The sequence below is a fragment of the Ruegeria sp. AE3 genome, from assembly GCF_056542225.1.
In genome coordinates this window covers 53,596-102,751 of the sequence record NZ_JBQFZL010000011.1, presented here as the reverse complement: position 1 = coordinate 102,751, position 49,156 = coordinate 53,596, and the positions used below count along the sequence as shown (strand labels likewise).

47 protein-coding genes and 1 pseudogene (1 of these 48 cut by a window edge) are annotated in these 49,156 nt (G+C 56.3%); 28 read left to right on the top strand and 20 right to left on the bottom strand.

Annotated features, from left to right (window positions below; translation table 11 throughout):
- Window positions 1-238 (top strand): hypothetical protein (locus ACR0NZ_RS16660; protein WP_480520429.1); only part of this gene is annotated, 238 nt, incomplete at its 5' end.
- A gap of 56 nt (window positions 239-294) precedes the next feature.
- Here the strand turns inward: ACR0NZ_RS16660 and ACR0NZ_RS16655 are convergent.
- On the bottom strand, window positions 295-948 hold the full coding sequence (locus ACR0NZ_RS16655; RefSeq protein ID WP_170328650.1) for a GntR family transcriptional regulator: 654 nt from the start codon (window positions 946-948) through the stop codon (window positions 295-297).
- Between ACR0NZ_RS16655 and ACR0NZ_RS16650 the strand changes: the two genes are divergently transcribed.
- The 13 genes from ACR0NZ_RS16650 to ACR0NZ_RS16590 all read left to right on the top strand — a co-directional run bounded on the left by ACR0NZ_RS16650 (window position 947) and on the right by ACR0NZ_RS16590 (window position 16,076).
- On the top strand, window positions 947-2,248 hold the full coding sequence (locus ACR0NZ_RS16650) for a Gfo/Idh/MocA family protein (protein WP_480520427.1): 1,302 nt from the start codon (window positions 947-949) through the stop codon (window positions 2,246-2,248). The genes ACR0NZ_RS16655 and ACR0NZ_RS16650 overlap by 2 nt on opposite strands.
- 87 nt (window positions 2,249-2,335) lie before the next feature.
- Complete coding sequence (locus ACR0NZ_RS16645) at window positions 2,336-3,346, top strand: sialic acid TRAP transporter substrate-binding protein SiaP (protein ID WP_480483577.1); 1,011 nt, start codon at window positions 2,336-2,338, stop codon at window positions 3,344-3,346.
- Window positions 3,347-3,376: 30 nt separating this feature from the next.
- Window positions 3,377-3,952 (top strand): TRAP transporter small permease, encoded by a 576-nt coding sequence (locus ACR0NZ_RS16640; protein WP_480520424.1) that lies wholly within the window; start codon window positions 3,377-3,379, stop codon window positions 3,950-3,952.
- Window positions 3,949-5,244: a TRAP transporter large permease gene (locus ACR0NZ_RS16635; protein WP_170328647.1), complete on the top strand. Its 1,296-nt coding sequence runs from the start codon at window positions 3,949-3,951 to the stop codon at window positions 5,242-5,244. The genes ACR0NZ_RS16640 and ACR0NZ_RS16635 overlap by 4 nt, the downstream gene beginning before the upstream one ends.
- Window positions 5,244-7,130, top strand: a complete 1,887-nt coding sequence (locus tag ACR0NZ_RS16630) for a bifunctional sugar phosphate isomerase/epimerase/4-hydroxyphenylpyruvate dioxygenase family protein (RefSeq protein ID WP_480520422.1) — start codon at window positions 5,244-5,246, stop codon at window positions 7,128-7,130. Before ACR0NZ_RS16635 ends, ACR0NZ_RS16630 begins: the two co-directional genes overlap by 1 nt.
- Window positions 7,072-8,004 carry a shikimate dehydrogenase gene (locus ACR0NZ_RS16625; protein ID WP_480520420.1) on the top strand — a complete coding sequence of 311 codons (933 nt, stop codon included), beginning with the start codon at window positions 7,072-7,074 and terminating at the stop codon, window positions 8,002-8,004. The genes ACR0NZ_RS16630 and ACR0NZ_RS16625 overlap by 59 nt, the downstream gene beginning before the upstream one ends.
- Complete coding sequence (locus tag ACR0NZ_RS16620) at window positions 8,001-8,816, top strand: citryl-CoA lyase (RefSeq protein WP_480520418.1); 816 nt, start codon at window positions 8,001-8,003, stop codon at window positions 8,814-8,816. The genes ACR0NZ_RS16625 and ACR0NZ_RS16620 overlap by 4 nt, the downstream gene beginning before the upstream one ends.
- Window positions 8,806-9,993, top strand: coding sequence for a Gfo/Idh/MocA family protein (locus tag ACR0NZ_RS16615; RefSeq protein ID WP_480520416.1), 1,188 nt, complete (start codon window positions 8,806-8,808; stop codon window positions 9,991-9,993). Before ACR0NZ_RS16620 ends, ACR0NZ_RS16615 begins: the two co-directional genes overlap by 11 nt.
- A complete protein-coding gene (locus ACR0NZ_RS16610) occupies window positions 9,983-10,654 on the top strand; it encodes a hypothetical protein (RefSeq protein WP_480520414.1) in 672 nt (223 codons plus the stop codon). Before ACR0NZ_RS16615 ends, ACR0NZ_RS16610 begins: the two co-directional genes overlap by 11 nt.
- Window positions 10,647-11,837 (top strand): Gfo/Idh/MocA family protein, encoded by a 1,191-nt coding sequence (locus tag ACR0NZ_RS16605; protein ID WP_480520412.1) that lies wholly within the window; start codon window positions 10,647-10,649, stop codon window positions 11,835-11,837. Before ACR0NZ_RS16610 ends, ACR0NZ_RS16605 begins: the two co-directional genes overlap by 8 nt.
- A gap of 153 nt (window positions 11,838-11,990) precedes the next feature.
- On the top strand, window positions 11,991-12,905 hold the full coding sequence (locus tag ACR0NZ_RS16600) for a sugar phosphate isomerase/epimerase family protein (RefSeq protein ID WP_480520410.1): 915 nt from the start codon (window positions 11,991-11,993) through the stop codon (window positions 12,903-12,905).
- On the top strand, window positions 12,886-14,295 hold the full coding sequence (locus ACR0NZ_RS16595; RefSeq protein ID WP_480520408.1) for an aldehyde dehydrogenase family protein: 1,410 nt from the start codon (window positions 12,886-12,888) through the stop codon (window positions 14,293-14,295). Before ACR0NZ_RS16600 ends, ACR0NZ_RS16595 begins: the two co-directional genes overlap by 20 nt.
- Window positions 14,295-16,076, top strand: coding sequence for a thiamine pyrophosphate-binding protein (locus ACR0NZ_RS16590; RefSeq protein WP_480520406.1), 1,782 nt, complete (start codon window positions 14,295-14,297; stop codon window positions 16,074-16,076). Before ACR0NZ_RS16595 ends, ACR0NZ_RS16590 begins: the two co-directional genes overlap by 1 nt.
- Window positions 16,077-16,599: 523 nt before the next feature.
- Here ACR0NZ_RS16590 and ACR0NZ_RS16585 read toward each other — a convergent pair.
- Window positions 16,600-17,340 carry an IS110 family RNA-guided transposase gene (locus tag ACR0NZ_RS16585; protein ID WP_480520404.1) on the bottom strand — a complete coding sequence of 247 codons (741 nt, stop codon included), beginning with the start codon at window positions 17,338-17,340 and terminating at the stop codon, window positions 16,600-16,602.
- Window positions 17,341-17,799: 459 nt separating this feature from the next.
- The gene (locus ACR0NZ_RS16580) at window positions 17,800-18,063 is read right to left on the bottom strand and encodes a DUF4242 domain-containing protein (protein WP_209504391.1); all 264 of its coding nucleotides are present in this window, start codon (window positions 18,061-18,063) and stop codon (window positions 17,800-17,802) included.
- Window positions 18,064-18,226: 163 nt separating this feature from the next.
- On the opposite strand from ACR0NZ_RS16580, the gene ACR0NZ_RS16575 reads away from it, so the two are divergent.
- A complete protein-coding gene (locus ACR0NZ_RS16575) occupies window positions 18,227-19,105 on the top strand; it encodes a LysR family transcriptional regulator (RefSeq protein ID WP_209504392.1) in 879 nt (292 codons plus the stop codon).
- A gap of 164 nt (window positions 19,106-19,269) precedes the next feature.
- On the opposite strand, the gene ACR0NZ_RS16570 is transcribed toward ACR0NZ_RS16575, so the two are convergent.
- The 10 genes from ACR0NZ_RS16570 to ACR0NZ_RS16525 all read right to left on the bottom strand — a co-directional run bounded on the left by ACR0NZ_RS16570 (window position 19,270) and on the right by ACR0NZ_RS16525 (window position 29,758).
- Window positions 19,270-20,424 carry a Gfo/Idh/MocA family protein gene (locus ACR0NZ_RS16570; RefSeq protein ID WP_209504393.1) on the bottom strand — a complete coding sequence of 385 codons (1,155 nt, stop codon included), beginning with the start codon at window positions 20,422-20,424 and terminating at the stop codon, window positions 19,270-19,272.
- Window positions 20,424-21,479: a sugar phosphate isomerase/epimerase family protein gene (locus tag ACR0NZ_RS16565; RefSeq protein ID WP_209504394.1), complete on the bottom strand. Its 1,056-nt coding sequence runs from the start codon at window positions 21,477-21,479 to the stop codon at window positions 20,424-20,426. The genes ACR0NZ_RS16570 and ACR0NZ_RS16565 overlap by 1 nt, the downstream gene beginning before the upstream one ends.
- A 27-nt stretch (window positions 21,480-21,506) precedes the next feature.
- Window positions 21,507-22,565, bottom strand: coding sequence for a LacI family DNA-binding transcriptional regulator (locus tag ACR0NZ_RS16560; protein WP_209504395.1), 1,059 nt, complete (start codon window positions 22,563-22,565; stop codon window positions 21,507-21,509).
- A gap of 7 nt (window positions 22,566-22,572) precedes the next feature.
- A complete protein-coding gene (locus tag ACR0NZ_RS16555) occupies window positions 22,573-24,195 on the bottom strand; it encodes a dihydroxyacetone kinase subunit DhaK (RefSeq protein WP_209504396.1) in 1,623 nt (540 codons plus the stop codon).
- Window positions 24,196-24,206: 11 nt separating this feature from the next.
- A complete protein-coding gene (locus ACR0NZ_RS16550) occupies window positions 24,207-25,199 on the bottom strand; it encodes an ABC transporter ATP-binding protein (RefSeq protein WP_209504397.1) in 993 nt (330 codons plus the stop codon).
- Window positions 25,192-26,289, bottom strand: a complete 1,098-nt coding sequence (locus tag ACR0NZ_RS16545; RefSeq protein ID WP_209597607.1) for an ABC transporter ATP-binding protein — start codon at window positions 26,287-26,289, stop codon at window positions 25,192-25,194. Before ACR0NZ_RS16545 ends, ACR0NZ_RS16550 begins: the two co-directional genes overlap by 8 nt.
- Window positions 26,290-26,291: 2 nt before the next feature.
- A complete protein-coding gene (locus ACR0NZ_RS16540) occupies window positions 26,292-26,480 on the bottom strand; it encodes a hypothetical protein (RefSeq protein ID WP_209504399.1) in 189 nt (62 codons plus the stop codon).
- Window positions 26,477-27,415, bottom strand: a complete 939-nt coding sequence (locus ACR0NZ_RS16535) for a carbohydrate ABC transporter permease (RefSeq protein ID WP_010442361.1) — start codon at window positions 27,413-27,415, stop codon at window positions 26,477-26,479. The genes ACR0NZ_RS16540 and ACR0NZ_RS16535 overlap by 4 nt, the downstream gene beginning before the upstream one ends.
- Complete coding sequence (locus tag ACR0NZ_RS16530) at window positions 27,412-28,359, bottom strand: carbohydrate ABC transporter permease (protein WP_170332156.1); 948 nt, start codon at window positions 28,357-28,359, stop codon at window positions 27,412-27,414. Before ACR0NZ_RS16530 ends, ACR0NZ_RS16535 begins: the two co-directional genes overlap by 4 nt.
- Before the next feature lie 79 nt (window positions 28,360-28,438).
- Window positions 28,439-29,758 (bottom strand): ABC transporter substrate-binding protein, encoded by a 1,320-nt coding sequence (locus tag ACR0NZ_RS16525; RefSeq protein WP_209504400.1) that lies wholly within the window; start codon window positions 29,756-29,758, stop codon window positions 28,439-28,441.
- A 219-nt stretch (window positions 29,759-29,977) separates the two neighbouring features.
- Between ACR0NZ_RS16525 and ACR0NZ_RS16520 the strand changes: the two are divergent.
- A pseudogene (locus ACR0NZ_RS16520) lies at window positions 29,978-30,913 on the top strand (IS5 family transposase).
- A gap of 129 nt (window positions 30,914-31,042) precedes the next feature.
- Here ACR0NZ_RS16520 and urtE read toward each other — a convergent pair.
- The 5 genes from urtE to urtA are packed head-to-tail and all read right to left on the bottom strand — an operon-like array spanning window position 31,043 to window position 37,005.
- A complete protein-coding gene (gene urtE, locus ACR0NZ_RS16515) occupies window positions 31,043-31,738 on the bottom strand; it encodes an urea ABC transporter ATP-binding subunit UrtE (protein ID WP_209504401.1) in 696 nt (231 codons plus the stop codon).
- Window positions 31,739-31,741: 3 nt separating this feature from the next.
- Window positions 31,742-32,482, bottom strand: coding sequence for an urea ABC transporter ATP-binding protein UrtD (gene urtD, locus ACR0NZ_RS16510; RefSeq protein ID WP_209504402.1), 741 nt, complete (start codon window positions 32,480-32,482; stop codon window positions 31,742-31,744).
- Window positions 32,479-33,708 (bottom strand): urea ABC transporter permease subunit UrtC, encoded by a 1,230-nt coding sequence (gene urtC / locus ACR0NZ_RS16505; protein WP_480520400.1) that lies wholly within the window; start codon window positions 33,706-33,708, stop codon window positions 32,479-32,481. Before urtC ends, urtD begins: the two co-directional genes overlap by 4 nt.
- 3 nt (window positions 33,709-33,711) lie before the next feature.
- Entirely contained in the window at window positions 33,712-35,664 is a 1,953-nt protein-coding gene (urtB, locus tag ACR0NZ_RS16500; protein ID WP_480520398.1) for an urea ABC transporter permease subunit UrtB, read from the bottom strand.
- Between the two features lie 60 nt (window positions 35,665-35,724).
- On the bottom strand, window positions 35,725-37,005 hold the full coding sequence (urtA, locus tag ACR0NZ_RS16495; protein WP_209504405.1) for an urea ABC transporter substrate-binding protein: 1,281 nt from the start codon (window positions 37,003-37,005) through the stop codon (window positions 35,725-35,727).
- Between the two features lie 293 nt (window positions 37,006-37,298).
- Here urtA and ACR0NZ_RS16490 point away from each other — a divergent pair, with 293 nt between their 5' ends.
- From ACR0NZ_RS16490 to ACR0NZ_RS16450, 9 genes are all read left to right on the top strand, one after another.
- A complete protein-coding gene (locus tag ACR0NZ_RS16490; RefSeq protein WP_480520396.1) occupies window positions 37,299-38,222 on the top strand; it encodes an urease accessory protein UreD in 924 nt (307 codons plus the stop codon).
- Between the two features lies 1 nt (window position 38,223).
- Window positions 38,224-38,526 (top strand): urease subunit gamma, encoded by a 303-nt coding sequence (locus ACR0NZ_RS16485; protein WP_209504406.1) that lies wholly within the window; start codon window positions 38,224-38,226, stop codon window positions 38,524-38,526.
- 16 nt (window positions 38,527-38,542) lie between these two features.
- Entirely contained in the window at window positions 38,543-38,704 is a 162-nt protein-coding gene (locus ACR0NZ_RS16480) for a peptidase M23 (protein ID WP_209504407.1), read from the top strand.
- Window positions 38,701-39,006 carry an urease subunit beta gene (locus ACR0NZ_RS16475; protein WP_209597619.1) on the top strand — a complete coding sequence of 102 codons (306 nt, stop codon included), beginning with the start codon at window positions 38,701-38,703 and terminating at the stop codon, window positions 39,004-39,006. Before ACR0NZ_RS16480 ends, ACR0NZ_RS16475 begins: the two co-directional genes overlap by 4 nt.
- On the top strand, window positions 39,006-40,715 hold the full coding sequence (ureC, locus tag ACR0NZ_RS16470; RefSeq protein WP_480520394.1) for an urease subunit alpha: 1,710 nt from the start codon (window positions 39,006-39,008) through the stop codon (window positions 40,713-40,715). Before ACR0NZ_RS16475 ends, ureC begins: the two co-directional genes overlap by 1 nt.
- A gap of 18 nt (window positions 40,716-40,733) precedes the next feature.
- Window positions 40,734-41,186, top strand: coding sequence for an urease accessory protein UreE (gene ureE, locus ACR0NZ_RS16465; RefSeq protein ID WP_209504410.1), 453 nt, complete (start codon window positions 40,734-40,736; stop codon window positions 41,184-41,186).
- Window positions 41,152-41,823, top strand: a complete 672-nt coding sequence (locus ACR0NZ_RS16460) for an urease accessory protein UreF (RefSeq protein WP_245220424.1) — start codon at window positions 41,152-41,154, stop codon at window positions 41,821-41,823. The genes ureE and ACR0NZ_RS16460 overlap by 35 nt, the downstream gene beginning before the upstream one ends.
- Window positions 41,820-42,470, top strand: coding sequence for an urease accessory protein UreG (gene ureG, locus ACR0NZ_RS16455; protein ID WP_480520392.1), 651 nt, complete (start codon window positions 41,820-41,822; stop codon window positions 42,468-42,470). The genes ACR0NZ_RS16460 and ureG overlap by 4 nt, the downstream gene beginning before the upstream one ends.
- A gap of 654 nt (window positions 42,471-43,124) precedes the next feature.
- Entirely contained in the window at window positions 43,125-43,706 is a 582-nt protein-coding gene (locus ACR0NZ_RS16450; RefSeq protein ID WP_480520390.1) for a TMEM175 family protein, read from the top strand.
- 144 nt (window positions 43,707-43,850) lie between these two features.
- Here ACR0NZ_RS16450 and ACR0NZ_RS16445 read toward each other — a convergent pair whose 3' ends face one another.
- Window positions 43,851-45,176, bottom strand: coding sequence for a metal-dependent hydrolase family protein (locus tag ACR0NZ_RS16445; RefSeq protein WP_480520388.1), 1,326 nt, complete (start codon window positions 45,174-45,176; stop codon window positions 43,851-43,853).
- 250 nt (window positions 45,177-45,426) lie between these two features.
- On the opposite strand from ACR0NZ_RS16445, the gene ACR0NZ_RS16440 reads away from it, so the two are divergent.
- The gene (locus ACR0NZ_RS16440; protein WP_480520385.1) at window positions 45,427-46,641 is read left to right on the top strand and encodes a carbohydrate porin; all 1,215 of its coding nucleotides are present in this window, start codon (window positions 45,427-45,429) and stop codon (window positions 46,639-46,641) included.
- Between the two features lie 574 nt (window positions 46,642-47,215).
- On the opposite strand, the gene ACR0NZ_RS16435 is transcribed toward ACR0NZ_RS16440, so the two are convergent.
- The gene (locus ACR0NZ_RS16435; protein ID WP_480520383.1) at window positions 47,216-48,106 is read right to left on the bottom strand and encodes an AraC family transcriptional regulator; all 891 of its coding nucleotides are present in this window, start codon (window positions 48,104-48,106) and stop codon (window positions 47,216-47,218) included.
- A gap of 161 nt (window positions 48,107-48,267) precedes the next feature.
- Between ACR0NZ_RS16435 and ACR0NZ_RS16430 the strand changes: the two genes are divergently transcribed.
- Together ACR0NZ_RS16430 and ACR0NZ_RS16425 are read left to right on the top strand one after the other, a co-directional pair.
- The gene (locus tag ACR0NZ_RS16430; RefSeq protein ID WP_480520381.1) at window positions 48,268-49,080 is read left to right on the top strand and encodes an SDR family oxidoreductase; all 813 of its coding nucleotides are present in this window, start codon (window positions 48,268-48,270) and stop codon (window positions 49,078-49,080) included.
- Between the two features lie 37 nt (window positions 49,081-49,117).
- Window positions 49,118-49,156 carry the start of an SDR family NAD(P)-dependent oxidoreductase gene (locus ACR0NZ_RS16425; RefSeq protein ID WP_480520379.1) on the top strand. Its footprint extends 804 nt past the window's final position, so only the first 39 of its 843 coding nucleotides appear in the window; its start codon is at window positions 49,118-49,120; its stop codon lies beyond the right edge, outside the window.

Genomic DNA, 49,156 nt, shown 5'->3' with positions numbered 1-49,156 from the left:
CTCGATAAATTGCGTCATCAACAACCTCCGTACCGAATACGGAAATTATACCATCAGTCCGGTCAAAATAGGGGAGTTTTCACACACCCTCTCCGCAGACCACCAGTTCGATTTCCCTTTGACTGCGCACCTGCAGCGAATGGCGGCAATGCGGGCTGCCGATGCGGCATCCGAACGGTACCCTAAATGTCTCCTTTGGGCCGCTCACAAACTTCTCGATCTAGATGTGGAATATTGAGATATTCCCTGCCAAATCGACCTGAAGACGTCGAAGCACACAATCAGCATGTCGCATTACATAGCCTCCAACGTGTGGGTGAGGCCGTTTCGGATGTGATCTTCCAACAGTTTCTTGGCCGTGTCAGCGTCTCTGGCCAGCGCGGCATCGAACATGCCCTTGTGTTCCTTGACGGCCTCTTCGCCGCGATATGTCAGCACCAGCATCTGATACCGCAGATACTTGTCGTAGATGATCGAGTGCAGAGACAGAAGGTTCTTGGAGTTGCAGGCCGCGATCATCGCTTGGTGAAACTCCCAATCATATCGTTTCCAGGTTTCTTTCTCGGACTCGTCGCCCTTGAGAAGCTGCTGTTCCATCAGGTGCAGTTTGTGGTGTGCGGCAACGAGGTTGCCTTCCCAGTCCGTGTCGCCATTCGCAATGGACAACTCTAACGCGTGGCATTCCAACAGAACGCGCAGCTCTGAAATCTCGGTCAGGTCTTCTCGTGAAACTGGCGTGACCAGAAAACCCCGTTGCTCGGGAGCTTCGACAAATCCATCGCTGGCGAGCCGGTTCAGCGTTTCACGAAGTGTCGAAAGGCTTGCCGAGTAGCGTTCCTTCAGGGCGTCCAGCTTCAGTTTGGAGCCGGGCTGCAACTCCCCGAAGATGATGTCCCGCTTGATGCGCTGATAGGTACTTGCACCTATCGTAGACGGCTGTTTCGCCATGCGTTTCACCCGATATTATCAGTTTCCTCGTTCAATTAGCATTTTTCAGAGACATCAGCAATCCAAACTGATGTATGGTAAAAATAAAAATATCATACATTATTGCGGAATCGCGAAAACCCCAATACGGTCGTGGCCAAGTTGGGCAAAGCAGCCCGATCGCAATCATCGGTTTCGGGATTTTCCGGACCCTCCGGAAGGAAGCAAAGTGTCTAAGAACTTTCGCATTGCCATTGTCGGCATTGGCCTTGTTGGACGCCGCCACGCAGACGCTATACGAGCGTTGCGCCATGTTGATCTCGTCGCGGTGGTCGACCCCAGCGATGAAGGCCGTGCTTACGCCGTTGAGCACGGGGTCGCATGTTACGAAACCCTCGAGGAAATGTTTGCAATTCAGACGCCGGACGGAGCTGTTCTTGCGACCCCGACCACGCTTCATGTTGAACAAGGCCTCACGTGTGTTCGACATGGTTGTCCCGTTCTTGTCGAAAAACCGATCGCCGTGGAAGCCACCACTGCACTGGAGCTTGTCCAAGCAGCGGAGAAGGCCAATGTGCCAATGATGGTCGGACATCATCGCAGACACAATCCTCTGATCAGGGCGGCTAAGGAAGCCATTGTCGATGGGAAGATTGGAGATGTGCGCGCTGTCCATGCGAATTGCTGGTTTTATAAGCCAGACGAATATTTTGATGCTGCGCCCTGGCGAAAGAAACCCGGCGCAGGGCCCATCTCGGTCAATCTTGTCCACGATGTGGATCTGCTGCGGTACCTGGCCGGAGAAGTCATGACCGTACAGGCGCGGTCGGCTGCATCGCAGCGGGGTTACGACAACGAAGATGTTGCCGGTGCTCTGTTGACGTTCGAAAGCGGAGCGATAGGAACCATAAGTGTGTCCGACAGCATCGTTGCTCCATGGAGCTGGGAGATGACGTCTCAGGAATATCCAATCTATCCTTCGACCACTGAGAGTAGCTACATGATAGGTGGCTCTCACGGGTCGTTGTCCGTTCCCGATCTTCGACTGTGGAGTTACCAGAGCGAGCAAAGGGATTGGTGGACGCCAATCTCATCAACCGCGCTGAAGAAGGGTGCATCCGACCCCTTGGTCAATCAACTCAGGCACTTTGTTGAAGTCGCTCGGCGCGAAGCAGATCCGATTGTGTCTGGATGGGAAGGTTTTAAAACACTCCAAGTTATTGAAGCTATACAGAATTCCTGCAGGACTGGCGAGACTGTCAGGATAAGAAACCTTCGGGAAACGCAACAACAGAGATTGCAGGTAATTAAAAATATCTGATATTTTGTAAAAAATCTTGCAAAATGTCCAAAATAGGTCAAAACTCAGAATCGGAAAATGCATCATGATGTCTCAGGGAGGAGCAAAGTGATTACCAAACTTACCCGCCGGGCTGCTGTATCAGCCCTTGTTGCAACCGGTGTTCTGTTTGGCGCGACAAGCGGTGCGCTGGCGGAAGACAAAGTGCAACTTCGCCTCGCAACATCAGGATCGGAGACCGACCAGCGCTCGGTCGCTATGGCCGAGGTTTTCGCGCCCATGGTCGCTGATTTCGCAAGCTACGAGCCCAGCTATAATGGAACCATCTTTGCCCAAGGCACCGAGTTGGACGCCATCAGCCGGGGTAACCTGGAAATGTCGATCACCTCGGCGCAGGAACTGGCACAGTTCTTCCCCGAGTTTTCGATCTTTACCGCAGGCTATGTCCACCAGGACGCCGCGCATCAGGTAGCTGTCTTCAACGATCCCTTGATGGATGCCTTTAAGCAGAAGGCCGAAGAAGAACTAGGCGTCAAACTGCTGTCGGTCATGTATCTGGGCCGTCGTCAGGTGAACCTGCGCCAGCCCAAGGATGAGCTGACAGTCACGACGCCCGCAGACTTGGAAGGCGTGAATCTGCGGATGCCGGGCACCGACGCATGGCAGTTCCTTGGCAAGGCGCTGGGTGCCGCGCCGACACCGATGGCCTTCTCCGAAGTCTATACCGCGCTGTCGACCGGTGCCGTTGACGGGCAGGATAACCCGTTGCCGACCGTCGTTGACGCCAAGTTCTATGAAGTGACCAATCAGATCGTCCTGACATCGCATCTGGTCGACCTGAACTATATAGCCATCGGCAAAGAAGTTTGGGACGGGCTGACACCGGAACAGCAAGCTAAGGTTCAGGAAGCTGCGGACGCAGCAGCTGAATCAGGCCGCCAGAAGCAGCTTCAGAAAGAAGAGGATCTTGTCAGCTTCCTGAAAGAGCAGGGCATGGAGATTTACGAACCCGATCTCGCTGCGTTCCGCGATCAGGTACAGTCTATGTATCTGGACAGCGAATTCGCTGGCTCATGGCCCGAAGGCGTTCTGGATCAGATCAACGCTCTGGGCAACTGAACCCAGTAAGACAGGGGAGGGAGAACCATAATGAAGGCCATTATGAAGGGGTTCTCCCGACTGACCGAAGCGATTGCCGGCGGGATGCTGGCGGCAATCTTCCTTATCTTCCTTCTCCAAATTCTACTACGGTACTTCTTCACCCCAGCAGGCTGGACGCTGGAATTGATCGGCATTCTTTGGGTCTGGGTGATTTTCTTCAGCTGCGCTTTCATCGTGCGCGAACGGGATCACGTGAAGTTCGACATCATCTATCTTTCGGTGCCGATGCGCGTACGGCAGGTCTTTGCGATGCTGGCGGCCGCAGCGATCGTAGTCGGTATGCTCTACAGCTTCCTTCCGACGTGGGACTACATCGACTGGATGAAAATCCGCAAGACATCGACTGTCCGCAATCCGTTCTCCGGTGAGAAGATACCGCTGCGCACAGTATTCTCGATTTACGCGGTATTCATGCTGGTCGTCGCAGCGCGCTACGCGTGGCTATTCTTCGACGTCATGCGCAATGGCCCACCAAAGACAGAGTTGGAACTGGTCGTTGGGTACAACGTGGTTGACGATCATCCCCGTGTCGACGTCGAAAAGGATGAGGAAGTTAAAAAATGAGTTTTGAACTTCTTTCCTGCCTGCTCGCTCTCTTTCTTCTGGCAGGCATCGGGACACCTATCGGCTATTCCATCCTCCTGGCCTCATTAGTGTACCTGGGCACGGCCGGACTGGACGTCGCCCTCGCGGGCGAGAAGATCCTGCAAGGCTTTTACAAAAGCACGATCCTGCTTGCCGTGCCTTTGTTCATCGTCGCCGCGAATATCATGAACGCTGGATCGATCACGGACCGTCTTTTGAACTTCTGCGTCGCTGCTGTCGGTCGTTTCAAGGGCGGCCTCGGGCACGTAAACGTGGTAGCGTCACTGATATTTTCGGGTATGTCCGGCTCGGCCGTCGCGGATGCTGCGGGGATCGGGAAGATCATCATTGAAATGATGACCAAGGATGGCCGCTACAGCCGAGGCTACGCAGCTGCAATCACGGCAGCGTCGGCAACGATCGGCCCTATTATTCCGCCCTCTATCCCGATGGTTTTGTACGCGCTCGTTTCCAAGGCCTCCATCGGGTCGCTGTTTCTCGCCGGTATTCTGCCGGGCCTGATCATGGGCGTCGTCCTCATGGCGATGAACTATTATCTGGCCGGAAAGCGGAACTTTGCATTGGAAGAACCTGTTCCACTGCGCGAGTTGCCGGCTAAAACCGCCAACGCATTTCCGGCACTGCTGATGCCCGCAATCCTGCTATACGGCATATATGGGGGCGTCACCACTCCGACCGAAGCTGCCGCCGTAGCTGCATTCTACGCCCTGCTACTGGCAGCGTTGTTCTACCGAGCGCTGACCTTTCGCGGCCTTTATCAGGTGTTCGTCGACAGTGCGCGCTCTTCCGCAGCCGTCGGGGTTGTCATTGGTGGCGCGTTCATTCTGAACTTCATCGTCATTCAGGAGCAAATTCCTCAGTCTATCTCGGCGCTGCTGGAGGGTTCCGATGTTAGCCCGATTGTGTTCCTGATCCTCGTAAACCTGCTGATCCTCGCGCTGGGATGCGTGTTAGACGCAACAACGATCATCCTGGTGATTGTGCCCCTGTTCATTCCAACCTGCGAAGCGCTTGGGATTGATCTGGTGCATTTCGGGGTGCTGGTCGTCGTGAACTCGATGATCGGTCTGATCACGCCGCCCTATGGCATTCTGCTCTTTGTGATCAACGCCGTGACGGACATTCCGCTACGCGAAATCATCTCGGAAATCTGGGCCTTCCTCGCGGTTCTCATCTTCGCCCTGGTGATCATGATGCTGATGCCTGATCTGGTCCTGTGGTTGCCGCGTATGTTTGGATATCAGGGATAATGTGCCTCTCGGTTTCGACAACGTCGATCCCCGGTGATCTGGCCGAAAAACTAAGCGCTATCGCTGACGCGGGATTCGGGGGTGTCGAATTACACGAACCGGACTTGACCGCTTTTGACGGGCCGCCATCGCAAATTCGGAACATAGCATCAGATCTCGGCCTAAAGATTTGCCTGCTGCAACCTTTCCATAACCTTGAAGGCCAGTCTGGCGGCGGACGGGAGCGCGCCTTTGATCGACTGAAGCGCAAACTCGACCTGATGAGCGAGTTGGGAACAGAATTGCTGCTTATCGGATCTGCCTTCGAGGTCGATGTCGCCGCGACCGAAGAACAGGTAATCGCAGATCTTGGCGAGGCGGCCCAGATCGCAAAAGAAATGGGGTTGCGTCTGGCCTATATGGGCTTGCCATGGTCGGATCTTATTCACTCGGATGAACAGGCGTTAGGCGTCGTTGAAGCTATCGACAGCCCTTATTTGGGGTTGGCCTTGAATTCCTTCTTCTCGCTTGCCAACGGGTCCAAACCAGCCCGCCTTCGGGACATTCCTGGAGATCGGCTGTTCCATGTGCAGCTATCCGATGCACCCCGACTTGAGATGGATATTCGCAGGCTCAAACGGCACTTTGGGCTTCTGCCGGGGCTTGGGTCACTGAACCTTGCGGGCTTTGTGCGGGTGTTGTCCCGCGCTGGGTACAAGGGGCCTTGGTCCATTGCGCGTGTCAATGAAGCAGCTCCTCAACCCGGTGGCCTGACACTGGCCCGAGACAGCTACAGGTCGCTGGTGAACCTGTTAGATGAGGTTTCCCGGACCGAACCGGGAACAGATTTCGGCATCCCGGACCTCCCGGAACGCGTCTATGCGTCAGGCTTCGAATTCGTCGAATTTACAGCCGACGAAACAAGCGGCGCGCAGCTGGCAGATATGCTGTCAGCAATGTGTTTTCGAATGGAGCGAAAACACGTAACCAAGTCCGTCGAGCTGTGGCGGCAGGGCGCGATAAACATCGTTGTGAATACCGAAAAGGAAGGTTTCGCCCATTCGGCGTTCCTGGGTCACGGCCCCTCCGTGTGTGACATGGGGTTGCGTGTCAAAGATGCGGATCAGACGGTTCAGCGAGCGACCGCGTTGGGCGCGCCGAATTTCTCACAACCGGTAGGGACTGGGGAACTGGACATCCCGGCCATTCGAGGTGTTGGTGGCAATGTTGTCCATTTCATAGATGAGAAATCCGATCTGCATCGGGTTTGGGACATCGAGTTCGAGCCAGTCGCCAAGACCAAAGCGATCCAGCCTGCCGGTCTGCGCCGCATCGACCATCTGGCGCAGACGATGCGTAACGATGAGATGCAAAGCTGGCTGCTCTATTACATTTCGACTTTTGAGATGGCAAAGTCCCCGATCGTAAACGTTGCCGACCCATCAGGTGTTGTGCAAAGCCAAGCCATCGAGAGCCCCGAGGGCGAAGTGCGTTTAAACCTGAATGGTGCAGTTGGGCGTCGAACACTGGCGGCTTCATTCCTTGAAGACGGTTTTGGTGCCGGTGTTCAGCACATAGCCTTCCAGTCGGACGACATATTTGAAACCTCAGCCCAATTGCGGAAGTCCGGCTTTCCCAGCCTGTCCATCCCAGAAAACTACTACGCTGATCTGCAAGCGACATTCGGGTTAAGTGAAGACCTGATCGCCCAAATGCGCAGGGATAACATTCTCTACGACCGCGCAGCGGGTTCCGAGTATTTTCAGATCTACAGCCGACCTATCTTTAACGGCTTCTTCTTTGAAATTGTTGAGCGCCGATCTGGCTACTCCGGCTACGGCGCGCGCAATGCTGCGTTCCGATTGGCGGCCCAAGCGCGACACCACATGGCGGAAGGAACAACCTGATATGAAGGCGGCACTAATCGGCCAAGGTATTGCTGGCTCCATGACGCCTGAGATGCACGAGGCAGAAGGTCGGGCGCAGGGTATCGATCTGAGCTACGGTAGGATCGACACTGCAAAAGAGCCATTTCGTGGAATGTCGGTCGCTGATTTACTGCATTATTCCGTTGAATTAGGCTGCGCGGCGGTCAACGTGACGCATCCCTACAAAGCATCAGTCATTGATCATCTTGATGAGCTTTCCAAGACTGCTGAGGAGCTTCAAGCTGTCAACGCGGTGGTTTTTTGTGACGACCGAATGGTTGGCCACAACACCGACTACATAGGTTTCCACAGTGCCTTCGGAGATTTTTTGGGATCATCGAAGACTGAAACGGTTCTCATGTTTGGAGCTGGTGGCGCGGGCAGTGCAGTCTCTTTGGCTTTGCTTGATTCAGGTGTTCGAGACCTGGAGATAATCGATCCTGACTTCCACCGAGCGCAGGCGCTGGTCAGTCGACTAGAGGTCTTGCGCCCTTATGCAAAGATTCAGGGTTCCCCTTCGATTTCGTTGGATCGGATCGAACTTGTGGACGGAGTGGTCAACGCAACACCACTTGGAATGGGCAAGTACCCCGGAACAGTCATTGAACCATCCCTGTTGCGGCCCGATGCATGGGTGGCAGACATCGTATATTTCCCGCTTGAGACACACCTACTGAGCAGGGCCCGCGCAACTGGGTTGAAAGTGATGAATGGTGCTGGAATGGCGGTTCATCAGGCTGCAGCGTCTTTTGAAATCTTCACCGGCTGCACCGCCTCAATCAGTCGCCTTCAAAACGTTTTCGATTCACTTCGTCAGCAGCGCATGCGCGAGTTTAGAGGTGCAACGGTATGACAAACGACGAACAAGCAATCCGCCAATGGTGGCGCACATCCATCATTGACATGAAACCCGGTAAGATCGCGTTTCGTGGCAACGCAATAGAGGATCTGATCGGGAACGTTTCTTTTCCGCAAATGATCTGGCTGATGGTGCGGGGTGATCTGCCCAGCGACGCACAAGCGCGTCTGTTCGAAGCCGCTTTGGTCGCAGGCGTGGATCACGGCCCACAGGCCCCCTCAATCGCGGCGGCGCGCATGGCTGCCACCTGCGGGGTAGGTCTCAATAATGCGATGGCGACTGCGGTGAACATGCTGGGCGATGTGCATGGCGGGGCAGGGGAGCAATGCGCCGAGCTGTATTATGATATCTCGGAACGCATGAATGCTGGGGCATCGCTGATTAATGCTGTTCAGGACGGTCTGGACAGCTGGCGCGAGACGTACGGCAAGATCGTCTCGGGCTTTGGCCACCGTTTTCACAAGCCCGTCGACCCGCGCGCGCCCAGGCTGATGCAACTTGTTCGTGATGCAGCGACAGAAGGTACAGTTTCTGGCCGCTTTGCCGATATCGGAGAAGAGGTTCAGTCCGAACTCGGTCGTCAACGCGGCGGTCGGCCGATTGCCATGAATATCGATGGTGCAACAGCCGTGATCTTCTGCGAACTTGGCTTTCCTGCGCCCTTGTCGCGAGGGCTGTTCTGCCTGTCCCGCTCGGTCGGAATACTTGCCCATGCGTGGGAGCAGATGGGTCAGGGCGGTCGGAACAAAGGGCCCATGCCCCCGAATTACTTACCCCACTACGAAGACAGGAATGATGACACGTGAGACATCGAAATCCTTCCGGGTCGGCCTTATCGGCTGTGGTCGTATCAGCGATATTTATCTAAAAACACTCTCCAATTTCTCAAACGTCGAGGTCGTCGCCTGCGCCAGCCTCGATCCTTTGGAAAGCCGCGCCAAGGCGGATCAATACGGCATCTCCAAGGCCTGCACACCGGATGAGGTGTTCGATGACCCGACGATTGACTGCGTTCTGAACCTGACGATCCCGGCAGCCCATGCCGACATCAGCCTGCGCGCCTTGGAGGCGGGCAAGCACGTCTATTCGGAAAAACCACTGGTCATGAACCGGACGGATGGCAAGGCGATTCTGTACGCGGCCGCCGAAAAGGGGCTGCTGGTCGGTTGCGCGCCCGACACGTTTCTGGGCGGTCGCTGGCAAACCGTTCGGCGCTTGATAGACGAAGGCGCAATCGGGAAACCAACTGGGGTATTTGCCCATGTCGGAACCCACGGGACGGAACGCCATCATCCCAATCCGGATTTCTACTATCAGGCGGGTGGTGGGCCATTGCTGGACCTTGGGCCTTACTACCTGACCGCCATGATCTGCTGTCTTGGTCCCGTTGATCGGGTCGCCGGAATGGCACGACGCACATTCGACAAGCGGATGATCGAGAATGGTCCCCGAAACGGGGAATGGATGGATGTCGAGGTCGACACGCATTCGCTTAGCCTGTTGCAGTTCTCATCCGGCGCCATCGGGTCGATGACAATGAGTTTCGACGTCTGGGACAGCGAAACCCCGCGCTTCGAGATCTATGGTGAAAACGGAACCATCAGCATTCCGGATCCTGACCCGGTGCATGGTGCCAATATCTTTCAAGGCGATGTTTGGCTGAAGACGCGCGAAACCTCGCGCTGGTCACATCAGCCCCGTCCAACAGGTCGCGAAGACTGGCCGGTGGTCGAGAACAAACACGGGTTCAACGAAGACAGCCGCGGCTTAGGCCTTTTGGACCTTGCTCTGGCCACACAGGAAGGGCGTCAGCCCCGTGCCAGTGGCGCGCTTGCCTACCATGTGTTCGAGGTCATGGACGCGATTGAACGGGCACCGAAATTCGGAGCCTATCAGACCATAGAAAGCCGGTGCGAGGCACCGAAGCCTCTGCCGGTCAATTTCCTGCAAGATGAGCGGAAGGAGCTGGCTCATGCCGGTTAAAAAACTCGACTTTGCGCTGCCTTTCTTTGACGTCCAGCACATCACTGATGAACAGATTTCCGTCGAGGGCCGTGCAATCGTTCTTAACCTTGGCGAACGGGGCCTCTTGATCGAGGATCAAGCCGTTGCGCCACTTTCGTCCGTGATTGTACAAAATAGCGTTTTGCACGGTGTGGAGCGCGCGGTGATCGTCCATGGCTTTGATGCCCACGGCGATGACGGCCAGCTGTTTGCAAAGGTGAAAAACACGTGGCCGTCTGCTTTTGACGTCCGGCAAGAGGAGCGTTTGCGCGGTGTCAGCCATTACATGTCGCCAAAGGTCTTCGTCGGTAACGTCGGGCTGACCATGTATCACTCGGGTTCGGTTCCGCTGAATGTCGGACTGCACATGGATCATCCGTTCTGCCCCGTACCGGGGTTTCGCGAAGTGCATACGCAAATCGTTGGCTTTGGCAAAATGCAGCAATGCCGGGAACGGGACGTTGAAACCCTTTATCTCGAAGAGTTCATGGCCCCGGGCACGACGCACAAGCCGATGTATGACACCGAAGGCAACTATCCCTGGCATCAATACGAGACGATTACCCCCAGCATCTTCATGGCGGTGGAAATCCTGCCCGAGGGCGCACGGGTCCCGGAAATGGAGGTTCAGAATGGCTGAGAGACTTCTGCCCGAAAACCTGAATTTTGACGGTCCTTTCCCCCGGTTGTCGCGCCGTTTGCGCCTGGGCGTTGTTGGCGGAGGGCGGATATCTGTCACGCAAGCAACGGCCGCGCGGATGACCGACCGGTGGGAGGTCGCCGCAGGTGCGCTCAGTTCTGACGCCGCGCGCAGCAAGGCGCGCGGGGCCGAGTGGTTTCTGCCGGCAGACCGGTGCTATGCGTCGTTCGAGGAGATGGCGCAGGCTGAGGCAGCGCGTCCGGATGGCGTGGATGCCGTGATGATCACCACTCCGAACCACGTTCATTTCGACGCGGCCAAAGCGTTTCTGGAGGCGGGCATTGACGTGCTGTGCGACAAGCCCCTGACCAATGAAGTCGCCGAGGCCGAGGGGCTTGAGGAGATCACCGCGCGCACCGGGCAGGTCTTTGCCGTCGGCTATGCGATGTCGTGCTTTCCGGTAATCCGGCAGGCGAAACAGATCGTGGCCGATGGCGGTATCGGCAAGATCAACCAGATCCATGTTGAGTTCATGCAAGACTGGATGACGCCCGAAGATGTGGCCGATGCGCCTCATGTAAAGTGGCGGCTGGATCCCAAGATTTCAGGCCCGACCAGTTGTGTCGGCGATATCGGCACCCATGCCGCGCATCTCGCCAGTTTTGTCTCGGGCCTGCCGATGACCGACCTGCGGGCCGAGTTCCACGTCTGCGGCGCGTCAAAGCCTTTGGAAGACACGGTATTCATGTTCACCAGCTATCAAAACGAGGTTCCGGGAACCCTGATGGCAACGCGCCTTGCCCCCGGAAACCGGGGCGGGTTGCGGTTGCGCATATTCGGGAGCGAAGGAGGTCTCGAGTGGGATTTGGAGAAGTCCGAGCAGCTGAAGTTCAATCGGTTTGGTGAACCGGATCGTATTATCAGCCGAGGTCACGGGCATGGCATCGGCCCCGGTGCAGAACGACTGATCCGTACCGCACGGGGTTTTCCGGAGGGGATTATCGAAGCCTGGGCCAACTTATATACGGAATTTGCCATGGGGGTGGCTGCCCGCCGGGATGGTGTCCCGGTTCCGGCTGATTGGCTTACTTATCCCAGTGTCGATCAAGGTGCAGACGGCGTGCGTTTCATTGGTGCCTCGGTCCGGTCACACCAATCCGGCGGTGATTGGGTCACAGTTTAAAACATAAATCCGAGCAGTTGGAAAACGCCCGTGGCATCGCCCGGGCGTTTCTATTTTCAGAGCAGCATTCAGAGTTGATATTTTAAAAAATATCAGATATTTTTTACTACGTGTGATGAATTTGAGATTCGCAGACACGTGGAGCTGTCGTTCATGGTGAAACCCGATGAGGCTGGCGCAAGCCCCTCTCTTTATTCCTTGGCGCATCTGACGCTGATCGGCTGCACGCCGCCCGAGTTGGTTTATATCGCCGCCCGGGCCGGTTACGATGCCGTCAGCCCGCGGTTCATTCCGATGCACGTGCCCGGTGAATTTACTCAGTCTCCAATCGACAAGGCGCAGGTGCAGGCCACCAAAACGGCTCTCTCTACCACCGGGGTGAAAGTCCTCGATGTCGAGCTTGCGCGCATCACGGAAGATGTCGATCCGCGCAGTTTTGAGCCCTCGTTGGAGATCGGAGGGGAACTCGGCGCCAAACGCATGATCATGAGCGCATGGACCAACGCCCGCGATGATCGTGACTTTCTGATCGACGTCTATTCCGAAACCTGCGAACTGGCAGCGCCCTACGGGTTAACGGTGGACTTGGAGTTTCCGAGCTTCTCCCGCTTGCGCACGCTGGATGAAGCACTGGACATTGTCCGCGCCTCTGATCAGCCCAACGGCGGTATTCTGGTTGATACGCTCTACCTGCACCTCAGCCGCGTAGATCTTGGTGAGCTGTTGCACGTTCCCTCGGACCTGTTTCACTTCCTGCATATCTCTGATTGCCTGCCCGGCATCGCCGATACGCGTGAGGGCATGATCCAACTGGCCCGCGATGCGCGGCTATATCCCGGTGAGGGATGGATCGATTTCACCGGCATCATCGAACGGATGCCACCCGTCGACTATTCCATCGAACTGCCCAACCAAAGCCGCGTGGCCGAGTTGGGATATGAAGAACACGCGCGTCGCTGTCTCAGCCACGCCAAGCGAACATTCGGCGAGGCGCGGTCACAGCGTCGTATGCACGATGCAGCAATTCCAAAACACCAAGAGGATCACCATGGGCAAAGAGCTCACTGAAAACGATCGCAACATGGCGGCCGATATGCTGGAACTCGCCCGCGCCGCCATGGCCGAGATTGAGGATTGGGATCAGGACAGGCTGAACCGCCTGTCCCAAGCAATCGCGTGGTATGCGGGGAACGAAAAAACTTTCACGCGCCTGGCCCAGCAAGGCGTGGACGAAAGCGGCATCGGAGATCGCGAAGGGCGTCCAGCGAAACGGTTCAAAATCCACATGGTACTGCGTGATGTCTTGCGCACGCCCTCGACGGGGATCGTCGAAGTCGACGAAGAAAAGGGGCTCGTGAAATACGCCAAACCTGCCGGTGTGATCGCGTCTCTGATCCCCATGACCAATCCAGCAATGACACCGCCAGTGACCGGCGTGTCCGCCGCAAATGCCCGGAATGCGGTCATCTTCAGCCCGCACCCGCGAACCGCTCACACGACCTTTGAAATGGTCGAAGTCATGCGTGCAGCTTGTCGTGCTGCCGGTGCTCCCGAGGACTTGTTTCAGTCCATTCGCAAACCGTCGATACCATTGACGCAACATCTGATGGAGATCTGCGACCTGACTTTGGCGACGGGAGGCAAGCCCATGGTCAAAGCAGCGTACAGTTCAGGGCGTCCAGCCTATGGTGTCGGCGCGGGCAATTCATCCATCGTCATCGATGAGACAGCCGACTTGGACATCGCCGCTCAGAACACCCGAATTTCCAAGACGTCTGACTTTGGTTCGGGTTGTTCGGCCGACGGTAACATCATCATCCAGCGCTCGGTTTACGACGATATGGTCAAGGCGCTTGAGGCCGAAGGTGGATACCTGTGTTCGGACGAAGAGAAGGCCATGCTCGAAGAGGCCATGTGGGACGAAAAGGGCAACCGCACGTTTCCGACCATCGCCTGTCCGCCTCAGCAAACGGCCAAGGTCGCCGGGTTCTCGATCCCAGAAGATCGCAAATTCCTGATGGTTGAAAATCAGGGGCAAATCGGGCCGCAGCACAAGTTTTCGAAGGAAAAACTGACAACGCTGATGGCGCTATATCACTTCGACACATTCGATGACGCGCTGGAAACGGTTAGCCAGATTTACAACACCGGGGGCAAGGGCCATTCCTGCGGCATCTACAGCCACAATGACGATCACATCGATCGGTTGGCGCGCCTGGCTCCGGTCAGCCGTATGATGGTGCGACAGCCTCAGTCCAAGGCCAACGCGGGTGCCTGGACCAATGGCATGCCAATGACCAGCAGCCTTGGTTGCGGCATCTGGGGCGGAAACATCACGAATGAAAATGTCACCATGAAACACATGATGAACTACACCTGGGTCAGCCGTCCGATCCCCGAGGATCGCCCCTCGGAGCCGGACCTGTTCGGTGAGTTCTACGGACAGGAGGTCGCGTGATGGACGGAGCGAAACTGGACGGCAAAACCGTTGCCGAGCACATCGTAGACTTTCTCGAACGCCGTGAGGTCAAGCATGTGTTCGGGCTTTGTGGCCATACGAATATCGCGGTTCTGGCCGCTCTGGCCGAAAGCCCGATTGATTTCGTTACCGTGCGGCACGAACAAATCGCCAGTCACGCGGCGGACGCTTATGCCCGCGTGACGGGCAAGGCCTCGGTGGTGTTGTCCCATCTCTCCCCGGGGCTTACCAATTGCGCCACCGGGGTCGCCAACGCGGCACTGGACTGTATCCCGATGGTGGTGATCGCAGGCGATATTCCCACGCATTACTACGGCAAACATCCGCATCAAGAGGTGAACCTGCACGCGGACGCCGCCCAGTGGGAAATCTATCGCCCCTTTGTCAAACGTGCATGGCGGGTAGATCGGGCTGACCTGATGGCCGAGATCCTGGAAAAGGCGTTTCATCTGGCCGAAAGCGGACAGCCCGGCCCGGTGCTGGTCAACGTGCCGATGGACATCTTCTCGGAAGTCATCCCCTCGGACAGCTTCGACCGTATTCTCGACAACACGCGCGCGCTCAAGAAACCGTCGATTGACGATGAAACGGCACGCGAGATTGTCGAAGCCTTGGCAAGGGCCGAAAACCCGGTCGCTTATGTCGGCGGCGGTATCCTTCTGGCTCAGGCCAGCGAGGAGTTGCGCGACTTCGTTGAACATATGGGCCTGCCGGTCGCGCATTCCCTGATGGGCAAGGGCGCATTGCGGGACGACCATCCGCTGGTGTTGGGCATGACCGGGTTTTGGGGCACCGAGCTGGTCAACCAGTCCTGCCTGAATGCGGATTACATCTTTGCCGTCGGCACTCGGTTCAAAGAGGCCGATTGCTCCAGCTGGTATCCCGGCTACACGTTTAACATCCCCGGTTCCAAGGTCATTCATATCGACATCGAACCGCAAGAGATTGGACGGAACTATCCCACCGAGATCGGAGTCGTTGCTGACGCCAAGGCCGCTTTGCGAGTCGTCAACCGGGTTGCCCGCGAGATGTATCCTGAGGGCTTCAAACGCCCCGCGCTGGAACAGAAGATCACCGACTTCCGAACGAACTTCAAAGCGCGCAACGTGGACATGGCGACCTCGTCGTCCTTTCCGATGATGCCCGAACGTATTTTGGCAGATACCCGCAAGGCACTGCCCGAGGATGCCATTATCACTACGGACGTGGGATGGAACAAGAACGGCGTCGGACAACAATTCGATATCCTGGCACCCGGTTCAATCCTGACCCCGGGTGGATTCGCGACGATGGGCTTTGGCCCTCCGGGAGCGATCGGCGCAAAACTGGCAGCCCCTGACCGTGTGGTGATAAGTCTTGTTGGCGATGGGGGGTTCGGTCAGAACCCGTCGATGCTGGCAACCGCGGTCGAGCTTGATCTGGGCATCATCTGGCTGGTTATGAACAACAACGCCTTCGGCACTATCGCGGGCCTTCAAAAGGCGCATTACGGTCTGACATACGGGACCACGTTCCCTGGATCAGCCGCAGCTCCAGCAAACGGACCGGGTTATGCAGATATTGCAAGAGCTTATGGTGCAGAAGGGCACAGGCTCAGTGCTGCTGATGAATTGTTGCCCGCATTGGAAGCAGCAATCGCCAGCGGCAAACCAACCGTTCTTGATGTCCCAATGATCAACAACCCAACACCAACGACCGGACATTGGAACATCTTGGACATATACTCACCGGACAAAGAGGTATCTCACGTCGCGACTTGACGAAACTGGGCGCGTTCAGACGCGCCCAGTTTCTTGTGTCAATGCTCATCCGTGTTCGAGCAAATATCAACAGCTCCGTCGCGGCGCGGTCATCGTTGTTGTGTGTCTGAACTTTTTTGTTGGTTAGTTATTCTCAACGAAGCACGTGAGATAATGTCAAATTGCAATAACGCTGAAGTATGTGCGTTCTTAGCGTCCAAGTTTTCTCTCTCGCAGCGAATGGCAGATTCGACGGGATGCGTCGCAGCATCACCAACAGGCGGCCAACGGCCTCTGTGGGTGGCTCCTGCATTGCAAGAGTTTTTTGGCGATTTCTGCGGTCGATTTCGTCAGTACTGTCGTCTGTCCGGCCTGTTCGTGCGGTGGTGTTCCGCTGGCCCTGATGAATTCCGCGAGCGAGGTTCCAATCGGCTTATCGGCCTCGGAAGAGGGCCGCTGCCATTCCCGGAGTGTCCTTGCTCTTGGTTGACTTACTTCCGCATCATCACTTCAACGTCTTGCATCTCGTGGGCAGTCGGTGTGGTTAGAACGCCGGCTGCCGGTATTCCTGTTTCTTCGTGAGCATCGCCCAGATGGCCCGCGCTGCCTTGTTTGCCATGGCGACTGTTGCCAGCCGGAACGGCTTGTCAGCGATGATCTTGGCAGTCCAGAGATCGACCTTCTCGGGTGAGCGTTTCGCCATGACCGCGCGCGATGTCATGCTCACGACCAAAAGTTTGCGAATGTAACGATCGCCTTGCTTTGTGATCTTGCCCAGCTTCTCCTTGCCGCCGCTCGACTTGTTGAGCGGGGTGAGGCCCAGCCATGCGGCCAGATCTCTTCCTGTCCGAAACTGATGCGCGTCACCGATTGTGGCGACAATTGCTGACGCTGTGATCGGCCCGATGCCAGGCATGCGCATCAATCGGCGTGCATCTGCACTCAGCAATGCATGTTGCTCGATCATCTTCGAATAGCCGTCGATGCGTTCATTCAGGCCGATGAACTGATAGCACTGTATGCCAAGCATGCCGTTCGCGATTTCAGGCATGTCGGGATGATCGCCGCTCAGATGGCGCTTCGCAAAAGCCGTCACCGCTTCGATCCCGATGGGCAATATTTGCCCAAACTCGCGCAATAGGCTGCGGATCATGTTGGCCAACTGTGTGCGCTGTCGGACGGCCAGGTCGCGCGTTCTGTGAATGGATAATATGGCCTGCTGGTCTTCCGTCTTGATATCTACGAAACGCATTGTCGGACGGCGGACCGAGGAGCAACCTAACATTTTATATAACTTATTGTTAAAAATTTATAAAGTCTTAGAAATTAAAATGCATACCACTAAATATACCACACTAATCATTGGAACTGGCGCTTCAAAGCCTCAGGTTCGAGCATGACGGAACGACCGGTAACTAAGAATAGCAGACACTCATAAAAAGTGCAGCGAACGTCTTCTTCGAGCCCAGAGTGCAAATTGCTGCGGTCGGCCCAAATACGTGCGAAGCGTGCGTCGCTGCCGTTGGTCCTACAATGGACGGCCCTTTGCTGCCCTTGGCCGTCTGGTCTGGATGCTGCGCCGCTGCTCGCCAGACAGGCCATTCACCGCGCGTGCTAAATCTGGAGATGATTGAACTCACGTTCTGTGGACGAACCTGCATTTCTCTGCAAACTGTTCAACCATTGCTGAGGGCCCTAGAGCACGTACTCAGGGCCCAATCACAACTCCAAAGCTCAGAAGTCGTCACGGGGTAAGATCCATTGCCGCCACGACCTTGTCGTAAGGAAGTCCGGCGGTATCATTCAATCGACGAACTTGATCGGCACTTTCACCATCAAACAAGCACATGCAGCGCCCGTCTTCGGGAGCAAATGTTGAACGAACATAGCTGATTTTGTCGCCATCTGCTGTCATTTTCTGTGCTGTTGCTATCGCGGCTTTTTGAGCAGCACCCAAGTCATCCATGGTGATACCCTTGAGGTTTCTTTCGACCATAAAAACAGACATCTCGTTCCCTTTCCGAACAATCAAAACCAGTGCATCTATTACACTATGGAGCGTCGGCTCGGGGAACTATCGATACCTTATGACTTAATAACTCCAGGTTTGGATAAAACGGTGTATCCTGCGTTGTGATTGTCTTTCGCCATCAGTGACGAGGTGCCCCAATATGGAGATGTCTCAGATTAGATATGTCTTATCTGCCGCAAAGCATCTGAATTTCACCAAAGCTGCCGCAGAATGCAATGTAAGCCAACCAGCGCTTACCAAGGGCGTCAAGTCATTAGAGACCGAACTTGGCGCACAGGTTTTTCATCGGGAAGGCCGGAAAATTTTGGTCAGCGACTTTGGAAAGTCAATGCTGCCGCATCTACAGCACATCGTTGACGAAGCAGAAGCTACACAAGCGCTGGCTCAGAATTTTCGTTTGCTTGAAAAGGTGCCGTTGCGCTTAGGTGTCCTTTCAACAATTGGGCACGTTCGCCTTGCACGGTTTCTGGCTCAATTCGAGAAAAACCACAGCGGCTTGGAGTTGTCAGTCAATGAAGCAAGCGCGTCGGATCTCAAGAAAAAACTTTCTGATGGTGATATCGATGTCGCTTTGATGACGCTGACTGAAGAACTGGAAGAAGAGTTTAGGGCTAGACCACTTTACGTCGAAAGATATGTGGTTGTTTTTCCGCCGGAGCACCGCCTTGGACAACTAAACTCAATTTCGCTCCAAGATTTATCTCGAGAAAACTATGTAGATCGTTTGGCTTGCGAGTTGCGCGAGATGGTAATGTCCGTTTGTCAGTCAAAAGGAGTGGAACTTTACGCTCGCTTCCGTTCTGAGCGCGAAGATTGGGTACAAGCAATGGTTGCTGCAGGCATTGGTTTTGCTTTCATGCCTGAGTATTCGGTTACTCTGCCGGGCTTGTTGCAGCGCCCGCTTGTGGAGCCAGAAGTTTCAAGAACTATCGCGGCCTTTACAGTCCCTGGCCGAAAATACTCGCCGGCTCTCGATGCGCTGATGAGGTTTTCGCAGACTTTTGCATGGCCGGGATAAAAAACTTCGGTTTTGGGCCTGCTCTGAAACCCGATTTTCCTGCCGTTTGTAGTTAGAGTTTTTCGCTCGTATTTTCCTTTGGTCGTTCCAAGAGTTTGCGACACTTTCATTAAACGGCAAGTTAACGTGACAACCCCCGTCTGCCCTATGCCCACAACCAGATTCTAAGCTAAGTCGATCCAAGCCGCATTCCTTGAAGAGCTTTGCACGCACGCGGCCACAAATTTAACGCCATTGAGCCCGTCATAGACTGTTGGATAAACAACCGAAGCGTCAGGTGAAATACCATTTCGGAAAGCTTGGATCGCTTCAGCAGCCTCTCCATAGATATTCGCGAACCCCTCAAGATATCCCTCGGGATGTCCCGGAGGAACTCTACTCAACCGGTTGGCTGCATCAGCAGCACTAGCTCCATTTCGTGTGATTAGACGCTTTGGTTCGTTGTATGGCGTGAACCACAGGTAATTGGGATCTTCCTGAGCCCACTCCAACCCGCCTTTTTCGCCATAGACGCGCAAACGAAGTGCGTTTTCGTTGCCGGGAGCCACCTGAGAAGACCACAGCATACCGCGCGCTCCGCCTTTGAAGCGAAGTAAGACGTGGGCGTTGTCATCGACTTTGCGCCCCAGCACAAAGGCCTGCAAGTCTGCCGCAAGGCTTTCCGCTTTTAGCCCGGTCACGAAGCAGGCAAGGTTGTATGCATGAGTTCCGATGTCACCGGTTGATCCACCCGCGCCCGAGCGTTCGGGATCGGTTCGCCATTCCGCCTGTTTGAAATCCTGCTGCTCGGTCAGCCAATCCTGTGGGTATTCAACCTGAACCACGCGGATCTTGCCAATGTCGCCGTTGGCAACCATTTCACGCGCCTGCCGAACCATTGGATAGCCTGTGTAATTGTGGGTCAAAATGAATAGGGCATTCGCACTTTCTGTTGCTTTGACCAGCTTTTTCGCATCGGCAAGGGTCGAGGTGAGTGGCTTGTCACAAATTACATGAATACCGCGTTTCAGGAACTCACGTGCGGCTGCATAATGAACGTGATTTGGCGTGACAATTGAGACTGCCTCGATCCCAGATTTCAGTCGGGCTTCCCTAATCGCCATTTGTTTGAAGTCTTCATAGACCCGTTCGAGCCCCAATGCCTGACCACTTTCAAGAGATTTCTCTGGCGTCGAAGACAAAGCACCGGCAACCAGCTCGAACTTGTCGTCCAATCGCGCGGCGATGCGATGAACACCCCCTATGAAGGCGTCGTTTCCGCCGCCAACCATGCCAAGCCGAATGCGTCCTGAGGTTTCTTCACTGCGTCCTGTGACCATCACTCAATCCCCAGCATTTTACGATTGGCGGCTTCGTCAGCGCCACCGTCGGCGAAATCATCAAAGGCTTTCTCGGTCACACGGATGATGTGATCTGACACAAATTGAGCACCTTCACGCGCTCCATCCTCGGGGTGTTTGAGGCAGCATTCCCATTCGACCACAGCCCAGCCATCAAAGTCATTCGCGGCCATTTTTGAGAAAACTGCACCGAAATCCACCTGACCATCGCCCAGTGAGCGGAACCGCCCGGCCCGATCTACCCAGCTTTGATACCCGGAATAAACACCTTGCCGCCCGGTCGGGTTGAACTCGGCATCTTTGACATGGAACATCCGAATTCGATCTTTGTAGATGTCGATGTTGTCCAGATAGTCGAGGCATTGCAGCACGTAATGCGACGGGTCGTATAGCATGCAGGCCCGTGGGTGATTGCCTGTCCGCTCGAGAAACATCTCGTAGGTCACACCATCGTGGAGGTCCTCTCCGGGGTGAATTTCGTAGCAGACATCGACACCGCATTCATCGGCGTGATTCAGGATGGGCACCCAACGGCGCGCAAGCTCATCAAATGCCGTTTCAATCAAACCGGCAGGGCGCTGCGGCCAAGGATAGACATATGGCCATGCCAACGCGCCTGAGAATGTCGCATGTGCCGAAATGCCTAAATTTTTCGAAGCGGATAGCGCTTTGTTGACCTGGTCTACGGCCCATTCTTGACGGGCTTTAGGGTTTCCTCTGACGCTTTCCGCTGCAAAGCCATCAAACGCACTGTCATAGGCTGGGTGAACGGCAACAAGCTGACCCTGAAGATGCGTTGAAAGCTCGGTGACTTCGACGCCATTTTCTTGGGCCTTGCCTTTGAACTCATCGCAGTAACCGACGCTGGATGCGGCCTGTTCGAGGTCGAACAACCGGCCATCCCAACTGGGAACCTGAACGCCATTGTATCCACAGTCAGCCGCCCATTTAGTGATCGCGCCCCACGAATTGAACGGCGCTTCGTCCCCGGCAAATTGTGCAAGAAACAAAGCTGGACCTTTGATTGTCTTCATTGAATTTCCTCCCCAAAACCTGAGTCTCTATGGCGGTAAATTTTCCTTCAGATAGATGTCGATACGGATACGTTCCTGGGCTTTGTTGAATGGCACTTTGTCTGAAGTTGCACGCAGCAGACGGACGGCTGAACGAACAATGTGCCCAGTGTCTTGCGAGATAAGAGCGTCAAATGTACCGAGCGTAAGCGCCTCACGACTAAGCGGAGTAAGCTCATGAGCTATGATCACCAGATCTTTGCTGAGCTTGTTTTCTGAAAGAAATTGAATCAGTCCTGCATTGCCTGCTGCGGAGGAATAAATTCCAACCAGATCCGGGTAGGTTTCAAAGATCTCGGGCATCATCTTGTAAATCAGATCCGGGTCATCCCGGCCCTCGACAGACGCTACGACTTCGAGGTGTGGAAATTCCTCAGCTACAACTAGATCAAAGCCTTGACGGCGCTCTAGGTGGTCACGTGCCAAACGGGATCCTGTAAGTACCAAAACCTTGCCGTCACGATGCACAAATCGTCCCATCAGCTGAGCTGCGGTTCGCCCTGCCGAAACGTTATCAATTCCTACAAAGTGGTCTCGCTCAGAACTCGGCAAGTCAGACACCAACGCAACCACCGGAACGCCTTTGTCCCTGAGCCTTTTTACAGCATCACGAACAGAAGGCGTTTCGGGCCCAAAAACGGCAACGCCATCAACATCCGAACTGGCGACAGCATCCAAAATATTGACGATATCTTGCGGCTCAAACGGAGCTACCTTTTTTATCGCAATGCGAGTTCGCTCGATAAATTGGTCACGTGACTGTTCTGCGATCTGACTGCTGATTGCCTCCACAAACTCGTTGTCCGTGTCCGGCAGAACAAAGAGGAAGTTGTAAACTCGGTTTCGCGCAAGGTTGGCCGCAGCGGTGTCGCGCACATACCCCAGCTCGTCAATTGCCTTTTGTACTTTCTGTACGGTAACGGCCCGCACACCGGGGCGTCTGTTCAAGACCCGGTCAACAGTCGCCAGACTGACACCGGCGACGCGCGCGAGGTCGTTGACGGTTGGCTTTTTCACCAATTCTAGTTTTTGTTTTTGGTCTTCCACGTGTTCTTCAGCCCTCAATCTCCCGCGCCAAGCCTTCAAACAACAAAGCAACAGCCTCGGCACCGGGATCGTTATGTCCAACTAGGTTTTCTTCGGGAACATAGGCCGCGCGGCCTGCCTTCGCACGACGAATATTCGCGGTGTTGTTCGCGCCTTCGCGGGCAGCCTCGGCCGCATCGGTCAGTCCAGACGGGAGGGCGGCAAGTGCAGGTGCCAGAGCGTCAATCATTGTCCGGTCACCGACCTTGGCACCCCCAACCTGGCTCACGCGATTCAGGCCTTCGACCAGAGACTTCGATACCGAAGCCCCGCTTGCACAGGCATCTCCGGCTGCATTGAAGAAGATTGCGAGTATCACACCGGACGACCCGCCCATTGTCTGGCTTAACTCATTGCCCAACGCCGGAAACAGTTGCGTCAGATCAGCAAGAGGCATGCGGTCAAGGCTACCTTGCAATGCTCTTGCGGCGGTGGCCAGTGTGCTTCCTGTATCGCCATCTCCGGACTTCGCGTCCAGCTCGTTCAGAGACTTCTCTGCGTTGATGAGCAGCTCAGATAAGCGGGTGATCGTTTCCCTCGTGGTGGGATTGTTCGAAGGGATTGGATCGATTGGTGTCAGGCCATCAGGCAACGGGGCTACTTTGATCGGGTCGATGGAATTGACGCCGGGCCATGCGGCCAGATCAACAGGTGCTTCAAGAGCTGACAATTCGTCCTGATCCACAGGCAGAATGGATACCGAAAACCCGTGCATATCCAGCGACGTCATCATCGGTGCCGGGCCAATGATATGGTGGGCAATACCAGTTTCGGACAACGCATGCGTGAGGACAGCCATTTCCAGAGGAGTTGTAGAGCCCAGGTTGTTGACCAACGCTACACAATGCCCGGCACCCACCCTTTGCTTCAGCTTCTCCACCACCGTGGACATGGCCGATACAGCATTTGAAAATTCGACTTGTTGTACACCGGGCTCGCCGTGGATGCCCAAGCCGAGTTCCGCTTTGCCAGGGGCAATCCGGTCTTCTTTTGGAGAGCCCGGAACAGTGCAGGTGTCCAAGCTCATTCCGATGCTGACAACCTTTGCTATGGTACTTCTTGCTGCTTTGGTAACGGTGTCCAGATCGGCACCCCCTTCAGCAAGCGCTCCGGCAATTTTGTGCACCAATAACGTACCTGCCACGCCACGTGGTTGCGGAAGGTCGGGCAAGGCGATGTCATCATCAACTACGACCATCTCTACTTTGCGGCCCAATGCACGGGCGCGTTCAGCCGCCAGTCCAAAATTCAATCGATCACCGGTGTAATTTTTGACGATAAGCAGGCACCCGGCCTCACCCGTGACCGCAAGAATGCCCGCCAGAACTGCCTCGACCGAGGGTGAGGCGAAAACTTCGCCGCAGACCGCGGCTGTCAACATACCGGCGCCAACGAAACCTGCATGGGCGGGCTCGTGACCAGACCCTCCGCCAGAAACCAAGGCGACTTTCGACTTGTCCCAATCCGACCGGTAGACAACCTTGATATGCGGGTATCCGTCCAGCCGTGTAAGCTGCCCGCCTGAGGAAGCCAAAAGGCCATCTATCGCCTCGGTTACCAGGGTTTCTTTTGTGTTGAGGAACTGGGCCATGCTTTTGCTCCTTAATTCACACGCGCGCCAGACGCGTCAAAATACAACGGGTTATGGGGGCGAATTTTTATAATTTTTCCAGAGGGGTAATCCTGATGAACATCAATCAGGGTGACAACCGGGTGGCCATTCAGGTCCAGGTGCAGCCGTGTTTGGTCGCCCAGATGTTCGGCACGTATGACACGCGCTTCACTGCCCTCGCCTTCAATGATGTTTTCCGGGCGAAGACCAATCTGTGGTCCTTTGTGATCGCCTCCGAACAACTCGGACGGCAGGATGTTGATTCGCGGCAGACCCAACCTGCTGGCAACGTAAACACTGCCCGGGTTTTCGTAGATATCCCGGGGTGTCCCGTATTGAACCAACCGGCCGTTCTCTAAAACGCCGATATGCGTAGCCATTGTCATGGCTTCGACCTGATCGTGGGTCACGTAAAGCAAGGTTGATCCCAGATCGGCCTGAATCCTTTTCAGTTCGACCCGCAAATCCGCCCGAAGCTTGGCGTCCAAAGAGCTGAGCGGCTCGTCCATCAGGAAAATCTGGGGATCGCGCACCAGTGCCCGTCCAATTGAAACGCGCTGCATTTCGCCGCCAGACAGTTCAGTGGCTTTGTTGTCCAGCTTGTGCGGGATCTGCAGGATCTCCGAGACTTCGTTGACCTTCCTGGCGATCTCATCCTCTGGCGTCTTCAGGATCGGTGACCTCAGAGGGAAGGACAGGTTCTCACGCACCGTCATATGGGGGTACAGCGAGTATTGCTGGAAGACCATCGCCACATCACGCTGGGCAGGTGTATCTATCCCAACGTCACGCCCGGCAATGCGCACCGTTCCGGAATCCAGTTTCTCAAGCCCGGATATCAATCTCAGCGTCGTTGTTTTTCCCGCGCCCGTCGGACCCAACAAAACCACAAAGGCACCGTTGGGGATCGTCATTGAGATATCATCCACCGCTTTGATTTCGCCGAATGACTTCGAAATGTTTTCCAGAACGACTTCAGCCATTGCTTAGTACCTCGTCGTTCAGAGCGGACCTCAACGCGCGTCCGGTAGAATTTTCGAAAAGGGTCACTGCGGATGAGCGGAACTTCAAGCCAACCGTCTCGCCGGGGTTAACGGTTTCGCGCGCATCAATGCGGGCTTTCAGCTCTCCGTTCGGGCTTTGCAGCGTCACGATCTGGGTGGTTCCAAGATATTCTGCGGCCAGGACCTTGGCTCGGTAGGCGCTGGCATCCGACAGAAAAACATGCTCAGGGCGAACACCGAAAACCAAGTCACCTTCCGCCCCTTCCAACAGTGTGGGTACGGCTTCGTCGTGACCATTCAGTCGCACCGTTTCCGAGCCAGGCGCGACCTTTCCCTGAAACGGCAGGAAGTTCATCGAAGGAGACCCGATAAAATCTGCAACGAACATCGTAGCTGGTTTGTCGTAGATTTCCTGAGGTGTGCCGAATTGCTCGATCACAGCGTTGTTCATCACCACGATCTTGTCCCCCATTTGCATGGCTTCCAGCTGATCATGTGTGACGTAAACAGTGGTCGCCCCCATGCGATCATGAAGCGCGCGCAGTTCTTCGGCCATGTGCTCACGAAATTCGGCATCCAGGGCACCAAGAGGTTCGTCCATCATGAACGCCTTGGGTTCGCGAACAATCGCGCGTCCAAGCGCCACGCGCTGCCTATCGCCGCCTGACAACCCACCTACCGGGCTATCGAGGATGTCCTTGATCCCCAGAATTCCCGCGACTTCTTCTACTTTGGCTTTGACAGCAGCACGCGGCATGCCCTGCGATATCAGGGGGTAGCTGATATTTTTTCGCACGTTCATGTGCGGATACAGCGCAAACATCTGGAACACGAAGGCAATGTCTCGCTCCGATGGGGGGCGCTGGCTGATCTCCTCGCCGTCCAGGTAGATTTCACCCGACGTCGGAAGTTCCAAGCCTGCGATCATCCGCAGCGTCGTCGTCTTTCCGCAGCCGGATGGCCCTAGCAACATGAAGAACTCACCGTCCTCAATCGTGAACGAGCTTTCGCGGACAGCCGTGAAATCGCCGAACATCTTCTTTACGTTTTTAACTACGATCTGGGCCATTTCTACTCCGGGAAATGGCTGACGATGATGAACATGACGGTTCCGATCAGCGTGACGATGAAAGAATATGTGAAGGCCCAAAGGACAAAGGGCTGCATAAGCATGAAGACACCCAGAGCGATGAGGATGGTCGCGATCATCTCCCATGGGCCCCGGCGAAAACGCATCAATCCGGTAAGAAACTCGCTCATTTGCGCACGGCTCCGAATGTGATCCCACGCAGCAGGTGTTTGCGCATCAGGATGGTGAAAATCATGACAGGGATCAGGAAGATCGTGGCACCTGCCGCCACTGCAGGCCAGTCCAGGCCGCCAATACCGATAATGGTTGGGATGAACGGTGGTGCAGTCTGCGCGTTCGCGGATGTCAGCAGCACGGCAAACGCGTACTCATTCCAGGCGAAGATCAGGCAAAAGATAGCTGTTGAGGCTATGCCGGTCGCGGCTTGCGGCAGCACCACTTTGTAAAACGCCTGAAACCTCGTGTAGCCATCTATGAGCGCGGCTTCTTCGTACTCTCTTGGGATTTCGTCGATGAAGCCTTTTAGCAACCAGACCGCCAAGGAAATATTCACGCCCGTATACAGCAGGATCATCCCCAGATGCGTGTCGCTTAATCCAAGGTTTCTGAACATCAGGAAGATTGGGATGGCGACAGCGACCGGTGGCATCATCCTTGTACTCAGGATAAAGAACAAAAGGTCGTCCTTGAGCGGGACCTTGAACCTGCTGAACGCATAGGCGGCCAGCGTACCAAGGAAGATACTCAAGAACGTCGAGCCAAATCCGATGATAACCGAATTCATAAAGCGCTCGCCAAACTTTGATGGCCCGACAATCACCATGTCGTATTGGCGGACGATCTCATCGGCCCAGTTCTGCGGCGGGTTCGCTTCCAAAAACTCCTGCGTCTGCCGCGTGCGCGTGGTGAAGAGATTTACATACCCTTCAAGCGTTGGGTCAAAGACCACTTTGGGTGGGTAGCTGATCGCATCGGCTGGAGACTTGAAACCTGTCAGTAAAATCCAAACCAGCGGGATCATTGTGATCAGCGCATAAGTGATGACCAGAAAACCGGCGATCCACTTGGAACGGTTCGAAGGTTCGGTTACGGAAAAACTGCTCATCTCTGTTTCACCTTGTTCAAGGCTTTGACGTAGATCGACGCAAGGCCGAACACGGTGACGAAAAGGATGATCGCATAGGCCGAGGCGTAACCCGTACGCCACTTCTCAAACGCCTCCCGCTTGAGATTGATTGAGGTGAGTTCCGTTACAGAACCGGGCCCTCCGCCGGTTAGCTGAACCACCAGGTCGAACATCTTGAAGTTCTCGATCCCTCGAAACAGCACGGCAAGCATCAGGAACGGCAGGACCATCGGGATGGTGATCGTAAAGAACTGCCGCAGCTTGCTGGCCCTGTCGATCTCAGCCGCCTCGTAGATGTAATCGGGAATGCTGCGCAGCCCGGCCAGACAGATTAGCATCACGAAGGGGGTCCACATCCAGGTGTCGACAATAACGATCGCCCAAGGGGCCAAAGTAACGGATCCCAGCATTTCAAAGCTCGATGGATCTTTGCCTGTGAACCATGACACGATGTAGTTAAACAGCCCGATTTGAGGTTGATACAGGAACTTCCAGAAGTTCCCGACGACTGCAGGAGACAGCATCATCGGCAGCACGATGATCGTGGTCCAAAGATCGTTGCCCTTGAATTTCTTGTTGATCAACCAGGCCAAAGTAAACCCGATCAAGACCTGGAAAAAGATCGTCCAGAACAGGAAGTGCGCCGTCGCCTGCATATTTAGCCAGGTGTCCGAGTCTGTCAGAATACGCTCGTAATTCCTGAGCCCGACATCTTTGACTTCGCGCCCGATCCGGTTGGCCTTGTAGTTGGTAAAGCTCAGTTGGATGGTCCAGATCAACGGAAAGATGTTGATCGCCAGCAATAGAAAAATCGTCGGGGAGATGAATATCCAGGCGATCGCGCGGTCGGATAACCCTCGGATTTTTCGCGCAACTCGCTCGGGCGTTGCCTGGGCAACGCGATCTACGGTCCGGTCAGACATCTCTTTGCCAGTTCTTGTTGGTTTAGGACTCACGGGTGAAGGTGGAGCGGGATTGCGCCCGCTCCTGCCTGTGTCCGGACTACAGCTTGCCTTCGTCTTCGAAGACTTCAGTCCAATCTTCGATCAAAAGATTAAGAGCTTCTTGAGCTGTACCTTGATCAGCAACGACGTAGTCGTGGATGCGTTTCTGCATGGCCAGCAGGAGTTCTGCATAGGCAGGCTCTTGCCAGAAATCCTGAACCCCAGCCATTGCTTCCAGGAAGTCACCGGCAAACGGTTGGCTGTCCACGAAACCAGGATCTTCCAGCACTGAGTTATGCGCCGAGTAGCCGCCTAGCTCCCACCACTTGGCCTGCACTTCAGGCTGTGCGAACCACTTGATGTACTCAAGTGCAGCGTCCTGTTTGTCAGAGTAGCTGACAACAGAGATACCTTGTCCGCCCAGCGTCGAACCTGCCTGATTTTGCGGTGGGTTCACAAAGAAGTCGATCTTGTCACCGCCGGTATTGGGGTCAGCATAGAGACCTGGGAAGAACGCAAACCAGTTCATGGCCATGGCGACCTGACCGGACTTGAAGGCGTCCAAGCTCTCACCCATGTAAGAGTTGGTATATCCCGGAGGCGTCGCCGTTTCGTAGAATTCCTTATAGAATTCCAGCGCCTCTACCGCTTCGGGTGAGTTTACGGCGCCTTCCATGTCATATGAGCCCGGGGTGTTTTCGTATTTAAAGCCCCAAGGATACAGTGCTCCGGTCACACCCATGGTGATCCCTTCCGAGCCGCGCTCGGTAAAGATAGCTGCGCCGTAGACTGTCTTGCCGTCGATCTCACGACCCTGAAAGAACTGGGCGATCTGTAATAGTTCTTTCTGAGATTCAGGCTCACGTAAATCCTGACCAGTTGCTTCTTTGTATGCGGCTTGGATTTCAGGATTTTCGAACCAGTCCTTGCGATAGAACCAGCCATTCGCATCGCCCATCGCAGGCAGGGCATAGTAATTGGGTGTGCCCTTGGGCCAAGTTGAATAGGCGTAGACAGTGGCCGGCGCGAAATCGTCCATGCTGATGCCTTCAGCATCGAAGAAGTCGTTCAGTTTGACATAGTGGCCATTTTCAGCGCCACCGCCGATCCATTGGCTGTCACCAATAAGCAGATCGCAGAGCTTACCACCGGAATTCAGCTCATTCAGCATCCGGTCCGCAAAATTTGGCCAGGGAACAAATTCGAAGTTCATCGTGTGGCCGGATTCTGCTTCGAATTCTTTTGATAGTTCGACAAGCGCGTTGGCCGGGTCCCATGCAGCCCAACATAGCGTCAGATCTTCAGCATTTGCCTTGGTAGAAAGAGTAGTAGCGGCAAGGACTATTGCGCTGGCCGAGGCCAGTTTTGTGTAAGTCATCCATTCCTCCCTTTTTGCGCCGTCAATCGAGGATGTGCGAATCGCGGCATACTTCCAAGGCTATTTGAGGTACGCACCTCATGTCCAGATTTTTTTGAGGTTCGTACCTCAAACTGTCAGAAGAGGCCGTCAGATATTCTTTTAGCTGTTGATTGGCTTTGTTGCGCAAAGGTTGGGTGAGGGATTCATCTTGTGAATCCAGCGTGGTAGCTGGACTGCATGAGCAGACCTATCCCGCCGAGCTACAAGACCAAGAACTGGCCAGCCTACAATGAAGCCCTCAAGCAACGTGGCTCCCTGGCGATCTGATTTGATCCGGACATGGTTTGGGTACCACCGCCGACCGGTAAGCAAGGCCGGCAGCCGCAGTATAGCGGCGCTGCGATTCAGACATGCCTGACGACGATGAAGGTCCTCTTCGGCATGGCCCTCAGGCAGACCACGGACTTCGTGGAGAGCCTGCTGCGCCTGGTCGGCCTCGACTGGTCGGTGCCGGATTTCAGCACGCTGAGCAGGCGCCAGATGACCCTGGCGGTTTCCATACCCTATCGCGGCTAGCAAGGTTCCCTGAACCTTCTGATCGACAGCGCCGGCTTCAAGGCGGAGGGCCAAGGCGAATGGCATGCCCGCAAGCATGGCCGCGCGAAACGCCGTCTCTGGCGCAAGATCCACATCGGCGTTGACGAACAGACGCTGGAGATCCGCGCCATCGAAATCACCGGTAACAACATCGGTGATGCGCCCATGCTGCCTGAACTACTCAGCCAGATCCCGGTCGATGTCGAGATCGCCTCGGTCACCGCAGACGGGGCGTATGACACGCGCAAATGCCACGATGCCATCGCAAACCGGGGTGCCCACGCCGTTATCCCGCCGCGCAAGAACGCAAAACCGCGAAAGCCATCGACAGCAGGCGCTATCGCCCGTAACGAGGCGCTGTGCGCCTCGAAATACCTTGGCCGTGCCATCCGGCGAAATTGAAGCGGATACCACCGCCGCAGTCGCGCCGAAACGAAGATGCACTGCGTGAAGCTGTTGGGGCAGAGCCTCATGGCGCGCGACTTCGAGCGTCCAGTCGCCGAACTCCCAATCCGTGCAGCCGTCCTGAACAGCTACACCGCGCTCGGCATACCGGTCACAGAGCCCACAGGATAAGTACGTCCGGGGAAAAGGGAAGTCCGGGCTTCAGGCTCTTCGCGCAACAAAGCCTAGCTGGAGTGCTAAATTGCGCCCCTTAAACCCTGAAGCTTCTCGCCGCTCAATAGGCTGGTTCCTTTATGAATGTCAAACCGTTACGCCTTGCAGAACCTGTTCCCGCGATAGCTCGTCCCGCGTGCCTTGCATCAGGACCGCGCCGCGCCGCAGGACGATGAACTTGTCGGCAAGATCATAGGCGAAATCGAAATACTGCTCGACCAGAATGATGGCCATCTCTCCTTTGGTTCGGAGGTGACGAATTACTTCGCCGATCTGCTGGATGATGTTGGGCTGAATGCCTTCGGTTGGTTCGTCCAGCAGCAAAAGTTGAGGCTTGGCGATCAGCGCCCGGGCGATGGCAAGTTGCTGTTGCTGGCCACCCGACAGATCACCCCCGCGCCGGTTCTGCATTTTCTTCAGCACCGGGAACATATCGAAGATCTCGTCCGGAACGAAATGTTCGCTTGCTGACAGGCAGGCAAAACCGGTTTCCAGATTTTCGCGCACAGTCAGCAACGGGAAAATCTCGCGCCCCTGCGGCACATAGGCCACGCCTTTCCACGCCATGCGATGGGCTGGCAGAGGCGGCAGGGCCTCGTCATTCAGCATCAGATCGCCGCCCGAGCGCGGATGCGTGCCCGAGATCGCCTTGATCAGGCTGGTCTTGCCCACACCATTGGTGCCCATCACGCAAGTCACCTCTCCTCGCGCGGCCTCCAACGAGATACAGTTGAGGATTTGCGAGTGCCCGTAATGCAGGGTCAGATCGGTCAGTTTCAGCATTGTTTAGCGCCCCAGATAAACGTCGATGACATCCTGATTTGATGTGACATGATCCAGCGAACCTTCGGCCAGAACCGAGCCTTCATGCAGAACCGTGACCCGACAATTCAGGCGGCGGACGAACTCCATGTCATGTTCCACAACCACGACGGCGCGGGTCTTGGCGGCCTGTACCAGCAGGTCGGTTGTGTGTTCGCGTTCTTGCGAGGTCATCCCGGCGGCGGGTTCGTCCACTAGCAACAGACGTGGTTCCTGCGCCAGTAGCATCCCGATTTCCAACCATTGCTTTTGTCCGTGGCTTAGTTCGCCGGATTTGCGGAGCAGTTCGCCATACAGGCCAATCTCAGCGGCCAGTTCCTCGACCTTCTCCAGATGATCCGTCGAAGGGCGATAGAACAGCACACCCAGCCAGCCCCGTTTATTCTTCAACGCCATCAGCAGGTTTTCCTGCACGGTCTGGTCCTCGAACACGGTGGGTTTCTGGAACTTACGCCCGATGCCGGCTTGCGCGATCTTGGCCTCGCTCATTCGCAGCAGGGAAACGGATTTCTCACCCCAGGTTACCCGGCCCTCGTCAGGCCGGGTCTTGCCGGTGACAATATCCATGAAGGTCGTTTTACCTGCCCCGTTCGGCCCGATAACCGCGCGAAGCTCGGCCTTGCCAATCTGGAAGGACAGGTTGTTGATGGCGCGGAACCCGTCGAAGGTGACTGAAACGCCGCTGACCTCCAGCAGAGTGCTCATTCCAAGGCCTCCATTTCGCGCAATGCGCTTTCATCGGGTCCAAGCGGGGCACCGTAGCGTTGCGGCGCGCGGTGGTTGGTCCAGAGGTCGAATAGCCCTCCAATACCCTTTGGTGCGAACAGGGTTACCAGCACGAATGAGACGCCCAGCAGCACCTGCCACCAGTCGACCCATTTGATCGTGTAGAACCCAAGTGGGATGTCCGGCGCTTGTCCACCTGTGAACCATGTGCTGAGCAGGCTGACAAACGCCGCGCCGATGACCGCTCCATACAGGCGACCACGCCCGCCGATGGCGACCCAGACGGCAAGATATATCGAGGCAATGGGGGCCATCTCCTCGGGGTTGATGATCCCCGCCTGCGGATAATACAGCGCGCCCGCGATGGCGGCGATGCAGGCGGTCAATGTGAAGACAGCCAGCTTGTAATTCTCGACCGAATAGCCAAGGAACCGCACTCGCGCCTCATTATCGCGGATGCCGCGGATAACCGAGCCGAACTTGCCCGCCACGATCCATGCCGCCAGCATGTAGCCCAGCCCCAGGGCCAGCGCTGAGGCCCAGAGGAACCAGATTGACACCAAGTCCTGCGAGGCCGTGACGCCCGGCAGGTTCTGCAGGCCCGACAGGCCGTTGTTGCCACGCATACCGCTGTCGTTCTGGAACAGGTACAGCGCCAGTGCCAATGTCATGGCTTGGGTCAGGATCGACAGGTAGACACCCGTGACCCGGCTGCGGAACGCCAGCCAACCAAAGATCAGTGCCAGAAGGCCCGGCACCAGCACGACCAGCCCCAGTTGCAGGAACAGGCTGTCCGAAAAGGCCCAGATCAGCGGGAATTCGGACGATCCGACGACGCCGAAGATTTGCGTGCCGATGGCATCCACGACCTCGGCCGATGTTGGCGGAATGTCGGCTTGGGAGAGCGACTCCACCACGATCAGGCGGGTACGTTCATACATCAGCCACATGCCGATCATGTAGCCGCCCAGCCCGAAGAACGCGAAATGGCCGAGGGACAGGATGCCCGTAAATCCCCAGACCAAATCCATGGCCACAGCGATCAGGCAAAGGCACAGGGTCTTGCCCAGCGTTTTGACAAAGCTGGTCGAGATCACGCCAATCCCGAACCCTTCGGACAGGACGGTGACGCCCAACGTGAACAGGGAGAGGATGGCCAGAAAGACCAGTACCGATGGGTTTTTGGCGACAAAGCTGCGTTCCATGGCTCAATCCCCCGCCGCACGACCTTTGAGGGCAATGATGCCCCTTGGCCGGAACTGGATGAAAATGATGATGAAGATGATCATGTATGTTTGCGCGGCGAGGGTGTTCGAGGGGTTCATCCACTCGATCCCCTTTTGCAGGAAGCCGATCATGCCCGCACCTGCCAGCGCGCCCCAGATGTTTCCGACGCCGCCAACAACCACGGTCATGAAGCTTTGCACGATATAGTCGCTGCCCAGATCGGACGTGACCTTTGCGAACAGACCAATCGCAACCCCGGCAATCCCGGCGATGCCCGAGCCCAAGCCGAAGGTCAGCATATTCACCCGCCCCGGATTGATACCCATCGACCCGGCCATGCGTGGGTTCTGTGTCACCGCGCGCATCTCAAGCCCAAGCCGCGTGCGCTTCATAATGTAGAGGAACAGTCCCAAAAAGATCGTCGCCAGCACAAAGATCGCGATGCGGATATAACTGATCGAAACCACATCGTTCAGCACCCACGCCCCATCCAGCCAGCCGGGCGCGGTCAGCGGGCGGGCCTGCGTGCCAAAAATGTTCTTGGCCAGCTGTTGCAGTGCGATTGAGATGCCAAAGGTCGCCAGCAGCGTCTCAAGCGGACGGGCATAGAGCCAGCGGATAACTAGCCGCTCCATCGCGACGCCCATCGCGAAGGTGACGGCAAAGGCCATCGGGATGGCGACGATTATCGACAGCGTGTGGTCGGGGATGAACTGCTGCACCACGTATCCGGTATAGGCGCCCATCATGATGAACTCACCATGAGCCATGTTGATCACACCCATCACGCCGAAGGTGATCGCCAGACCGATGGCTGCCAAGAAATAGATCGACGCCAATGAGATCGCGTCCAGTGTCAGGTCGAGCGTCTGGTTCAGGCCGACCTTCAGCTCGATCTGTTCAAGTGCCTGCACTGCAGCTGCGGTCACTTCGGGCGAGGGTTCCGTGTAGGTATCAATGAACACATGTTCAGCCAGCGCCGTGTTTATGTCGGCCTCGGTTACCAAGGCGGGAACGACCCTTGCCTCTGCCAAGGCTACATATGCCCGAGCGCGCGTTTCATCTGTATTCAGTTGCGCAAGCGGAATGTCACCAACGCGACCCCCGTCAATATTGGCCGCAAGAGCTGTCCGGATATCATCCCGTGACAAGCGTGGGGGCGCCAGATTGCCAGTGACCAGCAAGTCATAGGCCTCATCGCGCGTCAAATCACTCGAACCCGGTTCTAAAACGGCGGCGATATTCACATTAGACGGAAGTTCCGGTGCTGCTTGTCGCGTCGTCGCGATCAGTGGATTTAATGCGCCACGGACGTCCACGCCCAGATCGTCGGACATCTGCTCAATCGCAGCCACGCGCGCCGCGGTATCTTCGTCATATCCAATCGTCAGCAACCGTTCGAGCCGTTGTTTGTAAGCTTTCAGATCAGCATCAGCTTCATCGGCAATCGACGCGCGTAGGGGCTCCAGCAAAGCACGTTCGGGGTCACGTTGGATGGATTGCAAAGCGGCCAGCCGCCGAGCGCGGTCCGGATCTGTTAGCTGGTACTGCACCAGAGCCGTGCCAATCATCGCGCGGATGCCGCTATTGGGCTTCAACTGCTTCAGGTTGGATTTCTCGAAAATACCAACGACCTCGCCAGTATCGAAATCGGTAAGCTCATACGACCGGCCTTCGACCTTTTTGCCTGCAAAGAACAGGCCGTCCGACTTGCGCATCCACACGTCCTTGGCGGCCCATGTCTCAAGCATCACCTGCGCTTGCGGCAACCCGCTGCTGGCAATCGCATCAATCACGGGCCCGATTGTCTTGCGTGAGCTTTTGGCGATGATCTCCTGATGCTCTTGCAGGATCGGTTGCAGACCGGCCTCTTGCGCGTTGGCGGTCAGGTGGGCGCATAGAATTGCGAGGCCCGCAAGGAAAAGTCGTAACATGTGGTGAAACCCGAGTGTCTTTGGGGGCAAGGCGGGCATCACACCCACCTTGCGTGTCGGTTAGTAGTTCGACAGGGTCTGAACGCAGGTCTCGGTCTCGGTGTTGTACATACCGCAGCCCAGCTCTTTCCAATCCGATACCAGCACCGCCGATTCCGGTAGGAAGTCGGTCCAGGCGTCGCCCGGCACAACGTCGGTTTCGCTGATGATGTCGAACTGGCCGTCTTCCTGAATCTCACCGATCAGAACCGGCTTGGCCAAATGGTGGTTCGGCAGCATGACAGCGGTTCCACCGGTCAGGTTCGGGAATTCCTGCCCGTACATCGCGGCGCGCACGGCATCTACGTCGGTCGAACCGGCCTCGGTCGCGGCGTTAACCCACATGTTGAAACCGATGTAATGTGCCTCCATCGGGTCGTTGGTCACCCGGTCTTCGCCCATGGTAGCTTTCCATGTTTCAACAAATTCAGTGTTGGCGTCGGTATCCGCCGACTGAAAGTAATTCCAAGCAGCCAGATGGCCCACAAGGTTGGTTGTATCCAGGCCCGACAGTTCTTCCTCTCCGACCGAGAACGCAACGACCGGAATGTCATCCGCCGAGACGCCAGCCGCAGCCAGTTCCTTGTAGAAGCCGATGTTGGCGTCGCCATTGATGGTTGAGATCACTCCGACCTTCTTACCATCCGCACCCAGCGCAACCACATCCGCCACGATCTTGGACCAGTCGGAATGGCCAAAGGGCGTGTAGTTGACGAAGATATCACCGTCCGCGATGCCCTTTTGCTTCAGATAGCTTTCGAGGATATTGTTGGTGGTGCGGGGATAGACATAGTCTGTGCCAAGCAGCGCGAATTTCTCAACGCCAAGCTCGTCGAGGAAATAGTCGGTCGCCGGGATCGCTTGTTGGTTCGGCGCGGCACCGGTATAGAAGACGTTTTTCGAGCTTTCTTCACCCTCATACTGCACCGGATAAAACAGAAGGCCGTTCAGTTCCTCAATCACCGGCAGCACCGATTTGCGGCTGACGGACGTCCAATTGCCAAAGATCACATCCACCTCATGCACGGTCAGTAGCTCACGCGCTTTTTCCGCAAACAGCGGCCAGTCGGATGCAGGATCAACCACAACTGCCTCAAGCTGCTTGCCCAGCAGGCCGCCTTTGGCGTTCTGCTGGTCGATCAGCATCAACATCGTGTCTTTCAGCGTGGTTTCCGAAATCGCCATAGTGCCTGACAACGAGTGCAGTACGCCGACTTTGATCGTGTCTTCAGCAGACAGAGCGGCCGTTGCCATGGCGGCAAAGACAACCGATCCGAAGAGCGTGGATTTGAGAGATGTCATGTAATTCTCCTGGCGGGGCGGGCACAGAAGCCTTGCGTTGACACGCTGTCTTCTACTACCTGATCCCCGCAACTGTATGTTGCGTTACGTGTGGCGGTTGTGTCCGAGGTCCAATTCGCGCAGCCGTCACACACCCCCGGCGGTCGTTAGCCCGGCAGGCCCCACATCGATTCTGCATTGCAGCGAAATAGGCAAATCTGGCCCCATAGCATTCTGGCAAAGTGGACTGATATGCCCGATTTTTGATCTACATGCTGCATGCGTGATTAAAAATTGCACTTACGGTACGGGACTTGGTCGAAAATCTGCACCTGTCGATAGAGTTTCGACATCCCAAAGGTGAAAAAGCGCCAAACGTTCATGACGCGAAAGCCGCTGCCATCACTCAATTCACGCCCATATCATCAGCGTCACATGCGAGACCGCCACGCGCTGAAGGCCGGGTTACGCTGTCGGCCAAACTGTTCCACGGGCGCAGTGTGATTGATCGCTTGCGGCCGGCGGGTTCGTTCAAATGTCTCTTCCCACGCGGACACGGCAGCCAATTGGACGCCGTGCTTTTGAACACGGCTGGTGGTGTTACTGGCGGTGATGATTTCCGGTTTTCAGGCCGCGCAGGCCGGGGCACCGAACTGACAGTGACCACGCAGGCTTGTGAGCGGGCATACAAAGCACAACCCGGTCAGGCCGCACGCATCGTCAACACTTTAACCGCCGGTCCGCAGGCAAGGCTGAACTGGCTTCCGCAAGAGACGATCCTGTACAGTGGCAGCGCATTAAACCGGCGCTTGCGTATTGATTTGGCCGAGGATGCCTCGGCCCTTATGGTTGAACCTTTGATCTTTGGTCGTACCGCGATGGGTGAAACTCTGACGGATATCCGCCTCAGCGATCGGATCGAGATTCGGCGCAACGAAAGGATGGTGTTTCTGGACGCCACCCGGTTCACCGGCGACCTTAGCGCGCATCTGGCCCGTCAGCACATTGCAGATGGCGCGGGCGCGATGGCCTTAGTCGCATTTGCCTCGCCCAGGGCCGAAGGGCATCTGAAGGCAATCCGCCAGATGCTGCCCGATACCGCCGGGGCCAGCCTGTTTCAACCTGACCTGCTGGTCGTCCGACTGCTGGCCAAGAACGGGTATGCCCTGCGCCGAAGTCTGATGCCCGTGCTTCGGCGACTGAACAACGACTCGCTTCCAAGATGCTGGACAATCTGACATGAACCTGACTCCCCGTGAAAAAGACAAACTGCTGGTCGCCATGGCCGCTGAAGTTGCCCGTAAACGACTGGCCCGTGGTGTCAAACTGAACCATCCCGAGGCGATTGCCCTTATCACCAGCGCCGTGGTTGAAGGCGCACGCGACGGGCGGTCGGTCGCCGATATGATGCAAGCCGGGGCCGAGGTGATCACCCGCGCGCAATGCATGGAAGGCGTCCCCGAGATGATTCACGAGGTTCAAGTTGAGGCCACCTTTCCCGACGGCACCAAGCTGGTGACCGTTCACAACCCTATTCGCTAAAAAAAGGAACACTGATATGACCCGCATGCTTTTCCCTGTTCTGATCCTGGCTGGCCCCGCCGCCGCGCATAACGGCACGCATATCCACGCGCATGGCACGGACTATGCCGCTCTGGCCGTGGGCCTCGCGATTGTCGCGTTGGCTGCTGTTGCCTTGATGGTGAAGCTAAACAAATGATCCCCGGCGAGCATTTCCCCGCTGAAGGCGAAATCACGTTCAACCTGGGCGCCGAGCCGTTGACGCTGATGGTCGCCAATACTGGCGACCGCCCGATTCAGGTCGGCTCGCACTATCATTTTGCCGAGACCAACCCGGCGCTGGAATTCGACCGCGCTGCCGCCCATGGCCTGCGTCTGGACATCGCCCCCGGCACCGCCGTGCGGTTCGAACCGGGACAGGAACGCGAGGTTTCGCTGATCCCGATCGGCGGCGCACGCAAGGTCTATGGGTTCAATCAAAAGGTCATGGGGGCGTTGTGATGCCAGCAAAAATCAAACGCTCCGACTATGCCGCCATGTTCGGCCCCACCACCGGCGATAAAATGCGGCTGGCCGATACCGACCTGATCATCGAGGTCGAACGCGATCTGACCATCTATGGCGAAGAGGTCAAGTTCGGCGGCGGGAAAGTGATCCGCGACGGGATGGGGCAGTCTCAGGTCACACGGGACAAGGGGGCGGTGGATACAGTCATCACCAATGCGCTGATCGTGGATCATTCGGGTGTCTACAAGGCGGATGTCGGTCTGAAAGACGGGCGTATCGCCAGGATCGGCAAGGCGGGGAACCCCGACACGCAGCCAGGTGTCGACATTATCATCGGCCCCGGCACCGAAGCCATCGCGGGCGAGGGGCGCATCCTGACCGCAGGCGGGTTCGACAGCCATATCCACTTCATTTGCCCTCAGCAGATCGAAGACGCGCTGCATTCCGGCCTGACCACCATGTTAGGCGGCGGCACGGGTCCGGCCCATGGCACGCTGGCCACCACCTGCACCCCCGGCCCCTGGCATATCGGACGGATGTTGCAGGCGGCGGATGCCTTCCCGATGAACCTCGCCTTTGCGGGCAAGGGCAACGCCTCATTGCCAGCTGCGCTCGAGGAACAGGTCAATGCCGGGGCCTGCGCTCTGAAACTGCATGAGGATTGGGGCACGACCCCTGCCGCCATCGACTGCTGCCTGTCGGTGGCCGATTCGATGGATGTACAGGTGATGATCCACACCGATACTCTGAACGAATCCGGTTTCGTCGAAAACACTGTCGCCGCCATGAAAGGACGCACCATCCACGCCTTCCACACCGAAGGCGCAGGTGGCGGCCATGCCCCTGACATCATCAAGATTTGTGGCGAGAATCACGTTCTTCCCTCCTCGACCAACCCGACGCGACCTTTCACTGTAAACACGGTCGAGGAACATCTGGATATGCTGATGGTCTGCCATCACCTCGACAAGTCCATCCCCGAGGACGTAGCCTTTGCCGAAAGCCGCATCCGGTGCGAGACCATCGCGGCCGAGGATATCCTGCACGACATGGGTGCGTTCTCGATCATCGCGTCTGACAGCCAGGCCATGGGCCGGGTCGGAGAGGTGCTGATCCGCACATGGCAAACCGCCGACAAGATGAAGAAACAGCGAGGGCGTCTGACCGAGGAAACCGGTGAAAACGACAACCTGCGGGTCCGCCGTTACATCGCCAAGTACACCATCAACCCGGCGATTGCCCACGGTCTGAGCCATGAAATCGGCAGCATCGAGGTAGGCAAGCGCGCCGATCTTGTCCTGTGGAACCCGGCCTTTTTCGGCGTGAAACCCGAGATGGTTCTGCTGGGCGGTACAATTGCCTGCGCGCAGATGGGCGACCCAAATGCCTCGATCCCGACACCGCAACCTGTTTACAGCCGTCCGATGTTCGGGGCTTATGGGCGGTCGGTGGAGCACTCGGCGATTACCTTTGTCTCGGCAGCAGCGCAGGCGGACGGGATCGGTGAAACTCTAGGCCTGGCCAAGAAAACAGTCGCCGTGCGGAACACACGCGAGATTGGCAAACGCAATTTGCTGCTAAACGATGCGACGCCCCATGTCGAAGTAGACGCGGAAACCTACGAGGTCCGCGCCGATGGTGAATTGCTGACCTGCCAACCTGCCGAGGTGCTGCCGATGGCGCAGCGATACTTTATGTTCTGAGATACAAGGAGCACCAAGATGACCACCGCGATCAAAACCGCTCGTATCTACCACGACCATGCGCATGCACCCGCTCATGCGCAGGTCTCGCTGGACTATGATGGCCGCTTCCTGCGCCGCAAGATGCTGGCCACGGATGATGGCGAGGCGTTTCTGGTTGATCTCTCCAACACCAAATCGCTGGATCATGGCGGGGTTCTGGTATTGGAAGACGGTCGTGAGATTGAAATCGTCGCGGCCCCCGAAGAGCTGCTGGAGGTAAAGGGCGACCACCTGCTGCGCCTTGCCTGGCATATCGGCAACCGGCACACACCCTGCCAAATCGAATCTGACAGGCTGCTGATCCAGCGCGATCACGTCATTCGCGACATGCTGATGAAACTGGGTGCCGATATTCGCGAAGTCGTCGAACCCTTCACCCCCGAAGGCGGGGCCTATGGCCACGGCAGGACCCATGGTCACGCCCACTAGCTCTGACATCCTGACACTGACCCAATGGTTGTCCCCCGCCTATCCGGTTGGGGGCTTCGCCTATTCCCACGGGCTGGAGGCAGCGATTGAACTGGGCCGGGTCGCCAGCGCAAACCAGACAGGCGACTGGGTCGCCACGATACTGCAACATGGCTCGGGCTGGAATGACGCGCTATTTCTTGTGGCCGCGTATAACGCCGATGACAGGGCCGCGTTGGCCCGAATCGATGCCTCCGCCCGCGCCTTTTGCGCCGGGTCGGAACGGCTGATGGAATCCGACCTTCTGGGTCAGGCTTTCGGATCCGTGACCGGAGATATCTGGGGGCTCGACCTGCGGCGCCTCACCTACCCGGTCGCGGTGGGCCGTGCCGCGCGGATGCAGAATCTGCCGCGCCCGCTGGTGTCGCAGATGTTCCTTCAGGCCTTCATGAGCAATCTTGTGGCCTGCGCAACCCGCCTTGTCCCTTTGGGACAGACCGATGCTCAGCGGCTGATTCGTGATCTGACCCCGCTCTGCACTTCGATTGCGGAAACAGCACAACACACGGGCCTTGATGAACTGGGTTCAACCGCATTCCTGTCCGATATCTTGTCGATGAAACATGAAACTCAATATTCAAGGATATTCCGAACATGAGCAGTATGAACGGCCCCCTGCGCGTTGGTATCGGCGGCCCGGTTGGCGCTGGTAAAACGACCCTGACTGCCGCTTTGGCAGAGGCCCTGGGCGAGGCCTTTTCGATTGGTGTCATCACCAACGACATTTATACGCAAGAGGATGCCGAAGCGTTGATGCGGATGCAGATTCTGCCCCGGGACCGGATTATCGGTGTCGAAACCGGCGGTTGCCCGCATACCGCGATCCGCGAGGATGCCTCGATCAATCTGGCCGCCGTGGCAGAGATGCAGGCCCGTCACCCCGGCTTGGATATAGTTCTGATCGAAAGCGGCGGCGACAATTTGTCGGCCACATTCAGCCCGGAACTGGCGGACCTGACACTCTACGTGATCGACGTTGCAGCGGGTGAGGAAATTCCGCGCAAGGGCGGTCCTGCGATAACGAAATCGGACATTCTGATCATCAACAAAACAGATCTCGCCCCCCATGTCGGCGCGTCGCTCGAAGTGATGGAGCGCGACGCCACGCAAATTCGAAAGGGCCGACCTTTCGTGTTTTCGGCCCTACGCCACCGAACGGGCGTTGACGCGATCGTCAGTTTGTTAGCGCAGATTGGGGGTCTGAAAATTGCAGATGGATGTGTTGCAGAGGCTTCTGGCGGTTGACGTGTGCCTTTGACGGCGGAATGACGACCGAACCATGTAGCTCGTAGTCCGCTCACAATTTCGTTCTTGGGCGCGGCGAACCGGCCCGATCGCCGATACAGTGCTCCACCGCAAGGTGTCGTGCCGACACCCCCCGAGGATGAACGCAATCGTCATCAATGGGTTATCTTCGGCAAGTCTCCGAAAGAGCTCGTTTGTCTCGTTGCTCAAAGGGTCCACCAGTACTTGCAACCAGTCTTCGCCTTGCCTCAGTTTTCCACTTCAAAATTTGTTGGCGTAACCTGACCATGTTGATCAGTTTATGGGATATGGCCAAAGTATAGAACCCGCCTGAGCATTGGACTTTAGACACTAGGCGACGTGTTTGGGCGGCCAAGGAACCTAGTCATTTGAAGCAGCTAAGTCTGAGTACCCGAGTCCTCAGAACGTCCGAACTTGTGGGCGAAATCGGCCCAATCCCGACCTTCGCCTCACCTTAACGTTGCTGCAGTCGCAGCCTGCTTACCGGCCATTCGCAGCGCGTGCAAAATCTGGAGATGATCGAACTCACACTCTACGGACAAATCCGCGGTACATGAATACAAGAGACGAGGCGCCATCAAGGTTTACCCTGCGAGCCTGACAAAGTAGCGTGTGCTCGGAGGAGTTCGCCCAATGCAAAAGTTCGACGTCGCTCGATTAGCAGCCCTGTCTGACGGTGTATTTGCGATTGCTATAACTCTTCTTGTCCTGGATCTGGATCTTCCGACCGGCACGGAGAAATCTGTTGGAACACTGATCCTTGCGGACCTTCCGAAGCTGTACGGCTGGCTGATCAGTTTCTTGGCCATCGGTGCGCTTTGGCTCCACCACCATTACATCGTCGCGCAGCTCCGGTTGGCCGACATCACGGTCCTGTTGCTCAATCTGGCCTTGCTCCTGTTCATCTCCGTCGCGCCCTGGACCACCTCGCTGATCAGCGCATACGGCGATAGCCCGGTGTCGGTAATATTGTTCTCGGGCACGCTCGGAATGGGATGGTTGTCGATTGCAATGATGGCAATGCATGCGCGCGACCGCAGCCTCCTCGTCCCGGACGCACCCGCACCGGAGCCGGGACTGGCAACAACCTTGCTTTCAATTCGGGGCACATTGATCGCGATCCTGTCCATTGCACTGGCGTTTGTTGACACCACGCTGGCAATACTTGTCTGGGTCTCGCTAATCGTGATGCACCCATTTGTCTATTACCGCTGATCGCGACCCGCAAGCCAACAACTCCCGACTGGGAATTCCGCAACTCATACCGTTGCGCAATGCCAAAGGTGGAACTCAGAATGCGCGCCGATCAGGGATGGACGGCGCGCATGGGCATATGGGCCGAGCATTCGACCGACGGCCTCACTCGAGCGTGTTCTTGTGGATAACCCCGTCCTTCATGATCAAATCGAAGTTCTGGTCCGGGTCCGCCATCAAGCTTAGATCATCCAGTGGGTTGCCGGCAACGATGATCAGGTCGGCTAAGGCACCTTGGGAAATGACGCCCTTCTCCTTGGGGTATGGGTCCCGCGGCCCTGACAGCTTCAGAAGCTGCGCATTGTCATAGGTCACCATCCGAAGCGCCTCAAAGGGCGTGTAGCCGAAATGCGACCCAAGAAGTGCCACCATCTTGTTCTGCTGGATACCGCCACCTGGCGAAAACAGTATATCGGTCCCGAAGGCGACCTTCAGGTCGTGTTTTTTTGCCAATTCATAGGCTTTTGCGGTTCCCTGAACCATTATCTCTTGCTTGGCTTTCACGAACGGGTTTGCCGCGTATTCCGAGTCATCCTCAATTACAAAGGGTTGCAGAGAGAGCCAGATGTCCTTTTCGGCGAGAAGTGCCATGGTTTCATCGTCCAGAAGCTGGCCGTGCTCCACGACCTTGACCCCGGCTTCTACAGCTGTTCTGACGGCGGTGGGCGTGTAGGCGTGAACCGTGACGTAAGTGTTCCATGTGCTGGCCACCTCGACGGCCGCTTTTATCTCTTCCAGCGTGTACTGCTGCACATCGAGAGGGTCGAAACTCGACGAAGTGCCGCCACCTGCCGCCAATTTGATTTGCGTGGCACCCATCCGAAGTGCCTCACGCACGCGCTTGGTAACCTCGGGCACGCCGTCTGCCGTCATCAGGATCGCATTGCGTTCCCAGTAGTCCAGAGGGTCAGCCGGATTGGCAGGGACAGCGTTTTTGCTGCGGAAGTCAAAATGACCGGAGGTCTGGCTGATCGGCGGGCCCGATGGATAAATTCGCGGGCCCACAAGCTCGCCTGAATCCACCAACTTCTTGATTGCGAAGGGATTGCCGCCCATGTCTCTCACAGTGGTAAAACCGCGCATCACGGTGGCCTCAGCCCCAATCGCACCGCGCAGCGCAACCTCCGACACATCGCCCGCTGCAAGGATATCGACAGGAATTTCGGCAAAGCTAACGTGCCAGTGATTGTCGATCATGCCGGGCATCAGGGTTCCACCCTTGCCATCGATCACCGTCGCATCGCCTGGGTCGATCTCGTCGGTCGAGACGCTTTTGATTGTGGTGCCCTCTATTAGAACATTCGCGTTTTCGATCAGGTCGGGGTTCTGTCCATCAAAAACGGAGACGTTGGTTACCAGGACATCGGATGTCGACTGCGCTTGAGCCGTTCCCGCCAACATTATGGAAATTAATAAAAAAAAGCTTCTCACCCTAGATTCTCCTCGCCGCCAACTCGATTAGACTCTATGATAGAGCAACAAGTCGAACAACATTTTGGGGTGTGACAATCTGGGCAGATGTCGGCGTCTGATCGATTTTGCGTTGGCACCTATAGTGGGCGGACATCTTGGCGCTAAAGGCGCTCTGAGTGGTTGCAACCGACGGGGATTGAAAGGTGGATCGGAAATGGTACAACGCACGGCGAGCGCTGCGTCTGCTTTTCAGGGTCGGGGCGCGCGCATGACAGCGGTGATCGCTGGCCGCGGCTGTGCCGTCCGTTTCTGCCTGACGCTGCTAATCTCCGTCGGCGCAGCGGAGTATACCTGTGCCGAGGTGCTTGGCGGGCCTTCATCGGTCCGGTCCGATTTACTGCTCTCCTACGCGCCGCCCGATCCGAACTATCGCTTCGATTTCCCACGCAACCTGGTCCCCGGTTATTTCGACTGGAAGGACAGGCTCGAAGCGCGGGGAATCAAGTTCAACTTCGAGTATCTTTCGCTTGGCCAATCGACCAACGCGGCGTTTGGACCGGGTAAGGCCGTCGGCGGATTGGCACGGCTTTACGGCACTTGGCAGGCAACCTCCAACGGGTCGCTGACATTCAAGGTCGAGAACCGCCGCAGCTACACAAGCGTATCGCCGCAAGGTCTCGGAGAAGCATCCGGGGCGCTGTCGGTGACCGGCACCGTGTTCAGCGACGCTGGCACGATTCTTACCAATCTGTTTTGGACGCACACCGCTAAAGACAAGCGTTGGGCGGTTCGCTTCGGCTTGATCGACGTCACCGACTATCTCGATTCCTACGGTCTCGTCAGCCCGTACGCCGCCTTTCAAAATGCGGCCTTCAGCACCAGTCCGACGATTGCCGCGCCCAGTCAGGGTCTTGGCGTTGCCGGGGCCGCACAACTAGGTGACAACTTCCTTGTTTTCGGATCGGTGGCAGATGCCAATGCCGACCCGACGACCTCGCCGGACTTTGACGTTGTAGTGGATGGAGATCTCTTCAAGAGCCTCGATTTGGTCTACACGACGGATGTCGGTCTAGCCTTCTACAACAATGCTCATGTCACGATATGGCATTCGGATGCCGCCAGTGATGGCAGCCGTGCTGAGGACTACGGAGCGACTGTTTCGTTGTCAGCGATTTTGCAGAACGGATTTTACCCGTTCTTTCGGGCCGGGCGTTCGCGCGGAACAGCGGCCCTTTACGACCGTTCCATCTCTACCGGATTGGGGTATTTCGCGTCCAATGGCGATCTCGCCGCGGTCGGCTTTGACTGGTCCGGCGCCCGAGATATCGAGGGGACCCAGTTCACGGCAGAAGCGTTCTACCGGTTTTCGCTCTCGCCTGGTCTGGAACTGACCCCGTCGATCCAGTTCATCAAGAACCCGCTGCTCGACCCTTCGGGCGACGGCATTACCCTGATCAGTTTACGCGGACGTTTCGTGTTCTGAGATATGTGGTGTGGCGCAGGCGAGCGACTGTCAGAAACCGTCCGTCAACCCGCCTTCGGTTAGTTGCGGCGCGCACGTCCAGATCCCGCCATTGCCACGGAATGTTTCAGTCCGCATGAACTGCGGCTTCCGGTCGTGAACGCGTCTTCCGTGAATTCTCGTCAGAATTTCACATGGTCGGCATTCTACTCGTCGATACTGAGCGTAGCATCGAACTTGATGAACTCGGAGCCGACTTGCCCGGTGCGGAATGTCGGGTGTTAGAATCTTCGTCTGAACGTCCGCTCTATCGGTTGTCGCATTCACAGGACGCACATGCGGCGGAGGTCCGCAGTCCGCCCCAGGTGCCGGGCACGGTGGTCTTGATACGTCTTCACCGGACTTTGAAGCCTTTTGCAGCGAAATGGCGCTTGGTCCGCGAAGCAGACATTGAACAGAGTTGCGACGAATGACCGATCTGCGGACAAAGCGCCTTTTTGCTGCAATTGCGCCAATGGCCGATTTCCGAGATTGATTGGGTCGAAAGCCTCGGCTCGTGAAAGCGTTGCTGTGTTTAAGCTTTATCCCAGCAGCCCTATTGGACAGCTTCGGAAACGCGGTCCTGTCTAGGGGAGCGTCCGAATTTTCGGGCATATTCTCTGGAGAATTGAGCGGGGCTTTCATATCCGACCCCATAGGCAATCTCTGAGATCTTTGAGCCGGTGGTTTGCAGCTCATTTCGGGCATGAAGCAAGCGCAGGTCTTTCTGGTATTGCAGCGGCGAGGTTCCCGTGACTGCTTTGAACTGTTCGAAGAAGGCCGAACTGCTCATCCCCACACGAGCGGCAAGCTCTCTCACGGCAAGGGGTTTGCCCAGATCTGATCGGATCTCGTTCGTCGCCGCAAAAATCCGGCTAGCCGTGTTCTCGTGCCACACCAGTTTTCGAAGCGTGCCACCATGTTGCCCGATCAGCAGGTGGGCGTGGATTTCCCGCGCCGTGATCGGCGCCAGCAAGTGTCGTTCCTCTTCGGTTTCGCACTGGCGAAAATATCGCAACAAGGCGTCTCGCATGTCATCACCAGTGGGTGCGAGGCAAATAGAAAACGGATCCGACACACGGTGGGTGGTTGACTGCGGCAAGGCCGGAGCTAGGGCGCGAAAGTGATCCAGATCAAGGGGGAATACGAGCGCGACATAGGGAAGATCGGGCGTGGCCTCGGTGATCCTTGAAACAACGGGCAGCGCGTTGCTGACGATCAGTGACTGCCCGGCCCGCACGGTAAGCGTTCTGGAGCTGGTCCCAACCTCCTTTGCACCTTGCAGGACCGCGCACAACAGCGGGCGGTAGACATTTGCGTCATGTTGGGTGATCGCCGGATGGGTGAGAAATACCGTCCCACCGTCCTTGTGTGTCAAAACACCGTGCGTGACGCCTGAGTGATCAAGTTGAGCGAGAACATAGTCCAATAACGCCCGAGGTCCCATGAATGCCTCCTGTGGGTCGACCCATCTTTACCACGGGGGCAAAGCAAACACTTACCCAAAACTTCAGATTGTGGAGGATTGTGCAAGAAAACTGGAGAATATTGAAAGATTCATCCTGCCTTGGTGATTATCGTGACTATAGGAAGTGAGGGATTTGAGATATGAAAACGATTCTTATCACCGGGGCCTCGTCGGGAATTGGCGCAGCGACGGCCCGGCATTTCCAAGCAAACGGTTGGAATGTCATCGCCACGATGCGCAACCCCACGGACGGCCCCGAGCTCGGCGCGTTAGAAAACGTACATCTGGCCCAACTGGATGTGACGGATTCGGGTTCAATTACAACGGCCGTAGGCGAAGGCATCGAACGGTTCGGGCAGATAGATGTTTTGCTGAACAATGCGGGCTATGGCGCCTACGGTGCGTTAGAGGCCTTTTCGATGGACCGCATCCGGCGTCAGTTCGACACCAACGTGCTCGGGTTGATGGAAGTGACCAAAGCCGTTCTGCCTCATTTCCGTCAGAACCGGTCAGGCACGGTCATAAATATCTCATCCATCGGAGGACAGATCACCTTTCCACTTGGCGCGCTCTATCATGGCACCAAGTTCGCAGTGGAAGGGCTTTCTGAGGCGCTGCATTACGAGTTAGAGCCGCTTGGCATTCGTGTCCGAATTGTCCAGCCTGGAATGATCCGGACCAACTTTGGCGGCAGCTCCTTTGATTTTGCGATGGATGAGAACCTGCCGGATTACGCACCAATGGCCGAAGCTATGGGGCGCCTGTTTGGCAAGCTGGCCGCAAACCCGTCTGAACCAGAAACGGTCGCGCAGGTCATTTGGGATGCGGCCAACGAGACCGGAAACCGCCTGCGTTTTCGCGCCGGGCCTGATGCCGAAGAACTGCTCGACGCCCGCAAACAACAGGATGACGAGACGTTCATTGGTAGTCTTAAGCAAAAGATGGCGCCCTGAAGAACCGTTGAGTCATTCATAGAAAAAGGGATGCTCCATGTACCGCAAAGCAATTGATAAAGGTGGCCTGGCCGTT

What these genes read in the sequence shown, in the direction of transcription:
- ACR0NZ_RS16570 (WP_209504393.1), bottom strand. Translation starts at nt 20,424, where the DNA reads ATGGTCACAGGACGCAGTGAAGAAACCTCAGGACGCATTCGGCTTGGC.
- ureC (WP_480520394.1), top strand. Translation starts at nt 39,006, where the DNA reads ATGCCAGCAAAAATCAAACGCTCCGACTATGCCGCCATGTTCGGCCCC.
- urtD (WP_209504402.1), bottom strand. Translation starts at nt 32,482, where the DNA reads ATGAGCACTCTGCTGGAGGTCAGCGGCGTTTCAGTCACCTTCGACGGG.
- ACR0NZ_RS16585 (WP_480520404.1), bottom strand. Translation starts at nt 17,340, where the DNA reads ATGTTAGGTTGCTCCTCGGTCCGCCGTCCGACAATGCGTTTCGTAGAT.
- ACR0NZ_RS16575 (WP_209504392.1), top strand. Translation starts at nt 18,227, where the DNA reads ATGGAGATGTCTCAGATTAGATATGTCTTATCTGCCGCAAAGCATCTG.
- ACR0NZ_RS16435 (WP_480520383.1), bottom strand. Translation starts at nt 48,106, where the DNA reads ATGGGACCTCGGGCGTTATTGGACTATGTTCTCGCTCAACTTGATCAC.
- ACR0NZ_RS16540 (WP_209504399.1), bottom strand. Translation starts at nt 26,480, where the DNA reads ATGAGCGAGTTTCTTACCGGATTGATGCGTTTTCGCCGGGGCCCATGG.
- ACR0NZ_RS16650 (WP_480520427.1), top strand. Translation starts at nt 947, where the DNA reads ATGCGTTTCACCCGATATTATCAGTTTCCTCGTTCAATTAGCATTTTT.
- ACR0NZ_RS16545 (WP_209597607.1), bottom strand. Translation starts at nt 26,289, where the DNA reads ATGGCCCAGATCGTAGTTAAAAACGTAAAGAAGATGTTCGGCGATTTC.
- ACR0NZ_RS16600 (WP_480520410.1), top strand. Translation starts at nt 11,991, where the DNA reads ATGGTGAAACCCGATGAGGCTGGCGCAAGCCCCTCTCTTTATTCCTTG.
- ACR0NZ_RS16635 (WP_170328647.1), top strand. Translation starts at nt 3,949, where the DNA reads ATGAGTTTTGAACTTCTTTCCTGCCTGCTCGCTCTCTTTCTTCTGGCA.
- ACR0NZ_RS16460 (WP_245220424.1), top strand. Translation starts at nt 41,152, where the DNA reads ATGGCCACGGCAGGACCCATGGTCACGCCCACTAGCTCTGACATCCTG.
- ACR0NZ_RS16550 (WP_209504397.1), bottom strand. Translation starts at nt 25,199, where the DNA reads ATGGCTGAAGTCGTTCTGGAAAACATTTCGAAGTCATTCGGCGAAATC.
- ACR0NZ_RS16475 (WP_209597619.1), top strand. Translation starts at nt 38,701, where the DNA reads ATGATCCCCGGCGAGCATTTCCCCGCTGAAGGCGAAATCACGTTCAAC.
- ACR0NZ_RS16655 (WP_170328650.1), bottom strand. Translation starts at nt 948, where the DNA reads ATGGCGAAACAGCCGTCTACGATAGGTGCAAGTACCTATCAGCGCATC.
- ACR0NZ_RS16535 (WP_010442361.1), bottom strand. Translation starts at nt 27,415, where the DNA reads ATGAGCAGTTTTTCCGTAACCGAACCTTCGAACCGTTCCAAGTGGATC.
- urtB (WP_480520398.1), bottom strand. Translation starts at nt 35,664, where the DNA reads ATGTTACGACTTTTCCTTGCGGGCCTCGCAATTCTATGCGCCCACCTG.
- ACR0NZ_RS16485 (WP_209504406.1), top strand. Translation starts at nt 38,224, where the DNA reads ATGAACCTGACTCCCCGTGAAAAAGACAAACTGCTGGTCGCCATGGCC.
- ACR0NZ_RS16440 (WP_480520385.1), top strand. Translation starts at nt 45,427, where the DNA reads ATGACAGCGGTGATCGCTGGCCGCGGCTGTGCCGTCCGTTTCTGCCTG.
- ACR0NZ_RS16525 (WP_209504400.1), bottom strand. Translation starts at nt 29,758, where the DNA reads ATGACTTACACAAAACTGGCCTCGGCCAGCGCAATAGTCCTTGCCGCT.
- ACR0NZ_RS16640 (WP_480520424.1), top strand. Translation starts at nt 3,377, where the DNA reads ATGAAGGCCATTATGAAGGGGTTCTCCCGACTGACCGAAGCGATTGCC.
- ureE (WP_209504410.1), top strand. Translation starts at nt 40,734, where the DNA reads ATGACCACCGCGATCAAAACCGCTCGTATCTACCACGACCATGCGCAT.
- ACR0NZ_RS16565 (WP_209504394.1), bottom strand. Translation starts at nt 21,479, where the DNA reads ATGAAGACAATCAAAGGTCCAGCTTTGTTTCTTGCACAATTTGCCGGG.
- ACR0NZ_RS16625 (WP_480520420.1), top strand. Translation starts at nt 7,072, where the DNA reads ATGCTGCGTTCCGATTGGCGGCCCAAGCGCGACACCACATGGCGGAAG.
- ACR0NZ_RS16555 (WP_209504396.1), bottom strand. Translation starts at nt 24,195, where the DNA reads ATGGCCCAGTTCCTCAACACAAAAGAAACCCTGGTAACCGAGGCGATA.
- ureG (WP_480520392.1), top strand. Translation starts at nt 41,820, where the DNA reads ATGAGCAGTATGAACGGCCCCCTGCGCGTTGGTATCGGCGGCCCGGTT.
- ACR0NZ_RS16430 (WP_480520381.1), top strand. Translation starts at nt 48,268, where the DNA reads ATGAAAACGATTCTTATCACCGGGGCCTCGTCGGGAATTGGCGCAGCG.
- urtC (WP_480520400.1), bottom strand. Translation starts at nt 33,708, where the DNA reads ATGGAACGCAGCTTTGTCGCCAAAAACCCATCGGTACTGGTCTTTCTG.
- ACR0NZ_RS16620 (WP_480520418.1), top strand. Translation starts at nt 8,001, where the DNA reads ATGACAAACGACGAACAAGCAATCCGCCAATGGTGGCGCACATCCATC.
- urtE (WP_209504401.1), bottom strand. Translation starts at nt 31,738, where the DNA reads ATGCTGAAACTGACCGATCTGACCCTGCATTACGGGCACTCGCAAATC.
- ACR0NZ_RS16610 (WP_480520414.1), top strand. Translation starts at nt 9,983, where the DNA reads ATGCCGGTTAAAAAACTCGACTTTGCGCTGCCTTTCTTTGACGTCCAG.
- ACR0NZ_RS16605 (WP_480520412.1), top strand. Translation starts at nt 10,647, where the DNA reads ATGGCTGAGAGACTTCTGCCCGAAAACCTGAATTTTGACGGTCCTTTC.
- ACR0NZ_RS16615 (WP_480520416.1), top strand. Translation starts at nt 8,806, where the DNA reads ATGACACGTGAGACATCGAAATCCTTCCGGGTCGGCCTTATCGGCTGT.
- ACR0NZ_RS16580 (WP_209504391.1), bottom strand. Translation starts at nt 18,063, where the DNA reads ATGTCTGTTTTTATGGTCGAAAGAAACCTCAAGGGTATCACCATGGAT.
- ACR0NZ_RS16480 (WP_209504407.1), top strand. Translation starts at nt 38,543, where the DNA reads ATGACCCGCATGCTTTTCCCTGTTCTGATCCTGGCTGGCCCCGCCGCC.
- ACR0NZ_RS16630 (WP_480520422.1), top strand. Translation starts at nt 5,244, where the DNA reads ATGTGCCTCTCGGTTTCGACAACGTCGATCCCCGGTGATCTGGCCGAA.
- ACR0NZ_RS16450 (WP_480520390.1), top strand. Translation starts at nt 43,125, where the DNA reads ATGCAAAAGTTCGACGTCGCTCGATTAGCAGCCCTGTCTGACGGTGTA.
- ACR0NZ_RS16530 (WP_170332156.1), bottom strand. Translation starts at nt 28,359, where the DNA reads ATGTCTGACCGGACCGTAGATCGCGTTGCCCAGGCAACGCCCGAGCGA.
- urtA (WP_209504405.1), bottom strand. Translation starts at nt 37,005, where the DNA reads ATGACATCTCTCAAATCCACGCTCTTCGGATCGGTTGTCTTTGCCGCC.
- ACR0NZ_RS16595 (WP_480520408.1), top strand. Translation starts at nt 12,886, where the DNA reads ATGGGCAAAGAGCTCACTGAAAACGATCGCAACATGGCGGCCGATATG.
- ACR0NZ_RS16590 (WP_480520406.1), top strand. Translation starts at nt 14,295, where the DNA reads ATGGACGGAGCGAAACTGGACGGCAAAACCGTTGCCGAGCACATCGTA.